Annotated in this window: 51 protein-coding genes and 1 tRNA gene (2 of these 52 running past the window's edge); 18 read left to right on the forward strand and 34 right to left on the reverse strand. The window is 71.2% G+C overall.

What is annotated here, in order from left to right:
• The 9 genes from ACZ6C6_RS21775 to ACZ6C6_RS21815 form a co-directional block, all read right to left on the reverse strand.
• Positions 1-145: the 5' portion of a hypothetical protein gene (locus ACZ6C6_RS21775; protein WP_469204919.1), read on the reverse strand. The gene continues 41 nt to the left of window position 1, outside the view; 145 of the gene's 186 nt are visible here — the first part of the coding sequence; the start codon lies at positions 143-145; the stop codon falls past the left edge of the window.
• A 93-nt stretch (positions 146-238) separates the two neighbouring features.
• Positions 239-799, reverse strand: coding sequence for a GGDEF domain-containing protein (locus ACZ6C6_RS21780; RefSeq protein WP_469204920.1), 561 nt, complete (start codon positions 797-799; stop codon positions 239-241).
• Between the two features lie 5 nt (positions 800-804).
• Positions 805-1131 (reverse strand): SpdD protein, encoded by a 327-nt coding sequence (locus ACZ6C6_RS21785; protein ID WP_469204921.1) that lies wholly within the window; start codon positions 1129-1131, stop codon positions 805-807.
• Positions 1132-1142: 11 nt separating this feature from the next.
• Positions 1143-1331 carry a mobile element transfer protein gene (locus tag ACZ6C6_RS21790; protein ID WP_136205901.1) on the reverse strand — a complete coding sequence of 63 codons (189 nt, stop codon included), beginning with the start codon at positions 1329-1331 and terminating at the stop codon, positions 1143-1145.
• A gap of 2 nt (positions 1332-1333) precedes the next feature.
• A complete protein-coding gene (locus tag ACZ6C6_RS21795; RefSeq protein WP_469204922.1) occupies positions 1334-1519 on the reverse strand; it encodes a hypothetical protein in 186 nt (61 codons plus the stop codon).
• A gap of 19 nt (positions 1520-1538) precedes the next feature.
• Positions 1539-2240: a DUF2637 domain-containing protein gene (locus ACZ6C6_RS21800; protein WP_469204923.1), complete on the reverse strand. Its 702-nt coding sequence runs from the start codon at positions 2238-2240 to the stop codon at positions 1539-1541.
• A gap of 81 nt (positions 2241-2321) precedes the next feature.
• Positions 2322-2504, reverse strand: coding sequence for a hypothetical protein (locus ACZ6C6_RS21805; protein ID WP_469204924.1), 183 nt, complete (start codon positions 2502-2504; stop codon positions 2322-2324).
• An 83-nt stretch (positions 2505-2587) separates the two neighbouring features.
• A complete protein-coding gene (locus tag ACZ6C6_RS21810) occupies positions 2588-3937 on the reverse strand; it encodes an FtsK/SpoIIIE domain-containing protein (RefSeq protein WP_469204925.1) in 1350 nt (449 codons plus the stop codon).
• Between the two features lie 2 nt (positions 3938-3939).
• Positions 3940-4269 carry an SCO3933 family regulatory protein gene (locus tag ACZ6C6_RS21815; RefSeq protein ID WP_164630206.1) on the reverse strand — a complete coding sequence of 110 codons (330 nt, stop codon included), beginning with the start codon at positions 4267-4269 and terminating at the stop codon, positions 3940-3942.
• Positions 4270-4495: 226 nt separating this feature from the next.
• Here ACZ6C6_RS21815 and ACZ6C6_RS21820 point away from each other — a divergent pair, with 226 nt between their 5' ends.
• On the forward strand, positions 4496-5254 hold the full coding sequence (locus ACZ6C6_RS21820; protein ID WP_469204926.1) for a GntR family transcriptional regulator: 759 nt from the start codon (positions 4496-4498) through the stop codon (positions 5252-5254).
• Between the two features lie 7 nt (positions 5255-5261).
• Here the strand turns inward: ACZ6C6_RS21820 and ACZ6C6_RS21825 are convergent, their stop codons facing one another.
• Positions 5262-5876 (reverse strand): nuclease-related domain-containing protein, encoded by a 615-nt coding sequence (locus ACZ6C6_RS21825; protein ID WP_469204927.1) that lies wholly within the window; start codon positions 5874-5876, stop codon positions 5262-5264.
• Positions 5877-6515: 639 nt separating this feature from the next.
• Between ACZ6C6_RS21825 and ACZ6C6_RS21830 the strand changes: the two genes are divergently transcribed.
• Both ACZ6C6_RS21830 and ACZ6C6_RS21835 read left to right on the forward strand, forming a co-directional pair.
• Positions 6516-6866, forward strand: a complete 351-nt coding sequence (locus ACZ6C6_RS21830) for a hypothetical protein (protein WP_469204928.1) — start codon at positions 6516-6518, stop codon at positions 6864-6866.
• A gap of 41 nt (positions 6867-6907) precedes the next feature.
• Complete coding sequence (locus tag ACZ6C6_RS21835) at positions 6908-7714, forward strand: DUF6602 domain-containing protein (RefSeq protein ID WP_469204929.1); 807 nt, start codon at positions 6908-6910, stop codon at positions 7712-7714.
• On the opposite strand, the gene ACZ6C6_RS21840 is transcribed toward ACZ6C6_RS21835, so the two are convergent.
• On the reverse strand, positions 7700-8824 hold the full coding sequence (locus tag ACZ6C6_RS21840) for an SRA domain-containing endonuclease (protein ID WP_469204930.1): 1125 nt from the start codon (positions 8822-8824) through the stop codon (positions 7700-7702). The two genes, ACZ6C6_RS21835 and ACZ6C6_RS21840, sit on opposite strands and share 15 nt — an antisense overlap.
• 182 nt (positions 8825-9006) lie before the next feature.
• Between ACZ6C6_RS21840 and ACZ6C6_RS21845 the strand changes: the two genes are divergently transcribed.
• Both ACZ6C6_RS21845 and ACZ6C6_RS21850 read left to right on the forward strand, forming a co-directional pair.
• A complete protein-coding gene (locus ACZ6C6_RS21845) occupies positions 9007-9552 on the forward strand; it encodes a GIY-YIG nuclease family protein (protein ID WP_469204931.1) in 546 nt (181 codons plus the stop codon).
• A 76-nt stretch (positions 9553-9628) separates the two neighbouring features.
• Positions 9629-9717 (forward strand) — tRNA-OTHER (locus ACZ6C6_RS21850).
• A gap of 440 nt (positions 9718-10157) precedes the next feature.
• Here the strand turns inward: ACZ6C6_RS21850 and ACZ6C6_RS21855 are convergent.
• The gene (locus ACZ6C6_RS21855; protein WP_469204932.1) at positions 10158-11894 is read right to left on the reverse strand and encodes a hypothetical protein; all 1737 of its coding nucleotides are present in this window, start codon (positions 11892-11894) and stop codon (positions 10158-10160) included.
• A 307-nt stretch (positions 11895-12201) separates the two neighbouring features.
• On the opposite strand from ACZ6C6_RS21855, the gene ACZ6C6_RS21860 reads away from it, so the two are divergent.
• Both ACZ6C6_RS21860 and ACZ6C6_RS21865 read left to right on the forward strand, forming a co-directional pair.
• Complete coding sequence (locus tag ACZ6C6_RS21860; protein ID WP_469204933.1) at positions 12202-14301, forward strand: restriction endonuclease; 2100 nt, start codon at positions 12202-12204, stop codon at positions 14299-14301.
• Between the two features lie 50 nt (positions 14302-14351).
• Positions 14352-15224, forward strand: a complete 873-nt coding sequence (locus ACZ6C6_RS21865) for a GNAT family N-acetyltransferase (protein WP_469204934.1) — start codon at positions 14352-14354, stop codon at positions 15222-15224.
• Between the two features lie 46 nt (positions 15225-15270).
• Here the strand turns inward: ACZ6C6_RS21865 and ACZ6C6_RS21870 are convergent, their stop codons facing one another.
• Both ACZ6C6_RS21870 and ACZ6C6_RS21875 read right to left on the reverse strand, forming a co-directional pair.
• On the reverse strand, positions 15271-17088 hold the full coding sequence (locus tag ACZ6C6_RS21870) for an MFS transporter (protein ID WP_469204935.1): 1818 nt from the start codon (positions 17086-17088) through the stop codon (positions 15271-15273).
• Positions 17089-17276: 188 nt separating this feature from the next.
• Positions 17277-19727, reverse strand: coding sequence for a serine hydrolase (locus ACZ6C6_RS21875; RefSeq protein WP_469204936.1), 2451 nt, complete (start codon positions 19725-19727; stop codon positions 17277-17279).
• Between the two features lie 179 nt (positions 19728-19906).
• Here ACZ6C6_RS21875 and ACZ6C6_RS21880 point away from each other — a divergent pair, with 179 nt between their 5' ends.
• The 4 genes from ACZ6C6_RS21880 (at position 19907) to ACZ6C6_RS21895 (ending at position 24138) form a co-directional block, all read left to right on the forward strand.
• Entirely contained in the window at positions 19907-20629 is a 723-nt protein-coding gene (locus tag ACZ6C6_RS21880; protein ID WP_469204937.1) for a GOLPH3/VPS74 family protein, read from the forward strand.
• Positions 20630-20843: 214 nt separating this feature from the next.
• Entirely contained in the window at positions 20844-21701 is an 858-nt protein-coding gene (locus tag ACZ6C6_RS21885; protein WP_469204938.1) for a helix-turn-helix domain-containing protein, read from the forward strand.
• A 209-nt stretch (positions 21702-21910) separates the two neighbouring features.
• Positions 21911-22111 (forward strand): DUF397 domain-containing protein, encoded by a 201-nt coding sequence (locus tag ACZ6C6_RS21890; RefSeq protein ID WP_469204939.1) that lies wholly within the window; start codon positions 21911-21913, stop codon positions 22109-22111.
• Between the two features lie 431 nt (positions 22112-22542).
• On the forward strand, positions 22543-24138 hold the full coding sequence (locus ACZ6C6_RS21895) for a sodium:solute symporter family protein (protein WP_469204940.1): 1596 nt from the start codon (positions 22543-22545) through the stop codon (positions 24136-24138).
• On the opposite strand, the gene ACZ6C6_RS21900 is transcribed toward ACZ6C6_RS21895, so the two are convergent.
• Together ACZ6C6_RS21900 and eccD are read right to left on the reverse strand one after the other, a co-directional pair.
• Positions 24126-25238 (reverse strand): ADP-ribosylglycohydrolase family protein, encoded by a 1113-nt coding sequence (locus ACZ6C6_RS21900; RefSeq protein ID WP_469204941.1) that lies wholly within the window; start codon positions 25236-25238, stop codon positions 24126-24128. The genes ACZ6C6_RS21895 and ACZ6C6_RS21900 overlap by 13 nt on opposite strands.
• Before the next feature lie 144 nt (positions 25239-25382).
• Positions 25383-26852 (reverse strand): type VII secretion integral membrane protein EccD, encoded by a 1470-nt coding sequence (gene eccD / locus ACZ6C6_RS21905; protein ID WP_469204942.1) that lies wholly within the window; start codon positions 26850-26852, stop codon positions 25383-25385.
• 193 nt (positions 26853-27045) lie between these two features.
• Here eccD and eccCa point away from each other — a divergent pair, with 193 nt between their 5' ends.
• On the forward strand, positions 27046-31011 hold the full coding sequence (eccCa, locus tag ACZ6C6_RS21910; protein ID WP_469204943.1) for a type VII secretion protein EccCa: 3966 nt from the start codon (positions 27046-27048) through the stop codon (positions 31009-31011).
• Here the strand turns inward: eccCa and ACZ6C6_RS21915 are convergent.
• From ACZ6C6_RS21915 to eccB, 7 genes are all read right to left on the reverse strand, one after another.
• Positions 31008-32249 carry a S8 family serine peptidase gene (locus tag ACZ6C6_RS21915; RefSeq protein WP_469204944.1) on the reverse strand — a complete coding sequence of 414 codons (1242 nt, stop codon included), beginning with the start codon at positions 32247-32249 and terminating at the stop codon, positions 31008-31010. The two genes, eccCa and ACZ6C6_RS21915, sit on opposite strands and share 4 nt — an antisense overlap.
• Positions 32250-32307: 58 nt before the next feature.
• Entirely contained in the window at positions 32308-33747 is a 1440-nt protein-coding gene (locus tag ACZ6C6_RS21920) for a WXG100 family type VII secretion target (RefSeq protein ID WP_469204945.1), read from the reverse strand.
• A gap of 30 nt (positions 33748-33777) precedes the next feature.
• Complete coding sequence (locus ACZ6C6_RS21925) at positions 33778-34242, reverse strand: hypothetical protein (RefSeq protein ID WP_469204946.1); 465 nt, start codon at positions 34240-34242, stop codon at positions 33778-33780.
• Between the two features lie 86 nt (positions 34243-34328).
• A complete protein-coding gene (locus ACZ6C6_RS21930) occupies positions 34329-34610 on the reverse strand; it encodes a WXG100 family type VII secretion target (RefSeq protein ID WP_469204947.1) in 282 nt (93 codons plus the stop codon).
• Between the two features lie 51 nt (positions 34611-34661).
• Positions 34662-35018, reverse strand: coding sequence for a WXG100 family type VII secretion target (locus ACZ6C6_RS21935; RefSeq protein WP_469204948.1), 357 nt, complete (start codon positions 35016-35018; stop codon positions 34662-34664).
• Between the two features lie 156 nt (positions 35019-35174).
• Complete coding sequence (gene mycP / locus ACZ6C6_RS21940) at positions 35175-36302, reverse strand: type VII secretion-associated serine protease mycosin (RefSeq protein ID WP_469204949.1); 1128 nt, start codon at positions 36300-36302, stop codon at positions 35175-35177.
• 178 nt (positions 36303-36480) lie between these two features.
• Entirely contained in the window at positions 36481-38031 is a 1551-nt protein-coding gene (gene eccB / locus ACZ6C6_RS21945) for a type VII secretion protein EccB (RefSeq protein ID WP_469204950.1), read from the reverse strand.
• A gap of 203 nt (positions 38032-38234) precedes the next feature.
• Here eccB and eccE point away from each other — a divergent pair, with 203 nt between their 5' ends.
• Positions 38235-39413, forward strand: a complete 1179-nt coding sequence (gene eccE, locus ACZ6C6_RS21950) for a type VII secretion protein EccE (protein ID WP_469204951.1) — start codon at positions 38235-38237, stop codon at positions 39411-39413.
• The gene (locus ACZ6C6_RS21955) at positions 39410-40174 is read left to right on the forward strand and encodes a hypothetical protein (RefSeq protein WP_469204952.1); all 765 of its coding nucleotides are present in this window, start codon (positions 39410-39412) and stop codon (positions 40172-40174) included. The genes eccE and ACZ6C6_RS21955 overlap by 4 nt, the downstream gene beginning before the upstream one ends.
• A 14-nt stretch (positions 40175-40188) precedes the next feature.
• Here the strand turns inward: ACZ6C6_RS21955 and ACZ6C6_RS21960 are convergent, their stop codons facing one another.
• Both ACZ6C6_RS21960 and ACZ6C6_RS21965 read right to left on the reverse strand, forming a co-directional pair.
• The gene (locus tag ACZ6C6_RS21960; RefSeq protein WP_469204953.1) at positions 40189-42771 is read right to left on the reverse strand and encodes a bifunctional FO biosynthesis protein CofGH; all 2583 of its coding nucleotides are present in this window, start codon (positions 42769-42771) and stop codon (positions 40189-40191) included.
• 36 nt (positions 42772-42807) lie between these two features.
• The gene (locus ACZ6C6_RS21965; protein WP_469204954.1) at positions 42808-44124 is read right to left on the reverse strand and encodes a serine/threonine-protein kinase; all 1317 of its coding nucleotides are present in this window, start codon (positions 44122-44124) and stop codon (positions 42808-42810) included.
• A gap of 259 nt (positions 44125-44383) precedes the next feature.
• On the opposite strand from ACZ6C6_RS21965, the gene helR reads away from it, so the two are divergent.
• The 3 genes from helR (at position 44384) to ACZ6C6_RS21980 (ending at position 47716) form a co-directional block, all read left to right on the forward strand.
• Positions 44384-46558, forward strand: coding sequence for an RNA polymerase recycling motor ATPase HelR (gene helR, locus ACZ6C6_RS21970; RefSeq protein WP_469205031.1), 2175 nt, complete (start codon positions 44384-44386; stop codon positions 46556-46558).
• Positions 46559-46658: 100 nt separating this feature from the next.
• Positions 46659-46793: a DUF397 domain-containing protein gene (locus ACZ6C6_RS21975; RefSeq protein ID WP_469204955.1), complete on the forward strand. Its 135-nt coding sequence runs from the start codon at positions 46659-46661 to the stop codon at positions 46791-46793.
• Between the two features lie 239 nt (positions 46794-47032).
• Entirely contained in the window at positions 47033-47716 is a 684-nt protein-coding gene (locus ACZ6C6_RS21980; RefSeq protein WP_469204956.1) for a DUF4232 domain-containing protein, read from the forward strand.
• Between the two features lie 59 nt (positions 47717-47775).
• Here the strand turns inward: ACZ6C6_RS21980 and ACZ6C6_RS21985 are convergent, their stop codons facing one another.
• From ACZ6C6_RS21985 to ACZ6C6_RS22020, 8 genes are all read right to left on the reverse strand, one after another.
• Positions 47776-48426 carry a DUF4333 domain-containing protein gene (locus ACZ6C6_RS21985; protein ID WP_469204957.1) on the reverse strand — a complete coding sequence of 217 codons (651 nt, stop codon included), beginning with the start codon at positions 48424-48426 and terminating at the stop codon, positions 47776-47778.
• Between the two features lie 378 nt (positions 48427-48804).
• The gene (locus tag ACZ6C6_RS21990; protein ID WP_469204958.1) at positions 48805-49401 is read right to left on the reverse strand and encodes a hypothetical protein; all 597 of its coding nucleotides are present in this window, start codon (positions 49399-49401) and stop codon (positions 48805-48807) included.
• A gap of 37 nt (positions 49402-49438) precedes the next feature.
• Positions 49439-50269: an LLM class F420-dependent oxidoreductase gene (locus tag ACZ6C6_RS21995; protein ID WP_469204959.1), complete on the reverse strand. Its 831-nt coding sequence runs from the start codon at positions 50267-50269 to the stop codon at positions 49439-49441.
• 119 nt (positions 50270-50388) lie between these two features.
• Positions 50389-51219, reverse strand: coding sequence for a hypothetical protein (locus tag ACZ6C6_RS22000; RefSeq protein WP_469204960.1), 831 nt, complete (start codon positions 51217-51219; stop codon positions 50389-50391).
• Between the two features lie 114 nt (positions 51220-51333).
• Positions 51334-52614, reverse strand: a complete 1281-nt coding sequence (locus ACZ6C6_RS22005) for an MFS transporter (protein WP_469204961.1) — start codon at positions 52612-52614, stop codon at positions 51334-51336.
• 191 nt (positions 52615-52805) lie between these two features.
• Positions 52806-53582 (reverse strand): ABC transporter permease, encoded by a 777-nt coding sequence (locus tag ACZ6C6_RS22010; protein WP_469204962.1) that lies wholly within the window; start codon positions 53580-53582, stop codon positions 52806-52808.
• Positions 53579-54553 carry an ATP-binding cassette domain-containing protein gene (locus tag ACZ6C6_RS22015; RefSeq protein ID WP_469204963.1) on the reverse strand — a complete coding sequence of 325 codons (975 nt, stop codon included), beginning with the start codon at positions 54551-54553 and terminating at the stop codon, positions 53579-53581. Before ACZ6C6_RS22015 ends, ACZ6C6_RS22010 begins: the two co-directional genes overlap by 4 nt.
• A gap of 56 nt (positions 54554-54609) precedes the next feature.
• Positions 54610-55278, reverse strand: a complete 669-nt coding sequence (locus ACZ6C6_RS22020; RefSeq protein WP_469204964.1) for a DUF4097 family beta strand repeat-containing protein — start codon at positions 55276-55278, stop codon at positions 54610-54612.
• A gap of 262 nt (positions 55279-55540) precedes the next feature.
• Between ACZ6C6_RS22020 and ACZ6C6_RS22025 the strand changes: the two genes are divergently transcribed.
• On the forward strand, positions 55541-56263 hold the full coding sequence (locus ACZ6C6_RS22025; RefSeq protein WP_469204965.1) for a helix-turn-helix domain-containing protein: 723 nt from the start codon (positions 55541-55543) through the stop codon (positions 56261-56263).
• 47 nt (positions 56264-56310) lie between these two features.
• Here the strand turns inward: ACZ6C6_RS22025 and ACZ6C6_RS22030 are convergent, their stop codons facing one another.
• On the reverse strand, positions 56311-57142 hold the end of the coding sequence (locus ACZ6C6_RS22030; protein WP_469204966.1) for an AMP-dependent synthetase/ligase. Its footprint extends 1076 nt past the window's final position; the window shows 832 of its 1908 coding nt (coding positions 1077-1908); the start codon falls outside the window, past its right edge; its stop codon occupies positions 56311-56313.

Genomic DNA, 57142 nt, shown 5'->3' on the forward strand with positions numbered 1-57142 from the left:
TGTGGCCGGTGCCGTGGCAGGCGGGGCAGTCGGCGGTGATCGTGCGGCGCTCGCCGGCCGGGGTGCGGGTGCCGGTGGTGATGGCGACGGTGGGGAAGCCGTCGCAGTGGCCGCAGATCGGCCGGGGCGTCGTGCGCTGGGGCATGATGGTGTCTCCCTTTCGGGTCAGCTAGATCTGGAAGGTGTTGAGGCGCCCGGGGCGGCGGAAACTTGGCGGTTGAGGCCGCCCCGGGGGCCGTTAAGAGCGAGCGCGCAGGGTGTTGTTGCGTCGGCCGTGTCCCTTGACCGCGTACATGGCCGAGTCCGCAGCGGACAGAGCGTCGGTGAGGGTGCGTGCGGGAAGGTCGGCGAGGTAGCAGACACCGACCGAGGCGCCGACCGGGACCGTCTGCCCGCCATAGGCGACGGGGCGGTGCAGCGCTTCGCGAAGCGCGGCCAAGCCGGGAGTGCGGGCGGGGTCGGTGATGATGGCGGCGAATTCGTCGCCCCCGAGACGGGCCGCGATCCCATGGCCCGAGACCCAGCCAGTCAGCCGTGCGGCGGTCGCCGCAATGACGGCGTCGCCGGCCGAGTGGCCGTAGGTGTCGTTGATGGCCTTGAAGTCGTCCAGGTCCACGAGCAGGGCGGCGGCGTCGGGTGAGCGGGTGGCGATACGTTCGGCGCGGGCCGTCCAGCCGGTTCGGGTGTGCAGGCTGGTGAGCGGGTCGCGTCGAGCGGTGGACAGGCGGTGGGTGAGCAGGCTGCCGTGCAGGGCCCACCCGAGGGCGGGTAAGGCTGTGGCGACGATGGACAGGTCCATGCCGATCACTGGGCCTTGTTGTTGAGGAGCGAGCGCAGGACCAGGGCGCAGATCGCGACCGAAGCGGCGGTGATCGCGGTGGCCAGGAGCATGGAGACCAGGACCGTGCCGATGATCAGGACCATCGCGGTCCCGCCGGCGGCGGCGAGGATCAGGGAGCCCGGGGTCAGCCGGACGGTCGGCCGGGTGGGCGGAGCCACCGGGGCCGGGGCCGCGGGGGTGTGGTGGCAGGTGCAGGCGGGGGTGTGGGTGATGCCGGTGAGCGGGCGGGCGAGGGGCGTCGAGGGGGTGGTGGGCGCGGTGTCCGGGGGCGGGATCTTGGGGGTGAACACGGTTCCTCCTGTCAGGGGTTGCAGCGGTGGGTGCGGGCGGCGAGTTCGGCGGCGGAGCGGTTGTGGTAGTTGGCGGAGAAGTTGCAGCCGGGGGCGGTGCAGGCGGCGGTGTGCTTGGTGCGGCCCCGGCCGTCGTGGTGGGTGCCGACCTGGACGGGGCCGATACGGATCACGTCGGTGAAGCGGTTGGGACGCGGCATGGTCAGTCCTCCTGACGGAGGGTGTTGCCGGGGAACTCGGCGCGGATACGGTCGGCCTCTGCCGGGTCCGTCGTGCGGTCGGCCGCTTCCTCGGCGAGAAGCCGGGCGAGAGCGGGGCGGCCGGTGGCGGCCATCTCCCGGGCGGCGTCGACGTAGTCGGCGGGGCGATTGAAGTTGAACAGGGCCATGAGTCGAGATCCCTTCTGATCAGGCGAGTTGGGCGGTGATGGCGTCGGCGAGCGGTGCGGGGACGCCGAGGCGTGCGCGCAGGGTCGCGGTGTCGATCCGGTTGCCGGTGGTGGCGTGGTGGGTGTCAGCGACCTTCCGCGCGTGGTCCAGCAACGCCGGCGGAACAGTCACCGGGACAGGCGCCGGTGCCACAACGGGTTCCGGGGCGGGTACAGGTTCGGGGGCCGTCGGAGCCGTGACAGGCGGGAGTTCGGGCGCAGAGGCCGAGGCCGGGTCGGGCTCGCGCTCGACCGTGACGGGATCGGGTGCCGAGGCCGTCAACGGCGCTTCTGTCGACGCCGGTTGGGCGGTGGGGGTGGCGGTGTTCGAGTGAGCGAGGAGCGTGCCGCCGAGGAAGGCGAGGGCCGGCCAGCCGGCGACGAGGATGCGGAGCCAGGGCGGGACGTTGTCCAGGTCGAGCATTCCGGCGGTCGCGATGTTCGCGCCGAGGGATGCGGCCAGGGCGATGACGAACCAGATCCAGGCCGGTCCGTTGTCCGCGGCCGTGCGCATCCGGCGCCAGGCGGCGACAAGGAGCAGGTCCACGCTGATCGGGTAGGCCCAGGCTTTCCAGCCGTCCTGTCCGGCAGCGTCGGCCAGGTCGTGCAGGTGCGAGAAGGACAGGGCGCCGGCGATCACGGCCTGAACCAGGACGGCATCGGGGCGGATGGTGCGGGGCATGGTGGTCACCTCCAATCTGTGGTGGTGCCGGGGCCGGGCGGGATGCGCGTGGTCACCGCCCGGCACCCGGAGCAGCGGGGGTCAGGCGTCGGGGTCGGTTCCGGTGCCGAAGCAGTTCAGGCACAGGCCGTCCTGCTGTCCGACCGGGCGGCGCTTGCGGCCGACGCGAACCGTGGTGGGGACGTTGCCGGTCCCGCCGCACGGCTTGCAATCACCGTTCGCGACCACGGGCGAGGGCTTGAGGGTGGTCCGTCGAGGTGCCATGGCGGGGGTTCCTTCCGGTTCCGGGCATGGACGGGGTAGGGACCTGGCGCGAGACAGTCACGCCGACCGGGAAGAGCGGGGTGCTACTCGGTGACCGGAACCGGCTTCAGCAGCGGCGCGGCCGGCGCCGGGGCGGTGTGAACGGCCGGCCGGAAGGGTGCCAGAGCGGCGAGGTGCGGGGTGAGGTGCGCGTACTCCTGGCAGACCGCGACCGCGTCGGCCGGGGTCATGGCGGGGGTTCGGATGCGGGACCAGCCGCCGGAGGCATCCCCGGCCACAGCGACACCGGGGCGGTCGGGGGCAATGGTCGTCGCGGCGAAGACCGCTTCCGGGGCGATGTCGCCCAGGGCCATTTCGGCGGTCTGCTTGTCGTTGACCCGGTGCACCACACGCCCGGTGAGCTGGGCACGCAGCGCGGTGGCGCCCTTGCCGAGGTCGGAGCCGAAACGCTGGCCGCAGACCTCCAGGAAGATCCCGACCGCCCGGGCCATCTGCGCGAGCCGGATCATGCGCATCACCATCCGGTCCCGGCGTTCCTCGTCCTTCTTCTCGGCGACGAGGAAGAGTTCCGCCACCTCATCGACCAGGACGACGAGCGGCACCGGCCGCACCTTCGCCGGCAGGCCCCACATGTCCGGAACACCGTGAGAGCTGAGAAGGTCGAAGCGCTCTTCCATCTCGCCCACGAGAGCTTCCAGCAGCCCGTCCGCCTCGTCCGGGGTCACCGCCAGGGCGGAGAGCCGAGGCGCGTAACCGCCCTGCTCCACACCCCTCTTGCAGTCGATCCCGATCAGACCGACCGGCCGCTTGGCCAGCTCGGAGATGAGGTTGCGCTGATACATCGACTTGCCCGACTGGTTCGCCCCGACCGTCAGGGCGTGCGGAATCTTCTGGTAGTCGCGGACGAACGCTGTGCCGTCTTCCCGGAGCGCGACGGGGACCACCAGCGGGCCTGCGGTGGCGGTACGGGGCAGGCGGCGCGGCATCTTCACCCGGCGCAAGACGTCGTAGCCGGTCATGCGCAGTTCCACGAACCCGGGCTTCACCTCCACGACGTGCACGGAGTGGACGCCCCAGGCGTGCCGCAACCGTTCGGAGGCGGCGGACACGTCGGCGGGTTCCAGACCGGCGGGGAGACGTAGCGTCGCCCGCATCCCGGTCGAGGAGTAGCGGACCCGGCGGACCCTCGGCGGCACCGGCTGGACTTCCTGACGGGCCACGTTGCGGACCATGAACGCCCGCAGGCGGGACGGCTGGACCGTCAGCCCGCACACGTCCATTGTCGCCCGGTACGTCACCGAGAAGCGGACCCGGGCAACCGGGGCGCCGACCAGCGACCAGAACACCCGAGGAGACCGAACCTTCGCGTAGCCGAGGCCGCCGGCGGCCGATAAGGCCCCCGCTACCTCGATCGCCGTGGACAGGTCCGCCATGGTCAGGCACCCGCCGTGATGGCCACCGCGCGGAAGCTGATCCCGTGCCGGGTCTGGCCGTTGAACGTGTTCTCCCAGTCGCGGGCCTTGAGGCCGATCACCGTGACCGGGGTGCCGGGGACCAGGTTCTCCGGGACACCCGTGCTCGGAACCGTCACCTGGTAGAGGTTGCCCTCCCCCTCGTCCGAGATCAGCAGGCCCACCGTCGCGAGCTGGGCCCCGGTCTCCCGGTCCACCGCGATCTCGCCGGTCTGCTTGCTCACGAGCTTCGGCGTCGGAGGCGTCGCCACGAACACGACAGCGGTCGAAACGTCGATCTTGAAAGACGGCATGAGCGCATCCCTTGTTCAGGAGGTCACCGCCAACCGGCGACCTCTCTAGACATCTACAGTGAAGCAGCCCATCTCTAGAGACGTCAACACCTGTCTAGAGATGTGTTGTTGTGGCACCTCAGGGCATGCGATCGGTTCGTAACGAGCACGTTCCGCTCGTGGGACGTACGTTTCTTTCGTGAAAGAAAGCTCTAGGCTGTCTAGAGAGGAGAGGAAGAGATCACTCATGTCCACCGAGGGCGCCAAGCGGCAGCCGAAGTACCAACGGATCGCCGATGAGCTGCGAGACGCCATCCAGTCCGGGCAGTACCAGCCGGGAGACCGGCTGCCAGGTGAGAACGACCTCATGGCCAGCCACGGCGTGGCCCGGATGACCGCGCGCCAGGCCCTCGGCCTTCTGCAAAGCGAGGGCATCGCCGAGTCGCGCAAGGGCGCCGGCGTCTTCGTGCGATCGTTCCGCCCGCTGCGTCGCCAGGGCATCAAGCGCTTGGCTCAGTCACAGTGGGGCGAGGGCCGGTCCATCTGGGCCGTCGACACGGAAGATCGGACTCTGGTCGTTGACCAGGTAAGCGTCACCGAACAGGGCGCCCCGGAGCGTGTCGCGCACGTGCTGGGAGTGGAGCAGGGCGATCCCGTGTGCGTACGCAGCCGACGGTTCGTGCTGGACGACAAGCCAGTGCTCATCGCCACGTCGTACCTGCCAGCAAGCCTGGTAGCCGGGTCTGCAATCACTCAAGAGGACACGGGGCCTGGCGGCATCTACGCCCGGCTCGCTGAACTCGGCTCCAAGCCGGTCCACTTCCGCGAGGAGATTCGTTCTCGCATGCCGTCGACGGACGAGGCGGAACAACTGAAGCTCTCCACCGGGACGCCCGTCATGCTGATCTGCCGGACGGCGTTTGCGGACGAGGGGCGTGCCGTCGAGGTCAACGAGATGACCCTTGACTCCGCTTCGTACATCCTCGAATACGCCTTTGACGCGTAGGGGCTCCTCAGCGCCCAGCCCAGGTTTCGCCTCGGCGGGCAACGCTGAATATCTGCTCAACCCGCTCGAGCGGAAGCACAGGTGCGAGTCCGGAGAGGACTGCGTGCACCCTGGCGCCATCGATGACGAGAACCGGAGGCGCCGCGTTCTTCACGGAAAGTCTGGCCGCGCCCACGATCGCGATGACCGGGCGGACGGGCACAAGGAACCCGCAGTGGTCTGACAGAGCACGCGAGGTGCGGCGAGCCTCGTGCTCGCTGACCACGATGTACTTGGTGGGGGCGCGATTGACCGTAATGGCGTGATCGCCGTACCAGACGGTCTTGCCCCGGCGGCACTTCGAGTTGATGGTGAAGACGCCCGAGGGGCCTATGACCAGGTGATCGATGTCCGACCCGCTGGGCCATTGGACAGAGTGAAGAACCCGCCAACCATGTCGTCTGAGAGTGTTCAGGCGCCGGCCAGTCGTACGCTCACCGACCAGCCCTAACGCCCAGTTGCGTATCTCCCGATCTGGCGACCAGCGGGCGAACGGCCTCTTCATTCGGTTGGGCTCCAGTTCTGCGAGCTTCCTCCGGATCGCATCTCCCGGCCGATTGCCCACCAAGTCCTGTTGCAGCACGGCTATCTACCCCCTCGGTTCGGGAGTCCACCGCACCATGCCCCAGTAGAGGTGCCAAGACGCCGATTCCGGCCACCGAGAGCTGTTACAGGTTTCTCTACCTCATCAAGGCACCCGGCTGCGCTCCGCTCCGCCGGGCGCGCTTCCCGGCTCTGGCTGCGCCCGCGCTCCTGCCTTCGGCCCGCTCGGCGCTGCCGCCGCCGACGCGCGCCCGCTGGATAGGCCCGAGGGCATGAGGCGAGAACCAAGCCCGCGGCTTCAAGACGATGCCTCCGGCGGGGGCGCTCAGACTCCGGGATGGCAGGGGCGCCGTTCGCGAGTGCCGGCCGGAGCGGGGCGAGCGTCGTGGGGCTCCCATCCCGACCACCTTCGACCCAGGCAGAGCCGAGCAGTCGCGGCCCAGGGCGTCAAGGTCGTTCGTACAGTAGCGCGCTCCACCTTGACGCCCTGAACCACGCCCGCTCCACGACGTGTGGGTCGAAGGCGGACGGGATGGGAGCTGGGGTGAGTGGTGGGCGGCGTTGCCAGGACAGCTCGTTACCCGACCGCCCGGAGCACACGAAGCGTTCAATCCGAACTAGACAGTCCTTCTGGTTGGTTAGCCCTTCCCAGACCACAACGCCGTCATAAAATGCGTGAATGACGATTCCTCGCGAGCCCAACGGGCGCCCACTCACCCTGTACACGATGGACTTGAACGCCGCACTTGCCTACGCCCAGGAGGCCTTGGCAGAGGGGCTGAACGTTGCGATTAAGGACTGCGACCTTCGGGACACGAAGAGGTACCAAAGCTTCCAGGAGTCACCCATCTTCGCGAAGTACTGGCAGGTGCAGGTGACAACAGACGACAGCGCCCGCGGCTACCGGTCGGCGTCGGCCCATCAGATCCTGGAAGCAGTGGAGGTGTGCACACCTGAGCAATACGGAGCGATCCACGCTGAAGATCTAGTGGCTGAGTGCCAGCGCGTATACGACAGACCTGCCAAGTGAACTGTTGCCGAAGCACTGCGCAATACGTTAGGACTACCTAGATGACCACCGACAAGCTTGGAAATATCCTTCGCTCCGTAGCGAAGAGAATGCACGCGGACTTCGAGCAATCACAAGCCTTTAACCACAACGGTGAGTCCGGAACCTCACGAGAGGTTCTCATTCAACAATTCCTCTGCGACTATCTCCCATCCCACGTCGAAGCGCTACATAACGCTGAAGTGATCGCTACAAATGGGGACACTTCACCACAGGCCGACATTGTCATTATCGACCGCGGAGCACCACCATTCACCAGCCTAAAAGGCTATCGCATCGTCCCCAACGAATGCGTTTACGGGATGATCGAAGTCAAAACGAAACTCGACAAGAAGCAGCTAATCGACTCTTGCAATAAAATCAGCAAACTTCGACGAATGCCCAAGACTGCCTATAGGCCGATTTCGGGGGTGATTACACGCACAGCAACGGCGTACGGGGAGGAAAATAACTATTATCCAACATCAGGAATGGTCATTGCATTCAATAGCCTAGATCTTGAGACGCTCGGAAACCACCTAATGGATTGGTGCAAAACTCGCAACCCCAACGAATGGCCCGACAGCGTGTGGGTTATCGGAAAAGGGTTCCTGCAATGGGGGGACCCGCAAACAGGCATCCTATATCGATCGCCATCCGCCGGGGCGGCACTTTTTCAAATTAACGCCGACCCTGACGAGGATATCCTACTGCCGCTCGCAATTCACCTGAATATTCACTTTTCGGAAGCGTGGATGAATCCGCTTAATTTGGCGTCGTACGCGGGAACCAGGCCTTTGGGTAACTACGCCAAGTCATGGAGCATCTGACGCGGGAACGGCTCCCCCAACGAAACTACCATCATCGGATCGATACACGACGTGGACGTCATATCGCTCTAGCAGAGAATGCATGTCAGGGGTAGGCGCGGCCGGCAAGAGGATGACTCGGCGGGGCTCACCCTCATGCTCTTCCATCGTCACGTAACGGCCATAGTCCAAAACCTGACCGAGCGCCATTCGCACGTCCTCGCGCGAGTTAGACCCTTTCGCCTCATACAGCACGTGGGCCGTGGCGTCATAGAGATCGACCCGAAGAGTCGAAGTGAGCCCCTTCACTTTGATCTGGTATGACCCAGTACGATGCCCGACGCTTTCAAGGAAGTCTTTATAGGCTTGAGTGAGTTCGGCCTCGCGTCGGATAGCCACCGTGGCGGCAGCTGCGGCTCGAACGCTGAGTCGATTCCCGAAGGCTTCGGGAACCACGAAAATCCCACTCGTTTCGGCGTTCGGCGCGGGCTTTCTTCTCCTTCTACCCGTATGAACCCGTTGGCTGGGCAACGGCAAATCTCCGCTTGTGACGGGACCTGTCTGTATCAACGCCGCGGTGACTGGCCTGAAGAGTACAAACTCTCCATCGGTCTCCTCGGCGGGCGGGATCACGTCCGTCTCATCGCGTCGTACTTCGCCGTCAGCGCGAAGCCTGAAAACAACGACGTTGCGGTCTACGCCGTCTTCGCCGTGAACCTTGCGCCAAACATAAGGCTCCAGGCTATCCAGTGTGAATGACCCCAAGTAGCGGTGCGTCTTCGTATCGCTACCGGGTACCTTGCCTACTCGTGTGAAGACTCGGAGCGTACGCCCTTGTTCGGCGTGACGCAGAATCGCCCGGTTCCCCGTACCAGCAATGCCTTCAAATGTCTGGTTGCCAGACTTGCCGGCACCTGTGTATTCGAAGACAGCCCCCAGCTCGTCTTCCTCAGCCAACCATCCGTCGTAATAGCCGAGTTGTTCGCCGACGTCGGGATCTGAGTAGAGGTTGACGCTGGCTTTGTCCCCGGATGGACAAATCCCGCCTTGCGGACTTCCGCCGAAGGCTCTGCGAATCTGCGCCCGAGTTCGGACATCGCCGGGACTGATCACTTCAACACTAGTGGTCATGAGCTGACCCTAGATCACGGGACTGACAGCCACGGCCCGGGCTCCATCGCCGGGTCAGCCCAGACGGCACGAAGCCGGCTGCCACGTACGCACTTGCGGCCCGCGGCTGGCACCCAACTTCGACCGTCATGTGCCAGTAGTCTGCGGCCAACAGTCCTTGCTCCGAACTTGGAAGAGGCGCCGTGGAACATGCTGCTCTCACCAAACCCGATCGGCTGTGGTCGGCGCGCGAGGTCCTCGTGCCTCCAAGCCCGGTGCCGGCAGCAGCCGGGGTCTACGGGTGGTACTTCGAGAAGGCTCCCTACGCAGAGCTCGCTGCCGGGCGTTTGCTCTATGTCGGCATAGCCCCGCGGCACATGGCGAACCGGGTCAGCACGCAGAACCTGCGCAGGCGTGTGCGGTACCACTACCGGGGCAATGCGGCCGGATCGACGCTCCGCCTAACCCTCGGTTGCCTTCTCGGGATTGAGCTGCGCCGCGTAGGCAGCGGGAAGCGCTTGACCTTTGGCAAGGCTGGTGAAGCCGCCCTCACTGAGTGGATGGCAGAGAACGCCCGAGTGTGCTGGATCGAGCATGCCGAACCGTGGACCATGGAGGCGGAGCTCATCTCTATACTCGACCTCCCTCTGAACCTCGACCAGAACCGCCACAATCCCTTCTACGGCCGCCTCAAGGAACTGAGAGCCCAGGCCCGCCAGCGAGCACGCGAGTCGGCCGTAAGCGCATAGCCCCTCGGCTGACATCACCAGCTGACATCAACGACAGCGAACGATGGTGCACCGAGGTAGCCGCAGCCGGATCGACGGGCGAGCGGTGAACCCCGTTCTGGCACGCCCTACCGTGCTGCGGTCGAACTCCTAAAGCGGGTGTCGCAGGTTCGAATCCTGCCGGGGGCACAACGCCAAAGGCCACCCAGGAACGTTCCTGGGTGGCCTTTGGCATCTGCTGCCGGCCTCAACGGCGGCCGGGAGGGCCCAGGGCCTTTGGGCGGCACCGATCCACCGCCGGCAAGCGGGCTACCGCTATGCGATACGGGGTGACCGACACCCGCATCCCTCGGCACCACAACACGCTTCGGCCCACGGACTACGGCCGCGGCGGCCTTGACGCGTTCAGGCTCGGTAAGCCCTCCCGGAGCCGATCGCACATGGTCGGCGCCGCCCCCGGGGCAGGCTCAGAACGCGGAAGTGCCGGGGGGCTACGGCTGCCCGGGGGCCCCTCGCGGGGTAGCGCGGGCCCCCGGGCTCAGCCAGGGCCGTATCCGCACGTGTGTGTGCGGGAGGCCCGGTCGGCCGCGGCGCCGGTCACGGCGCTGGGGCCCGCCGGGATGCTGTCACCCGCGTCGCGTCGGGGCCGCGTGGCTTTTCTGCCCTGCTGCGGCCCCGCCCGCCGGCCGCCCGAAAGAGCCCTGGAACGGGAACTGGACGTCCACGGAGTCCAGGCGGCTGTCGCTGGCGAACTGACTCCAGTCGTCGCCGTCGTACTTGGCCTGCCAGTCGCCGTCCTGGGCCGCCTTGAAGGTCTTCGTGAACCTGCCGTCATCACCCGCCACGGCGATGCCGGCCCTGCGCCAGGTGGTCGTGCCCTTCGCGCGGAAGTAGATGCCGATCCGCGCGCCGGCGAGCGCGGACCACTGCCCGTTGTCCTCGTTCCTCGTGTCGAGCTTGCCGGTGACCGTGAGGGGGGCGCCCGCCTTGACCGGCTCGGGGTGCGCGTTGAACTCCGCGAAGGCCGTCATGCTGCGGGACACGATGTACGACTCAGGGGCGGCGCCGGCCGGGATCTTGTCGGTGCCGGGAAACTGGAACCGCCAGACGCCCATGCCCTGGTAGGGCAGATCCGCGGCCGAGACCGTGCGGGAGCTGTCGCCCACGACGGCGGGGCTGTCGATGGTCTTCTTGGTGACCCAGGTCGTGGTGCCCTTCGCCTTGAACTGGAGGTTCACCTTCAGCGTCGTCGCGGCCGGGATCTCGTAGCGGTCGAAGACGCTCGACACCGTGACCTTCTTGTACCGGCTGACGGTGACCGTGGGGAGCCTGTGGAAGCCCGCGCTCGTCGTCGGGTCGGGGGTCACGTACGCGTACGTGGTGGACAGCCACGGCGTGCCGTGGAGGGCGATGGTCTGCCGTCGCGTGCCGTAGACAGGGACTTGGGTGGTGAAGCGGCCGTCCTCCCCGGTCCTGAACTTCCGTACGTTGTACACCGACATCAGTGTGTCGACGGGGACCGGCTTGGAGACGCCGTCGTTGTCTTTGTAGGTGGCCCGGCCGCTCAACGGGACGTCTGTCCCGTCCGCACCCCGCACCGTGAGCGAGTCCAGCGTGATGTCGGTCAGGGTGAAACCGACCTCGACCTGGCGGGTCAGACCGTGCGCGGCGTCCTCGCCGGCCGGCCGGAGAACCGCCTTGAGGTCGTTCTCCGGCGTATCCAGGTCGTGCTTCTCCGTGCCCGTGAAGGTGAAGGAACTCTCGACATGACCCGCGGCATCGGTGGTCAGTCCCGTCTTCGCCGCGCTCGTCTCCAGCACCAGCCGGCCGTTCGCCATCGGCGTCTCGGCGCCGTCGCGCGGGTCGCGCAGCGTCGCGTCCGCCTTGATGGTCACCGTCCTGTGCTCCAGGTCCGGTCTCCCGCTCACCTCGAACGTCTTGACCTGCGGGATCAGGTGGTAGTCGAAGACCGCCTCGTCCTTGTGGAGGATCGTTTCACCCTCGGTGCCGTCGTACTCGACGTCCACCGCGTACCGGCCCAGGTCCGCCAGGCGCAGCGGGGTGGTCCCGACGGCGGTCTCACCGGTGTCGTCCTGGCAGGACGGCATGCAGGGGTCCGGGTCCTCCAGGTACTCGAACTCATCGATGGTCGCCACCGGGGTGTCGGTGCCCGACTTGCGCAGGAGCACCTTCAGGTTCTTCGGCAGCGTGCGCGTACCGAAGTCCATGTAGATCCGGGTCTCGTCGGTCCGGACCAAGGGGCTCGACGGGTGCGGGTCGGCCGCCTGTGCCGCCGTCGGAGTCGCCAGCGCGCCACCGAGTGCGCCAAGTGCGCACAGCACCGAGAGGGTGCGTCTTCTCATGTGTTCCCCCCAGGAATCAAGATCCAATCAGCCCTTCCAGACCTCTGGAAGGGCTGAAAGGTTGTAGGGACAACCAATAAGCAACCAATAGGCAACCAATAAGCGACCAAAGTGATGAGCGAGCCGTGGCAATCGGACTCGACGTTGCCCGGGACGGCTTCGGCGACTGGTTCGGCCGAGTCGGCGTTCCCCGGCTTCCCCCAACCCTGCCAAGTCCATGAGCCCCCGGACCGTTGCGCATTAAAGTTGCGCCATCACTGCTGGTTGAGGGGGCCGGGCGCGTCCCGGTGGGGAGGGCCTGGGCGGGATGAGTCGTCGCTCCAATGGGTTGGTCGCCGTGTGGGCCGAGGCACAACGGCAGCAGCAGCGGCAGCAGGAGGCGCAAGCCCGGTATCAGCGGGATCAGGAACGGGCGCAGCGGGCGTATCAGCGCGAGGTCGCCCGGAGCCAGCGGGAGCAGAAGGCCGCCTACCGGGAGCAGCGTGAGGCCGAGGCGCGGCGGCGTACGCGGGAACTGGACGCCCGGGTCGAGGCGTTGCAGGGGCTGCTGGCGGCCGGGTGCCGGGCGCCGGCGTTCCGGGCCTCGGCGCTGACCCGGCCGGAGCGGGTCGAGCCGTTCGCGCCGGGGCCGCTGGCGCACCCCGTACCCATTCCCGACCCCGCGCGGTACGAGGCACAGGGCGGCGGGTGGACCGCCGGGCGGCGGGCCCAGGCACAGGCCGAGGCGCGGGCCCGGTTCGAGCGGGACCGGCAGGCGGCGCAGGCGGCCGAGGCGCAACGGCAGGCGCAGTTCGCCACGTACCAGCGGCAGTACCAGCAGTGGGCGGACGCGCAGCTCGGGGAGATCCGGCGGCACAACGCCGGGATCGCGGAGATGACCGCCGGACTGCGCGCCGGGGACGCCGAGGCGGCCGTGGAGTACTTCTCCGCCGCGCTCTACGCCTCCACCGGCTGGCCCGAGGAACTGCCCCGGCAGGTGGCGGCGGCGTACGACTCGGGCGCGCGGCAGCTGGTGCTGAACTGGGAGCTGCCCCGGTACGACGTCGTCCCCGAGGCGAAGTCCGTGCGGTACATGGTCAACGCGGACCAGGAGAAGGAGTCGCCCCGGCCGGTCACGCAGCGCCGGGCCCTGTACCGGGACGTGCTCGCCCAGTGCCTGCTGCTCGTCCTGCGCGACCTCTTCGCCGCCGACGAGTTCGGCGCGCTGGAATCGGTCGCGCTGAACGGCTTCGTGGACGACCACGACCCGGCGACCGGGCGGCGCATGCCCATGTTCCTCGGCACCGTCATGGCGACCCGGGCGGACTTCGACGGGCTGCACCTTGAGCAGGTGAACGCGGTGAACTGCCTGGTGGACGGGTTGCGCGGGCAGTTGTCCACGCGCCCCGACCAGTACGCCGCGGTGCGGCCCGGCCGGGTCCCCGAGGACGTCGGCAACGGGGTCGTGACGCACGGCGGCGACGAGGAGCCCGACCTGTACGAGATGGACCCGCTCGCCTTCGAGGCGCTGGTCGCCGAGCTCTTCCGGGCCATGGGCATGCAGGCCGTCACCACGCAGCGGTCCAACGACGGCGGCGTGGACGTCGACGCGCTGGACCCGGCCCCGATACGCGGCGGCAAGATCGTCGTCCAGGTGAAGCGCTACCGGAACACCGTGCCGCCGACGGCGGTCCGCGATCTGTACGGGACGGTCCAGGACACGGGCGCCAACAAGGGCGTGCTGGTCACCACTTCCAAGTTCGGTCCCGGTTCGCACACCTTCGCCAACGGCAAGCCGCTGGAGCTGGTCCCGGGCTCCGAGCTGGTCGACCTGCTGCACCGGCACGGGCTGCGCGGGCGCCTCGGCGGCGGCGGGGAGCGGCCGGTCCCGGCCCAGCGGACCGGCCCGGACGACGAAGGCCTCAACGACGAAAGCCGCGACGGCGACCACAACGTGCTCGGCATGTACTGGTCCGGCTCCGTCGCCCTGGACGTCTGCGCGCTCGTCTGCCAGGGCGGCCGCGTGCTGGACGACGACCACTTCGTGTTCTTCAACAACCCTCGTACGCCCGACGGTTCGGTCCGCGCGCTGATCCCCGTGGCGCCCGACAAGGCCGCGATCCAGGTCGGCTTCGACGCGCTCCCGGCGCGTGCGGACCGGCTGGTGATCATCGCCGCGGTCGACCCCGTCGCCAACCCCGGCGCCGACCTGTCCGGCTTCACCGACGCCGGAATCCGGCTGCTCGACGCCGAGCGCACCCCGCTCGACCGGCTGGACGTCTCGGACGGCCGGCCGGGCGAGACCGCGCTCGTCCTGGGCTCGTTCCGCCGACGGGCCAACGGGGACTGGGAGTTCGTCACCGGCGGCAAGGGCTACCGGGGCGGGCTTGAGGAGTTGGTCACGGAGTACGGGATCGTCGTCGAGTAGGCAGCCGAAATTCGCGGGCGCCCCCCTCCCCTTCCACGGGAGGATGCGTCATGGATTCCTCAACGTGGCTTCGCGTACCCGACGTTCATTCCCTCCTCGCCCGCGCCGGGGACTTCCTGCGGTCGCGGCCCGCTCTGCACACCGTCACCCTGACCGTGTGCGAAGGGCTGCGCTCGCGGGGACCGCTGGTGTACGGGGACGAGGCACCCGTCTTCGGGGTGCTGGAACAGGACGGCGAGGTGCGCGCCGCCTACTTCCGGACGCCGCCCTACCGCCTGATCGTCACGCCCCTCACGCCCGAGGAGGCCGGTTCGCTGGCCGCCCATCTGCATGCCGTGGGCGACCCCGTCCCCGGGGTCAACGCGGACGAGGCGACCGCCGCCGCGTTCGCCGAGGCGTGGCGGGCGCGTACGGGGGTGGCGCCGCGGCTCCACGAGCGGCAGCGGCTCTACCGGCTCGGGGAGCTGCGGCGGCCCGAGCCGGTGCCGGAGGGGCGGAGCAGGATCGCGGACGAACGGGACCGGGAACTCCTGGCGCGGTGGTACGCGGAGTTCGTGCGGGACATCGGCGGGAGCGGCGCCCAGGACCCCGGTATCTGGGCCGACCAGCACATAGCGGACCGTCGGATCACCTTCTGGGAGACCCCCGGCGGGGTGCCCGTCTCCATGGCGGGGCTCACGGCCCTGGTCGCCGGGCAGATCCGGGTCGCCCCCGTCTACACCCCGGCCGGGCTGCGCGGCCGCGGTTACGCGGGCGCGGCGACCGTCGAGGCCAGCCGGGCCGCGCTCGCCGAGGGCGAGGCGGAGGTGCTGCTCTTCACGGACCTCGCCAATCCCACCAGCAACAGCCTCTACCAGAGGATCGGCTACCGGCCCGTGACGGACTTCGCGGTGTACGACCTGGCGGGGGCGGTGGCAGGCTGACCGGAGCCGGACGGACTGGATTGCTCGTGCGGCACCGGTCCCGTCCTCACCGCAGCTCGTCCGGGCACGGCGTCCCCGGCGGGAGCTGGTACGGGGCGCCCAGGCGGTAGGTGCCGGGGCGCGGGGCCAGGAGTTCCGTCCACTCGTCGCCCTCCTCGTCCTCGTCCACCTTGAGCAGGCAGCCGTGCTCGTTGACGAAGGTCCGCGGGGTGCTCTCGTCCGCCCGCTGCTTGGACGCCTCGGTCTCCTGGGGGCGTTCCACGCCGTTGCCGTCCTCGTCCACGACGGCCAGCCAGCGCGAGTAGGGGACGCGGATCAGGACCCGGCCCGCCTTCTTGACGTGGATCGTCAGCTCGCCCTCACCCGCGCGCTCCACCGTGGCGGGCGGGTCGGCCAGCGGGACGGGGCTGTCCACCTCGAAGAGCCGCCAGTCCTTGTTGGACCAGATCAGCTTCAGGTAGGAGAGGCCCTTGCCGACCAGCTCGGCTTCCTTGCGGGCACCGCTGTAGTCGGGGTCGCCCTGCGGCAGCACCACGTAGTGCACCGCCCAGCGGTCGAGCCACTGGCGGTAGTTGATGGGGTCCAGGGTGTCGTCGTAGAAGAGCGGGTTCCGCTTCATGTCGGCCTGGCGGTTCCAGCCCCGGGCCAGGTTGACGGAGCGCGGCAGCGCCGACGCCTCGCGGTGGCTGCTCGGCGGGACGACCTCGACCCGGCCGCGTTCCGCGCCGACCTTCTGGAGCTGGTTGACCAGGGGGGCGAGCGAGCGGGTCCAGGAGGCGGTGGGGGCGGTCCGGACGATGTCGTCCACGCCCTTGAAGCCGATCCAGACGTTCAGCGAGACGAACGCGATGACGACCGCGTACCACCGCCGCGAGCGGGGCGCGGTGTACGGCAGCGCGGCCAGCAGGACGACGCCCGCGAACAGCATCGCCATCCGCGAGACGTTGGAGCCGATCTGCGAGTCGACCACGTACGTCGCGAGCGTCCCGATCCCGTACACGGCCGAGGCGGTGCGTACGGTCTTCCAGTCGGACGGTACGAGGAAGAAGACGAGCCACGCGAAGATGAACGGCCCGGACAGGGTCGCGACCGACATCGGCTGGGTGCCGGAGAACGGGAACAGCCAGGCGGAGAGCGCGACCACCGCGACGGGCGCGAGGCCGAGCGCGTACGCGCCGGGGCGCCGCTTGTTCAGGAACAGCGCGGCCGCGACGACGCCGAGGAAGAGGCCCGCGACCGGGCTGCCGGCCGTCGCGAGCCCGGCGAGCGGCGCGGCCACGGCCGCCTTCGCCCACCGCTTGTAGCGCCACCGGTGGGGCCAGCAGAAGACGGCGGCCGCCGCGCCGACCGCGAACATCATGCCGAGCCCGAAGGTCACCCGGCCCGACAGTGCGTTGCACAGGTACGCGAAGACGCCCGCCATCGAGCAGGCCAGCGGATTGCGGACCGCCTTGACGCGGTACAGGATCAGCGAGGTGAGCCCGGCCGAGACGGTGCCGGCGATCATCATCGTCGTACGCACGCCGAGCAGGGACATCAGATACGGCGAGACGACGCTGTACGAGACGGGGTGCATGCCCCCGTACCAGGCGAGGTTGTACGCCGTGCCGGGGTGCCGGCCGACGAACTCGGCCCAGGCGTCCTGGGCCGCGATGTCGCCGCCGCTGTTGGCGAAGAAGAGGAACCACAGGATGTGGGCGACCGCGGCGACCGCGGTCGTCAGCAGGACCGGGTGGCGCAGGCAGCGCTGCTTCAGGCCGTCGAACCCCGTGGCGGGGCCGGACCGGCCCTGGTCGCCCGCGGGCTCCGTGGTGCCGCCGGAAGCGGTGCCGTCCTTCGCCCGTGTCGGCTCGGCGGTGGTCACTGCTCTCTCCCCGTCCCTTCCCGGACGCGTGGTTTCGGCCGGCTCTCCTGCTCGGGTCTCATGGGCCGAAAGACGCGCTCCGGGGTCCGCGCGTTGCCCCCGGGACGCTAACACGCGGGGCTCTTCCGGCGTGCGGGAAGGCCGTGGGGGGTGGAGGGGGCGCGGTGCGGGCGCCCCCTCCGGGTGTCTCAGCCGATGCGGGTCAGCTTGTCGCCGAACGACGGCTTCGCGAGGTCGCTCTGCAGCGCGACGGCGACCTTCACCTGGCTGCGGCCCTCACCCACGGTGAGCGTGCCGACGTGCGTACCGGCGACCGCCTCGTGCGGGATCGTCCTGCCGTCGTCGGTCAGTTCCAGCTTGACCGTGAGGCCGGACCAGCCGACCGCCTTGACGTCCTTCGTCGCGACGACGGGGGTGGTGTGGCCCATGCCGTCGTCCACCTCGCCGACGACGTCGCCCTTCTTGACGATCTTGGCGCCCTCCAGCAGGTCCAGCGTGGAGACCATCACCTTCTTGCTGACCCGGTTCACCTCGTCGATGATCGAGACGTCGTCGTACTGCCCCAGGATCGCGCCGACGATCAGCTGGTCGGTGCCGTCGATCATCTTGTGCGCCGCGAAGAGCAGGTTGCCGCCGGCCTTGGAGGTGGAGCCGGTCTTGATGCCCAGGGCGCCGTCGAACGGCACGAGGGTGTTGTAGTTGCGCCACTTGTGACCCGAGGGGTCCTTCCACTCCGGCAGCTTGGTGATGTCCATCAGCGCCGGGAACTCGACCAGCTTCTCGCCGAGCTTCACCAGGTCCTCGGCGGTGGAGACCGTGGAGGCGGTCAGCCCGGAGGGGTCGGTGTACGTGGTGTTCTTCATGCCCAGCTCGTCGGCGGTGGCGTTCATCTTGGCGACGAACGCCTTCTCCGAGCCCGCCTCCCAGCGGGCCAGCAGCCGGGCGATGTTGTTGGCCGAGGGGATCATGATCGCGGCGAGCGCGTCGCGCTCGGTGAGCACGTCGCCCTTCTTCACCGTGCTCAGCGTGGACTCGCCCTCGGTGTAGAGCTTGCCGTCCGCCTCCGCCTTGGCGTCGATCTCGATGTCCGGGCCGTTCTCGCCGCGCTTGAGCGGGTGGCTCTTGAGGACGAGGTACGCGGTCATGGCCTTGGCGACGCTCGCGATCGGCACGGGCTTCTGCTCGCCGAACGAGTCGACCTTGCCGAGGCCGGTGGCCGCCATGTAGCCCTGGCCCTGGTCGGGCCACGGCAGCTTCGGGGCGCCTCCGTCGAAGCCGTACGTCTCCTTCGCCGTCATCGACAGCGAGGGTTCCGGCAGCGGGCGCACCATCTGCACGATCGCAAACACGATGAGCAGCAGGATCACCAGCGGTGTCCAGATCTTGACCCTGCGCACCGCGGTGCGGACCGGGGTCTCCGGCGGCGGCGGGGTGTTCGTCAGCTCGGCGAGCAGGTCGAGCGGGGGCTTCGGCGGCATCGGCTGCTGCCGGGTCCGCTCGGCCCCGCTGAGGGCCGCGGGCGCCCCGGCGACGGGGCTCTCGGGCTTGCGCGGCGCGGGCGCCTGGCGCACGTCGTCGGAGCGCAGCGGTACGAACTGGCTGGTGCGCTCGGCGAGCGACTCCGCCTCGGCGGTGAGCGGCTGCCCCGACGGCGACCTGGTGATCTTCAGCGCGGTGGTCGGCTGGTCGACCTTGGGCAGGCGGGGGGCCTTGAAGACGGCGGTGGGCTGATCCACGGGCACGTCCGCGTCGGCGGCGGGGGCCTTCGCCTCGGCGGCGGGCGCCTTCGGGTCCGGGGCGTCGTCGGCGGCGGACGTCTTCTCGTCCGGAGCGTCGTCGTCGGTGGGCGCCTCCGCCTCGGCGGCGGGGGCCTTCGGGTCCGGAGCGTCGTCGGCAGCAGGCGCCTGCTCGTCCGGAGCGTCCGCGTCGGCAGGCGCCTTCGCCTCGGCCGCAGGCGCTGCCGCCTCGGCGGGCTCGGCGGGCTCGGCGGTGGCCGGTTCGTCACCGGCCGGTCGCTTCGCCTCGGCGGACTCGGCCTCCGGCTCCGGCTCCGGCTCCGGCTCGGGCTCGGCCGCCGGCTCCTCGGCCGTGTCCGGCTTCTCGTCCGGGACCTCGTCGGCGGAGCCGACCGGGGCCTCGTCGGCCGTCGACACCCAGGCGGCCACGGCAGCCCGGAGGCGCGCGTCGCCCTCACCCGGCTCGGCGGCGGCCTCCGCCTCACCGGCCTCCGCATCCTCGGCGGTCCGCGCGGTCGCGGGAGCCGCCGCTTCCGGCTCACCGTCCTCCGAGGCGTCCGGCGCCGCGTCCGGCTCCTCAGCGGCCCTCAGAGCGCTCTCAGCGCCCTCGGAGGACGCATCCACGTCCTCGTCCGGCGCGCCCGCGGTGCCCGCCGCGGCCTGAGCGCCGTCGGCGGCCTCCGGGGCCGCCCCCGCGTCCTCGTCCGGGCCGTCCCCGGGCTCCCGGGCGGCACCGGCGGACGCCGAACCAGTGGAGCCGGAATCCGTACCGGCCGAACCGGACCCGGGTTCGGGCTCACGGAAGACGCCGAGCCGCGGATCGCGCTCGTTGCGAGTCGTTCCCGACGACTGCTGCTGCTCCGACTTGTCGGGGGACTCGCCCGCCACCGATGCCTCCTCCATGCGGCGCGGGGAACCACCCGCGCTGTCCGAACCATCTACCAGTGTCCCGTGTGAACCCTTGGCCGGGCTGCTAGACGAGAACGACATACCTACTGGTTCCCGTACAAAGCCACCAGGCACCCTCGACAGGAAGATGTGAGAGGGGTCACCCTGTCATTCATCCACGCGGGGAGGCATGGATGGGCAGGAGCCGCAGAACAATTCCGGAGGAGCTTCTGCTGCTCGCTCTGGACCCGACCACGGGTACCACAGCGCAGCCGCAGTCGCTCGACCTCGGCCTCGCCGGAGCCCAGCTAGTGGAGCTGGCCCTGGCAGGACGGATAGCCCCAGACGGGGATCGTATCGCCGTGGTGATGCCACGGCCGACAGGAGATCCGACCTTGGACTCCGCACTGGAACTGCTGCGCAGGCGCGGCAGTCCGGTCCGGGCGGTCCATTGGATCGGCGGACCCCGGCTGGGGCTCCGTCAGATTTACCTCGCTCATCTGGAGCGGTGCGGCATGGTGCATGCCGTCGAGGGCCAGATGTGCGGAGTGCTGCCGACGACTCGCTACCAGGCGACGGACACGGCGATCAGCCGGGACATCAGGGCCAGGCTGGACAGTGCGATCCGCACCGGCGTACCGCCGGACCCGCGGACCGCGGCGCTCGCCGCACTGGCCCACGCGGTCGGACTCGGCAAGCACCTGTACCCCGGGAACGAGGGGCGTTCATCGCGCTCCCGGCTCCGGGATCTGATCAGGCACGACCCGATGGGCGGCCTCGTGGCGCACGCCGTGATGGACGTGCAGAACGGCGCGGTCGCACAGCCGCGCCGCGCTCCGGCGGCCGGCGTCCCGTTGCAACCGCAAGTGCCGTCGCCGTCACGGCGCGGCAGCATGGCGCACCCCGTGGCCCACTAGGGCCGCGACCGCACCAGGCACGTCAACAACCGAACACCGCCGAACCGTTGTCATCCAGACCCGGTCCGGGAGCCGCACCAAGGCGCGGGGCAGTCGGTACCACCGGCTGCCCCGCGCCGCTGTGTGTGTCCGTTTCCCAGCGCGGCCGGGGCCGTGGGTGGCAATCTGCTCAGCAGTAGATACGCACAGCTACATAGCCGGAGGTGCCGTTTCCGTGCCGTCCAACGTCAATCCCACCGTCAGGCGACGCCGGTTGGGTCAGGAGTTGCGCCGACTGCGCGAGGTCAAGGGAATGACCGCCGAGGAGGTGGCGGACCGGCTGCTCGTGTCGCAGTCCAAGATCAGCCGCCTGGAGAACGGCCGCCGCTCCATCAGCCAGCGCGACGTCCGCGATCTCTGCGGGGTGTACGAGGTCGAGGACCGCCGCGTGGTCGACTCGCTGATGCAGATGGCCAAGGACTCGCGCCAGCAGGGCTGGTGGCACGCGTTCGGGGACATCCCGTACAGCGTGTACATCGGTCTGGAGACCGACGCGGCGTCCCTGCGGGTGTACGAGTCGCTGATCGTCCCCGGCCTGTTGCAGACGCGGGAGTACGCGCAGGCGGCGATCGAGGGGATGTGGCCGGAGGCCACGCCCACCGAGATCGACAAGCGCATCCAGATCCGCATCAAGCGCCAGGACCGGCTGACCGATCCGGTCGAACCGCTGCGGTTCTGGGCCGTGATCGACGAGGCCGTGCTGCGTCGTGTCGTGGGCAACCCGCAGATCATGGCGGACCAGTTGAGGCACCTGGCGGAGCTGAGCCAGCTGCCCCACGTGACGCTCCAGGTCCTGCCGTACACCGTCGGCGCGCACCCGGGGATGTACGGGAGCTACACGATCCTCGAATTCCAGGAGGACATGGACGCGAGCGTCGTCTACCTCGAAGGCATCACCAGCGACCTGTATCTGGAAAAGGCGCCCGACGTCCAGAGCTATGCCGTGATGTACGAGCACCTGCGCGCGAAGGCGCTCAGCGCGGAGCAGTCCCGCGCGTACATCCTCCAGGCCGCGGAGAACTGCGGAGGGTGACGATTTCCGCGTCCGCCACGGGGGTTCCCGGGGCGGCGCGGAAGGTACACCTCCGCCAGGTTGTGCCGGAAGACAGCCAAGACATAAGTCATCCGAACGAGTGAACGCCACTCACGGCCGATGATGTTGCGGCGTAGCGTCCCTCACAAGTCGCTGGGCGCAGCGGCTGGGCGCACCGCCCAACGACCGGCACAACCATCGGAGTCATTATGGCGATTCGGCAGAACGCACTGACGGAGTGGACGAAGTCCTCCTATTCCGCGAATGGGAACTGCGTGGAGGTCAAGGCGGCGGAGGGTCACGCGCTGCTGGTCCGCGACTCGAAGAGCGTGAGCAGCGGAGTCCTCGACTTCTCCGCGAAGACCTGGTCGGCGTTCGTCCTGGACGTCTCGCGCGCCGCCAAGTTCTGAGACCGCGCGACCCGGCCGCACGCTCGCGCCGCGGCCCGCACCAAGCCCTCTCGACCGGCCCGCCGTCCTGGCCGAGAGGGCTTTCGCCTTTTCCGGGCCGGATTCTCTGGCAGTTCCCCTCCTTCTCGACCGCACGGGACCCGCATCCCGTGCGGTCTTCTGCGTGCTTCCCTGCGCTCACGACCTGGCGAAGCGCCCGCTCATCGTGTGGCCGCCGTCACGTTCACTACAACGCTTCCGTGAGTCAAGAACAAGTAAAATCGTTCCTCTTGCTGATCTGTGTTCACATCTATGACCGAAAGGGTCCTTGACCGGGGTACCGCGCAGACGGTTCAATCCCCGAAGTCCCCGCTCCCGCACGGGGCACCGCTGAGCGGCCGTACTGGCGAAGTGCGCACCCTGTTCACAAGGCGGACCCCGGGAGGGGACATATGAACAGTCTCGACTGGGTCGTGCTCATCGGCTACTTCGGCGTGATGATCGCGATCGGGCTCTGGTCCCACAAGCGTGTCGACAACGTCAGCGACTTCTTCACGGCGGGCGGCCGGATGCCCTGGTGGCTCTCCGGCATCTCGCACCACATGTCCGGGTACAGCGCCGTGATGTTCACGGGCTACGCCGGCATCGCGTACCAGTACGGCGTCACGTCCTTCGTGACCTGGTCGCTGCCGATCGCCATCGGCGTCGGCATCGGCGCCAAGATGTTCGCGCCCCGGCTCAACCGGATGCGCTCGCGGCTGCACGTGGCCTCGCCGCTCGAATACCTGAAGAACCGCTACAACGTGCCGACGCAGCAGGCGCTCGCCTGGTCCGGGCTGCTGCTGAAGATCGTGGACGTCGGCGCCAAGTGGGCCGCCATCGCCACGCTGCTGTCCGTCTTCACCGGGATCACCCTCACCCAGGGGATCTTCATCACCGGCATCATCACGGCCGTCTACTGCACGGTCGGCGGACTGTGGGCCGACGCGCTCACCGAACTGGGGCAGTTCGTCATCCAGTTGCTCGCGGGCCTCGCGATGCTCATCACCGTCATGCGCGAACTGGACGGCTTCAGCACCCTGTGGACGGTCTGGGACAAGCTGCCCGAGGGCCACGCGGATCCGACGGCCGGCCCGTACACCGTCACGTTCCTGCTGGCGTTCCTCTTCATCAAGACCTTCGAGTACAACGGCGGCATGTGGAACCAGGCCCAGCGCTACATGGCCACGGACTCCGCCGCCTCCGCGACCCGTTCGGCGCGGCTCTCCGCCATCCTGTGGCTGGTCTGGCCGACCGTCCTCTTCTTCCCGATGTGGTGCGCCCCGCTGCTCGTCGACGCGCAGAAGCCGGACGCCTCCGACAGCTACGCGCTGATGACCGAGCAGCTGCTCCCGCACGGACTGCTGGGCCTGGTGATCGTCGGGTTCTTCTCGCACACGATGGCCATGTGCTCCTCCGACGCCAACGCGATCGCGGCCGTCTTCACCCGGGACATCGCCCCGGTCTTCTCCAAGGCCGCCCGCAACTGGAACGCCCGGGCCGGGCTCCTGGCCGCGCGCCTGTCCACGCTGGGCTTCCTCGGTCTGTCCATGGCGTTGGCCACGCAGATCAACTCGCCTACGTTCAAGGACATCATCTCGGTCGTCATCAAGTGGGTCGCCGGTCTGATGGGCCCGATCGCCATCCCGTTCATGCTGGGGCTGCTGCGCCGCTTCCGTAAGTCGGGGCCGACGGCGGCGCTCACCAGCTGGGCGGCGGGGCTGCTGGCGTTCTACTTCACCAACTACGACCTGGACGGCTCGGTGAAGGAAGGGGTGGCGCTCCAGTACCAGGTGGCGCTGCCGCTGGCGATCTCGCTGGTGCTGTACGTGGTGATCGGCTTCGTACGCCCGGAGGACACCCCGGAACGCGACGCGCTGATCGAGCGGATCAACGCGGACGGCGACGGGCCCGGGGCGTCCGGCGCGGCCGCCGTCCCGGCGCAGGGCGGCCCGCAGGACATCGGGGCCGCCACCGAGGGCACGGCGGGGGAGGCTCAGCGCGGGTAGCGGGCCAGCCAGCCCGGGGCGGCGGTGGCCGGGCTGTGCAGGGCGGGCCCCTGGGTCATCTCCATGGCGAAGTCGTCGGCGAGTTCGAGGAGGGTGGCCCGCCCCTCCAGCTCGGCGAGCCAGGCCGGGGGCAGCGCGGTCTCCCCGTGCATGGCGCCCAGCATCGCCCCGCACAGCGCCCCCGTCGCGGCGGACGGGCCCCCGTGGTTCACCGCGAGGCGCAGCCCGTGCCGCACGTCCTCCGCGACGAGCGCGCAGTACACCGCGACCGCCAGCACCTCCTCGGCGGAGTCCGTGACGCCCAGGGACTCGATGAGCGCGGGCCCCGGGATGCCCTGGCGCACGGCGCCGAGGGCCCGCCCCAGTGCCTCGGTCACGGGTTCGTGGCCGGGGCGGTCCGCGAGCAGCCCCAGCGCGTGCTGCACGGAGCCGTCCAGGGTCTCGCCACGCGCGAGCCCGTGCACGACGGCCGCGAAGGCACCGGCGGAGAGCAGGGCGGTGGGGTGCCCGTGGGTGTGCGCGGCGCACTCGACGGCGAGCTGGAACACCAGCCGCTGCTCCCAGCCGACGAGCAGCCCGAACGGCGCGGACCGGGTGAGCGCGGCGGCGTCGTGCGCGGCCGGGTACTTGGGCCGGTCCAGGGTGCCCATGATGTCGTCGCCGAAGCCCCCCAGGCACTCCCGGGTGGGGTCGCGGCGGGCGTAGAGCCATTCCTGCCCGGCGAGCCAGCCGTTGTCCTCGCGGCGCTCGTCGGGCCCCCAGTCGTACTGCGTGGCGGCCCAGCGCAGATGGGCGCGGTGCACATCGGTGGGCGGGTGCCAGGCACCGGTGTCCCGGCGGACCTGGGCGCGGATCAGCCCGTCGACGGTGAACAGGGTGAGCTGCGTGGCGGCGGTGACCGTGCCGCGCGCCCCGTGGGCGGGCACGAAGCCGGTGACGGCGTCGGGCCCGTGGGCGGCGCGGATCTCCTCCAGGGTGAGCCCGCCGACGCCCGCGCCGAGCGCGTCCCCGATGGCGCCGCCGAGGAGGGTGCCGCGTACCCGGCTGCGGAAGTCCTGCTGCTCGGCCCGCCCCCAGACGGCCGCCATCCCTGTGCTCACCGCGCCACTCCCGTATGCCGTGGTTTCGTTCCCCTGTGCGACTGTGCGGCAACTGCGCAGCACTGTAATCGAACGGGTGCGGGGGCCGGGGGGCCGGAACGATTTGTACGGCACCGAGGCGCACGGGATACGTCGCGGCGGGCGTCAGCCGGTCATGGAGCGGGCCGCTGAGTACATGTCGAGGACGGCCAGGCAGAGCGGGACCAGGGTCAGGAGCAGCAGGGTCTCCGACAGGTCGGAGAGGCGGCCCCAGAACGGGGAGAGGCCCTTGCGGGGGACGATCAGCGCGATCCCGGTCAGCAGGGCGGCGCCGCCCGCGACGGCTGCGGCGAGCCACAGCGTACGGAGGTCGAGCGGGCCGTGGTCGTTCTCGGTCAGGAGCGCGGTGAGCGCGTCGGCCGGGGGGTTGAGGGCCAGGCCGAGCACCAGCAGGCCGAGCGCGGCGATGCCCGCGCCGAGCACGGCGGCCACCTGGGCGGTGTAACGGAAGAGCCGGGCGCGCAGCAGCATCGCGAGTCCGGCGGTCAGGGCGAGGGACCGGCCCCAGGCGTCGGAGGAGAAGCCGAGCACGGCGGCCGATGCGACCACCACGACGCTGCACCCGCCGACGAGGCCGAGGAGCAGTTCGTGGCCGCGCCGGGCCTGGGCGGCGATGCGTTCGGTGTCGACGGGGTCGGCGTCGCCGAGCCCGGGGTCACGGTCGAGGTCGGCGTCCGTCGTGGGGTGCGGGGCCGCGTAGCCGATGGGCAGCCGGGCGACACGGGCGGAGATGCCGGGCAGGAAGGCGAGGCCACCGATCGCGACGACGGCGCAGACGGCGGCCGTGTCGCGGGGGCGGGCCTCCGTGACGATGGACAGGTACGTGGCGAGCGTCCCGACGCCCGAGGCGAGGACGAACGCCACGAACGGGGCGTCCCCCGCGGGCATCGCGACGACGAGCCCGGCGGAGACGACGAGCACCGCGGCGCAGCCCAGCATGAACTGGAGGCGCCCGGCCCCGGTGCCCGGATCGAGGGCGAGGAGCCCGGATCCGGCGATCATGACGTGCGGCAGGGCCGCGAGGCCGAGAGCGACGGCGGAACCCCGGTCGGCGTAGCGCCGGGCACGGACCCCGGCGAGCGCGGCGAGCAGCAGGCCGACGGCGGCGGCGACGACGCCCGGGAGCCCGTGCATGTCGTGCCGCACCGGGTCGGCGAACCAGACCAGGAAGCCCATCAGGACGAGCAGCAGCGCACCGCCGAAGAGCCCGGCGGCACGGAGGAGTTGGTCGTCCCAGAGGGAGCGGTCCTTGCGGACGGCCGAGGCGACCGCGTCGGCGACGTCGTCGAAGACGGCGGGCGGGAGCGATTCGGTGAAGGGCCTCAGCCGCAGCACGTCCCCGTCCAGCACGCGCTGGACACTCAGTGTGCGCGACGCGTCGAGCACGGTGTTGTCACGGCGGGTCAGGTGGTAGCCGGGCGGTGCGCCCGGGGGCGTCTCCTGGCCGGTCAGCCGCAGGATCTCCGGCAGGAGGTCGGCGACCGTGACGTCGTCCGGCAGCGCAACGTCGATACGACTGTCCGGCGCCACGACCGTGATGCGACAGAAGCCGGTGCTTGTCAGGGTCGAACTCACCCGCGTGGTCCCCTCGTTCGCTTATCCGCGCTCCCGGACCGAGCCCGTGGAGCACTGTCGTACGCCCACTGGACTTCACCCTATCGAGGACCCTCCATGCCTACATTAGGATGATCGGCGCGCGGAGGTAGGTCGCTGCCACGGGGGTGCCGGCCCACAGGGCTCCGGGCCGCACTGAGGGGCTGATTCGCCGGTGTCCCAGATCGTCGTCAAACGCCCGCCCCGCGCGTTGCCACCCTCAACTCCCGCTGAGGAGCTGCGGGTCGAGCCGCCTCCGGAGCTGCCGCGCGGGCAGCAGGAGGGCGTGGCGATGCAGCTCCTGCCGATGCTCGGCATGGGCTCGTCGGTGGTGTTCTTCTTCATGCCGGGCTCGCACCCGTTCATGAAGATCATGGGCGTCATGATGCTGCTGTCCACCGTGGCCATGGCCATCGCCCAGGTGGTGCGGCACCGCAAGGGCACCCAGGGCCAGTCCGCCGAGGGGCGCCGCGACTATCTGAAGTACCTCGCGCAGACCCGGCGCAAGGTGCGCCGCACCGCGCGCGCCCAGCGCGAGGCGCAGTTCTATCTGCACCCGGACCCGGACCAGTTGTGGTCACTGGTGGACGGGGAACAGCTCTGGGAGCGCCGCATCGGCGACGACGACTTCGGGCAGGTCCGCGTCGGACTGGGCCCGCAGCAGCTGTGGACCCCGCTCGTCGCGCCCACCACGGCACCGGTGGAGGAGCTGGAACCGCTGTCGGCCGGTGCCATGCACCGGTTCCTGGCCACGCACGGTTCGCTGGAACGCCTGCCCATGGCGGTGTCCCTGCGCGCCTTCTATCACGTCGTGGTCTCCGGCGACCCGGAGTCGGTACGCAGCTCCGCCCGTGCGATGGTCGCCGGACTGGCCGCGCTGCACTCCCCGGACGACCTCGTGGTCGCGGTCGTCGCCGCCCCGGGCGTCACGGACCAGTGGGACTGGACGAAGTGGCTGCCGCACACCCAGGTCCCGGGCGCCTACGACGGGGCAGGCACCAAGCGGATGTTCAGCGACGACCTGGCCGAGGTCGAAGAGCTGCTCCGCCCCGCCCTGGACGGCCGTTCACGCTTCAACCGCGAGGCCACACCGCTCCTGGACCAACCCCATGTCGTCCTCGTCCTGGACGGCGGCGTCGTCCCGCAGAACTCGCTGTTCGCCTCGGCGGAGGGGCTTCAGGGGGTGACCGTCGTGGAGATCGCCCCGGAGGAGCTGGAGGAGCCGCGCGGCGGGCTGCACATCGCGGTACGGCCGGGCCGGCTGCGGCTGGAATCGGCCGGCGCCACCTACCACGGCACGCCCGACCGGCTGCCGGTCGAGGTCGCCGAGGCGCTGGGCCGCCGACTGGCCCCGTTCCGGATGGGCAGCGGGTCCGAAGACGACGAACCACTCCTCGCCAACCTGGACTTCACGGACCTGCTGAACATCGGCGACCCCGCCGCCGTCGACACCGAGACGGTGTGGCGGCCGCGTTCGGCGGCCGACCGGCTGCGGGTCCCGATCGGTGTCGGCGAGGACGGCTCCCCGGTCATGCTGGACCTCAAGGAGGCCGCGCAGGAGGGCATGGGGCCGCACGGGCTGTGCGTGGGCGCGACCGGTTCCGGCAAGTCCGAACTGCTGCGCACCCTGGTGCTGGGCCTGGCGGTCACCCACTCGTCGGAGACGCTGAACTTCGTCCTGGCGGACTTCAAGGGCGGTGCCACCTTCTCCGGGATGGCGGACCTCCCGCACGTCGCCGCGGTCATCACGAACCTGGCGGACGACCTGACCCTGGTCGACCGCATGCGGGATTCCATCACGGGTGAACTCCAGCGCCGCCAGGAACTGTTGCGCGCTGCGGGCAACTACGCGAACCTCACCGACTACGAGAAGGCGCGCGCCGCGGGGGCCGCGCTGGAGCCGCTGGCCTCACTGGTCCTGGTGATCGACGAGTTCAGCGAACTCCTCAGCGCCAAGCCGGACTTCATCGACATGTTCATCCAGATCGGCCGCATCGGCCGTTCGCTGGGCGTGCATCTGCTGCTGGCGTCGCAGCGCCTGGAGGAGGGGCGGCTGCGCGGACTGGACACCTACCTCTCGTACCGGATCGGTCTGCGGACGTTCTCCGCCGCCGAGTCCCGCACCGCCCTGGGGGTGCCCGACGCCTACCACCTGCCGTCGGTGCCCGGTTCCGGGTTCCTGAAGTTCGGCACGGAGGGGATGACCCGCTTCAAGGCGGCATACGTGTCGGGGGCCTACCGGCCCGGGTCCGCGCCCGTCACCGGTGACGGTCCTGCCATCGACCGCCGCCCCGTCCTGTTCACCGCCACCCCGGTCGAGGTGCACTACCCGGAGCCCGATCCGGACCTCTCTCCCGCGCCCGGCCGGACCACGCCCGACGCATTGGCGGACACGGTCCTCGACGTCATCGCCCGACGCCTGGAAGGGCAGGGGCCCCAGGCCCATCAGGTGTGGCTGCCGCCACTCACCGAGGCACCCTCGCTCGACCGGATGCTGCCCCCGCGCACGGTCACGCCCGAACGCGGTCTCCACTCCCCCGAGTACGCGCGGAACGGCGCCCTCGTCGTCCCGTTCGGCCTGGTGGACAAGCCGTTCGAGCAGCGCCGCGACACCCTGGTCCGTGACTTCTCCGGCGCCGCCGGCCACATGCTGGTCGTGGGCGGGCCACGCTCCGGGAAGTCGACCCTCCTGCGGTCCCTCATCGGCTCCTTCGCCCTCACCCACACCCCGCACGAAGTGCAGTTCTACGGGCTGGACTTCGGCGGCGGAGGCATGTCCGCCGTCGCCGGCCTGCCGCACGTCGGCGGGGTCGCCTCCCGGCTCGACCCGGAGAAGGTCCGCCGTACGGTCGCCGAGATCGCCGGCATCCTCGGCCGGCGCGAGGCGTTCTTCCGGGACAACAACATCGACTCGATCGCCACCTACCGGAGGCTGCGCGCCGCCGGACGGCTGCCGGACGAGGCGTGGGGCGACGTCTTCCTGGTCATCGACGGCTGGCAGTCCTTCAAGACGGACTACGAGTTCCTGGAGCCCGTCGTCGCCGACATCGCCGCCCGGGGCCTCGGCCTCGGCATCCACCTGGTCGCCACGGTCTCCCGGTACATGGAAATGCGCGCCGCGCTCAGGGACCAGCTGCTCAACCGCCTGGAGCTGCGCCTCGGCGACCCGACCGACTCCGAGCTGGACCGCAAGGTCGCCAAGAATGTGCCCGTCGGCACCCCGGGCCGCGGCATCACGGCGGAGAAGCTGCACTTCATGGGCGCCCTGCCGCGCACCGACGACTCGGCGGGCGGGGGCGGCGACGACCTGTCCGACGCGACCGCCGCGTTCGTCCGCGAGGTGTCCGACAGCTGGCCCGGTCCGCACGCCCCGGCGGTCCGGATGCTCCCCCGGATGCTGGCCGCCCGGGACCTGCCGACCGGGCCCGCCGGCACCGCGCGGCGCGGGGTCGCGATCGGCATGGACGAGATGAACCTCGCCCCGGTGTACGTCGACTTCGACACCGACCCGCTGTTCGCGGTGTTCGGCGAGTCGGAATCCGGCAAGACGGCCCTGCTGCGGCTCCTCATCAGGCAGATCACCGCCCGCTACACCCCGCAGGAGGCGCTGATCTGCGTCGGGGACTACCGGCGCGGCCTGCTGGAATGCGTGCCGGAGCCGTACCTGGTCGGCTACGCGACGGCACAGAGCACGTTCGCGTCGTACCTGGGCGACATGAACACACTCATCACCAGCCGTATCCCCGGGCCGGACGTGACCCCGCAGCAGCTGCGCACCCGCAGCTGGTGGCGCGGGCCCCGGGCGTTCATCATCGTGGACGACTACGACCTGGTGGCCACGTCCTCCGGCAACCCGCTGGCCCAGCTGGTGGACAACCTGCCATTCGCCCGGGACACCGGCGTGAACTTCATCATCGCGCGCAGCAGCGCGGGCGCCGGACGTACCTCGTACGAACCCTTCATCCAGCGCTTCAAGGAGCTGGGGGCCCAAGGCGTCGTCCTGTCCGGCCACCCCGGCGAGGGCGAACTCCTCGGGAACGTGAAGGCCCGCCCGCTGCCGCCCGGACGCGGTCTGTTCGTCACCCGCCGGGGCGCGTCGGCACTGATCCAGACGGGGTGGCTGGCGCCGGACGCGGACTAGCGCCCGTTCGGGTAGTAGACGCTGTACGCGGTGGCCCGGTCCGCCTGCCCGGCCCTGCGGCGGCGCACCAGCAGGACCGCGCCGGCGGCCACCACCGCGGCCGCGACCGCTCCGGTGACGATCCAGACGGCGGTGCTCCCACCGCCCCGGCCGGTGTCGCCCGTCGCCACCGGGGTGGCGTCCGGTAGCGGCTGCCTCGGCGCGCTCCCGGAAGGGGACGGGGAAGGCGACGGTGCGGCGGCCTCGCGGGCCTCGACCAGAGGGTTCACATCGGCGGGGCCCGGGTCTCCCGGGCCTTCGAGGACCGCGACGCGTGGGCGGATGGTGCCGTACCCGAGGTAGCGGCTCGGGACGGTACCCGTGGTGGGCTTGCCCGCGGTGTTCATGAGGACGCGAAGGACCTGGTTGCCGGTCCAGTCCGGGTGCAGGGACCAGATGAGCGCGGCGGACGCGGAGGTGAGGGCGGTGGCCTGGCTGGTGCCGCCGCTGTCGCAGTACCCGGGCTCCCCGCCGCCGCAGAGGATCGGGATGTTCTCACCTGGCGCGGCGAGCGCCACCTGAGGGCCGGAAACCGAGTACTTGGTGACCGTGGCCGTCTTGTCAACGGCCCCGATACCCGCGACACCGCGACTGGCCGCGGGGTACGCGAGGTCGTTTCCCTCCTCGCCGGTGTTGCCGGTGCCGGCCAGGAGCAGCTTCCCGCGCCCGATGGCGTAGTCCACGGCCTGCTGGATGTCTTGCCGCGCCTGCTCATCGACCAAGTAGGCGGCGAAGGCCAAGGACATGCTGATGATCTGCGCTTCGCTGTCGGCGGCATACCGGATGGCTTCGACCAGCGCCGGGATGCTTTTGATGCCGGAGTCCCGGTACGAACCGATGACCGTCAGAGGGAGGATGCGCGCGTCGGGCGCGAGGCCTTTCACTCCTTGGCCGTTCACCCCATTGCCCGCGATCAGCATCGCCATCGCGGTTCCGTGCCCGTCCTCGTCCTTGTGGGCGCCGCGCTCGGGCTCTATGAAGTTCCTGCCCTTGAGTACCTTCCCCGTCAGTTCGGGGACGGTGGGGATCACCCCGGTGTCGACCAGGGCGACGGTGATCCCCTTGCCAGTGGTGGCCTTCCACATCGCCGGTGCCTGCATCCGGTCCAGGTACCACTCGCGGTCACGCATGGTGTCCGCCGCCGCGGCCGGGGCGACGACACCGCCGAGGAGAAGCAGGGTCCCGAGCGCAGAGAGCACCGCCGACGTCCGCCCACGCCGTCGCCAGACCGTTGACCTCATGCCACCCACTCGTGTCCTAGTCGATTACGGGCGGGACCACACCGTCCCCCGTGTCCCAGGTCTCCTCGTCCTCGGTGAGGTAGTCCGGGGATTCGCCGCCGTCCCGTCGCCCGGGCCGCCGACGCGCGTTCGGCGCACCGCCCATCGAGCCCATCGCACCCATGCCCGCCCCTCGCACCAGTCCGCTGCCGCCGGGCGTGAACTCTCGTGCCGTTCCCGTGCCGCGAGGCGTCCCCACCGTACCGCCGGGCTCGGTGACCAGGCGGCGCGAGGCACCGGCGCCGACGCCGCGCCCCACGGGGGAGCCGACCGGCCCGGCACCATGACCGCCCATCATGCCGCGGCCGGTGACCGGCCCTTCACCGCCGATGACGGTGCCTCGCGGGCCGCCCGAGACCGGGCCGGTCACAGGCCGGGCGGGCATCCCGCCGTGAATGGCCGGGTCGGCCCGGGGGCCCGCCGGAGGCCGGATGCTCTCGACGCCGCCTCTGCCCACGGGCGCGACGGGGGTCACGCGCGGGCCCCCCGGAGCGAAGGGGCCCGTCCGCGAGGGCAGCGCCACGGGCGGAATGGGGGTCGGGCCCCCACCGCTCACCGGAAGCTGCGGCGGGGGCCCACCGGGCGGTTGCGGAGTCGTGGTCGGCGGGACCTGCGGCATCGTCACCGTGTCGATGCTTGTGCGCGTAGTGTCCGGCGCCCCGGGCGTCGCGCTGACCGCTTGTGAAGGGGACACGGCGCTCGGAACGTGCGCGGACACGCCGGCAACGGGCGACGTGCCACCGTCGACGGGCTGTGCGGTGACCGACTGGTGACCGGCCCCCGGGCCACTGGTGCTCTGCCCACCGGAGACCGGGGGCACATCCGAACCCCCCTCGGAGCCGTATCGCTTCTTCCATGAGTCGACCGGTACCGGCAGCGCGGAATCCGGCAGCGGCTTGAAGCGCGGCTCCTCCTGCGCGGCGATCATCTGCTGCGCCGTCATGTAGTACGAGGCGAGTTTGTTCATCTGCGGGATCGCCTCGTTCCGCGCCTCCTCCACGGCCTCCAGCCGGACCTTCTCCGCCGCCACGCTCGCCGTGGGCTTCATCGTGGCCAGGGGGTGGCTGTTCAACACCGTGCTGACCTCGATCAACGCCTGACCGGCCGTCTGCAGCGAGGCGCCCGCGGCACCGGCGTAGTCGGCCAGCTTGAGCGTCTCCTTGGCGAAGTCGTGGCCCCACTCGCGGAAGGCGTCGCCGCCCTTGCCCTTCCACGTCGTGCGGCTCACGTGCTCCTTGAGCTCCGTGCCGATCTTCTCGATCTCGGTCTGCGCGTCGACCAGCGCCCGGCCGCGCCCCATGATCGACATGGGGTCCACCCCGCGAATCATGTTGAGCATGTCCTCGAACGACATGTTCTCGAAGTCCGTGATGCGCGCGGTGGTGTTGAGCGGCGGCAGCTTGCCGTGACCCTCCATGGTCGTCCCCTCCCCGTTCCGTTCACGTGGCTAGTAGCCGGCCTGCCCGCCGGACGTGCTCCGGGCGCCTGCCGGCCCGTCCGTGTCCGCATCGGCGTCCGGCGGCCGGTAGACGGCCTCGACACGCTTCCGGATGGTGTTCAGACGCGCGGCGTACTCGTGATCGACGTGCTCGTAGCCCCGGTCCGCGAGGTCGACGGTGATGCCCATCGCCTCCAGCTGCTCGCCGAGCATCATGGAGAGCTGCGTCAGCCGCGAGTGCACCACCGTGTAGGTGGCGTGCAGGAGGACGGCCTCCGTGAATCCGGCGGAGCCGTACGCGTCGACCGTCACCGTCTGCTCCGTGATGCGGCCGTGCGCGGCCGGTGACCTGTCGAGCGTCATGAGCAGCCGGTCCACACGGGACTTGAAGCTCTTCAGCGACTCGCCCGGCGCGTCCAGGTCGGGCCCGCCCGGTTCGTACAGCGGTGGATCGTCCGGAAGACGGGATCCCATGCCAGCACCCCCCTAAAAGTGCCGTGCTGCCGCGGCCCGCGAGTGCGGGAGGCGGACCCCCCCGCCCCGCACCGGCGGGCCGACGGTCAGCCGTGGAAGCGCCGGGACTGGGCGAGGTCGTTCGCGTGGTAGCCCTCGGTCGCTTCCAGAAGCTTGTTCGCGATCGTCACCAGCGTCTCGTGCATGTGGTTGACCTTGAGGTCCCAGCCGCTGTGGCGGTCGTAGAAGGCCCGCTGGGTCTCACCGTCCCAGGTCGCGACGACGGCCTTGACCTTGCCGTCCAGCGTTTCGAGCTGGGTCTTGATGCTGTCGGCGGCGGACCTGACCTGATTGGACGCCTCGACGACGCCTGAGTACGTGATCTCCATGAGCGGTCTCCTGAACGGGATGCGGAAGGCGAACGGGATACGCGGGCGGGGCTACGAGACCTGGAACCGGTCCAGGATGCCGTTGCTGCCCAGGTGGTCGACGCCACCGATGCCCTTGAAGCTGTTGAGCCGCTCGATCTCCTCGGCGTCGAAGCCGTCGCGGCTCATCCGGACCGCCTCCCGCGTGAAGTCCAGAAGTTCCTTCAGCGCGCGCACATCCAGGTTGACCTGCGTCTGAAGACCGTTGTACGCGTTGGCGGCGACGCCCTTCCAGTGGCCCTCGACCGCGTCGATGACCCCGTTGAGAGCGGTGATCCGGCCTTGGAGCGTGTCGTGCATGTGGTCGAGTTCGAGGACGAGCCGGTCGATCTCTTCGGCTGAGATCTTGAACTTGTCTTTGTCTCCCATTACGCGTCTTCCCCCCTGCAAGGAATGGTGCGGGCTTCCGGACCGCCGGCAACCGCGTCCGGGTCAGACCGCAATTTTGCGTTTGCCACCTTAGCTGCAAAGGCAAACGGTGCCAACACGCTTTAAGACAAACCGAGTTGTCGAATATTCACCTGTTCACCGGCGAGCCGGCATCCGACGGTCCCGGTCCCGCACCAGGACCGCGACGCCCGCGATCACCGCCGCCAGGAGTCCGGTCGCGGCCAGGGCGTACGTGGAGATCCGGGTCATCCGCTCCTGCCTGGTCTCCCCCAGCTGGAGCGCCACCGGCTCCGGCCCCACCGGCCCGTCCGCGACCGCGCGGTCCGGGGTGGGCGCGTCGACCGGGTGCTCGTCGTCGTTGAGGGCGCGCACCGGATCCACCACCCCCCACCCGACGAAGTCGTCCCGCCCGTTCACCGCGCGCACCGCGGTCTGCTCGATCTGGGCGACCACCTGGGCCTGCTTCCAGTCCGGGTGCTTGGCCCTGATCAGCGCGGCCACCCCGGCCACGTACGGCGCGGAGAAGCTGGTGCCGTTGTCCACGCACTGGCCGCCCCTGGGGACGGTGGACACCATGTCGACGCCCGGTGCCGCGACGCCGATGAAGTCACCGGTCTGCGAGAACGGCGCCCGCTCGTCGTTGCGGTCGGACGCGGCCACCGCCAGGACCCCTGGGTACGCCGCCGGGTAGGTGGCCTTGACCTGCGCGGCGAGTCCGTCGTTGCCCGCCGAGGCCACCACGACGATGTCGTTCTCCACCGCCTCGCGCACCGCCCGGGCCAGCTCCGAGTCGGCGAGCAGGGGCCGCACGGTGTCCTGGGAGATGTTGATGACCCCGGCGTGCTCCTTGATGGCGTGCCGGATGGCGGCGGCCATCGTCGCGGCGGTGCCGGTGCCCTGGTCGTCGTTCTGCCGGATGGGAATGATCGTCGCCTCCGGGGCCAGGCCGACGAACCCGGTTCCCGCGCGCGGCCTGGCGGCGATGATGCCCGCGACCTTGGTGCCGTGGCCGACCTGATCCGTCGTGCCGTCCCCGCCGCCCGGCTTGCCCTTGCCCTTGGCCGCGGAGCCGTCCGGATTCCGCGCCGGAAGCAGGTCGGCACCGGCGCCGCGGTCGACGGCGGTCCTCAGCTGCGGGTTGGTGTCGTCCACCCCGGTGTCGATCACCGCGACCCGGACGCCCTTGCCCTTGGTGTCCTGCCAGAGCTGGTCGAAAACGAGCCGCTGAAGTGACCAGGGGCGGCCCTGGATCTGCCGCGGCATCGGAAAAGTGCACTCGCCGCTCCCCTCCGCGCCCGTTTGCGGAACGGAATCCGCCGCTTCCGCGGGCATCGCCGGAAGGACCGGAAAGCCGATGCCCGCCGCACAGGTCAGAAGCAGGAGGACGGCCGTGGAACGGAATGCGTTACGGGTGATCATTTCGCGCCCCTCTCCTTCCGGCTCAGGAACTCTGCGGCTGTTTGGCGCTGTTCGTGTCGAGGCGCGGCCCCTTGGGTAGCAGGTTCGACCAGTTCTCCGGCACCGGAAGCGGCTTCACGTTCTGATAACCGAGCCTGATCTGCGCCTGGTTGACCTCGGCGGCCTGGTCCTGGGGCGTCCCGGGGCTCGCGGTCGCGCCGATCTCCGTGGAGCCGGCGCTGCTGTCGTTGTTGCTCTGCACGGCGTACCGCAGACCCGTGTCCGTCACCAGGAAGACCGACCCGGTCCCGGGCGAGGCCCCGCTGAACTGCCGGTACAGCATGCCGCTGCCCGGGGTGACGTACGCGCTGGTCGCGCCGTCCATGAAGCTCACCGGATATCCGGGACCTGCCCAGGTGGAGAGTGCGGGCACGCCCTTGGCGTCGACGCCGTGCAGCACGCTGCAGACGGTCCCCTTGCGGGCGTCGGTGTCGTTGGCCTGGGCGGGGACGCTGTCGGGCCAGCCCTGCTCCGCGTAGAACTCGTCGGGCGACGAGGTGAAGGACTGCGGAGCGACCTCGGCGGGCCGTGCCTTCTGACCCAGCACCTCCGCCTCCGGGCTCGTCAGGAGCAGCCGGGCCACCAGGCCGGAGACCGGTGACACCGCGCCCGGCAGGACGACGTAGTGCTGCATCCCGGTACCGGCGACGGCCTTGAGGACGGTGCCCACCCGGTTGAGTCGGGGGTCCAGGCCGTCGATGCCGGCCGGGTCCCCGACCTTGCCGGGGAGCTTCGGGAAGACGACGGCCGAACCGGCGTGCAGGGTGCCGAGCCAGTCCTTCGTGACCTTCTGGGGCCGGGCGCCCTCGCTGAACAGCGCGCGCCGCAGCACCTCGTCGCGGGCCGAGGGCTTGCCGCCCCCGGTGGTGCCGATCGCGTGCCGGGTGCCGTCCGCGTCCACCAGATAGCGGGTGCCGTCGCCCCCGGCCGCCTGGACGTAGAGGGCCTGCCCGTCGTGCAGGCGCCGCTTGCCGCCGACCTTGCCGGCCTCCCGGTCGGCGAGCAGGAACACCGCCTTCTGCACGGTGTCCCCCGAGCCGGCGCCCGGCTGCTCGCAGACCGCCCACAGCTTGCTGCGGCCCGCCTCCGCCGCGCCGGGCAGCCGGTCGGGTGCGTACGGTATGCCGAGCATCGGGCCCCGTTGCAGCTTGCCGCTGTCCAGCTCGGACTCCGGGACCTGCATCACGGAGGACTTGTCGGGGTCCAGGAGCAGCTTCGCCGAGGCGAAGTTCAGCACCGGGTGCAGGCGCTTGACGCCCTTGGTCTCCAACACCACGTAGCGGGTGGTCGAATCACCGCCGACGATGACGTGGGCGCCCGGCTCGGTCCAGCCGCCGGGGACCTTGGGTTTGAATATGCCCCAGGCGCCGAAACCGGCGAGCAGCAGGGCACCGATCACCACACCCGGAACCACGGCCCGCAGCGGACGCGGCGCGGACTCGTCGGTTCCGGCCGCCGAGGGTTGCAGAAAGGCGGCGACCAGTCTCTTCTTCGCGAAGGTATAGGCGTTGAGTTCGTCCCGCCGTGATGCCATCTGCCCTGCTTCTCCCCGTGGTCGGACGCTCCGCGAACCGCCCCCACTATGCCCGCCGCCGCCCTGCCGCGGGGCCCGGGGGCGATAGCGTTGGCCAGGGTTCCGCACACCAAGTGCCTTGAAACGAGGGGACTTACCGGGGGATGAGCAGCACGACGACCGGAGTGGCGAGGTTGCGGCCACGTCCCGGAAGGATCGGCGGGGTGCGGCTGCACCAGCTGGTGCTGGTGGAGATCGCAGGCGCGCTGTTGCTGGCCGCATGGGTGACGGACCGGGTCCTGCCGGCGTCCGCGGGCCTGGTCGCGGCGGTGCTGGTGCTGACGGCGGCCCTGCGGTGGCGTGGGCGTCCGGTGCTAGACCGGATCAGGGCGTCGCTGGCGCTGCGGGCCCGGCTGCGGGCGGCACGGCAGCCCCTGCCGGGCGAGGGGGCGGATCCCGTGCTGGCCCCGGTCCTTGAGTGCGAGGCCGCGCTGCGCACGTACACCTACACCGACCGGCAGCGCGGGCGCGGGGTCGGCATGGTGGGCGACGGCACGTTCCTGACGGCGGTGCTCCTGGTGCAACCGCGCGACACCCCGCTGCGGGCGGGCCGGGACACGCGTCCACTGAACCTGGGCGTGCTGCGCGAGGCGCTGGACGCGGACGGCATCCGGCTGGAGTCCGTACAGGTCGTGCAGCACACCCAGCCCGCCCCCGGCCCGCCCCTGCCGGAGCACGCCGTCGCCGCACGCTCGTACGGGCCGCTCCAGGCGCAGACCGGCACCCCGGCGGTCAGGCTGACGTGGATCGCCCTGAAGCTGGACCCGAAGCTGTGCCCGGAGGCCGTGCAGGCGCGTGGCGGCGGGCTGGGCGGGGCGCAGCGCTCGCTGCTGAGGGCCGCGGACCACCTGGCGAGCCGGCTGACGGCGGACGGCCTCGGCGCCCGCATCCTGACCGAGGCCGAGGTGACGTCCGCCCTCGCGACGTCCGCCGGGGTGACTGCCCAGGCCGCTGCGCCCGCGGTCCGGCCGGACGCGTCCGCGCGGCGGACCGAGGAGACCGGCCGGGCCTGGCGCTGCGACGACCGGTGGCACACCACGTACTGGGTGGGCCGCTGGCCGCACCTGGGCGCGGGGGCGGCGGCGTCGGCGCGGGTGGTGGCGGCCCTGACGTCGACGCGTGCCCCGGTCAGCACGTTCAGCCTGACGGTGTCGCGCGGTGGGGGCGGCACGTCCGCCGTCACCGGCCATGTCCGGCTCACCGCCCGCGGACATGACGAACTCATGGCGTTGCGGCGCCAGTTGGAGCGCTCAGCTCGTGCGGTGCGGGTCGGCCTGGTGCGGCTGGACCGCGAGCAGCTGCCCGGTGTGCTGGCCACCCTGCCCCTCGGAGGCACCCGTTGAACACGCCCGGCACGAGTCCCGCGGCCCCGGCACCCGCCCCGCCCCCCGCCGACCGGCCCCGCGCCCGCGCCGGGCGTGGCCTGCTCGGACCGCGCCGGGACCGGCACGCTCTGCCCGCCGAGCAGCTCGCCGCCCTGGAGCTGCCGCTCGGGGACGACGGGGTCGTCGCGGGCAGCGACGCGCAGGGGCGGCCCGCGGTGCTCGGCCTCTTCCGCCCCGCCCAGCTGGACGTCGTGCTCATCGGCGGACTCTGGACCGCCCAGGTCCTGGCGCTGCGCACGGCCGGGACCGGGGCACGCGTCGCCGTCGAGTCGGGCCGGCCGCAGGTGTGGGCGGGGCTCGCGCGGGACGCGGGCGGCGGACAGCAGTGCATGACGGTGCACGACGTGCGGCAGGTGGGTCCGCAGGGCGCGTCGGTCGCGGGCCCGGTTCTGGTGGTCCGGGACTGCGGGGTGCGGCCCCCGCGCAGCAGACTGGCGCCGGGCCCCTGGCAGTCCGTGCTGACGCTGCTGCCGTTCCTGGGCCCGGCGGCGCCGACGCTGGTGCGGGACGCGGGGCTCGTCGGCATCCAGCGGGTCTCCCCGGAGGAGGCGGCGGTCCTGGGCCGCCTCATGCGCCTGCCCCGGCAGAACGCGGAGGCGCTGTCCCAGCTCGGCGACGACATGGTCCTGTGGTGCACCCAGGAGCACCACAAGCTGGTCAAGATGGTCCCGACCGAGGTCGAGGCGGCCCTCCTGGGCGGCCCCCGCCGCCTGGACTGACCGCGCCCGCCCCCTCAGTCCCCCAGCACCGGCAACAGCTCCGGCAGATGGCCGTCCGAGGCTCCGGCCGCCGCCACCCGCTCCGCCGGGACCTCTCCGTACAGCGTCGTACGCGGCTTCGCCGGGCGGCCCGCGAGTTCCGCGATGGCCTCCAGGTCGCGGACCGAGCGGTAGGAGCCGTAACTCGACCCGGCCATGCGGGAGATGGTCTCCTCCATGAGCGTGCCGCCCAGGTCGTTCGCGCCGGAGCGGAGCATCTCGGCGGCGCCCTCCGTGCCGAGCTTGACCCAGCTGGTCTGGATGTTGGTGATGTGCGGGTGCAGGAGGAGGCGGGCCATCGCGGTGACGGCCCTGTTGTCGCGGTCGGTCGGGCCGGGGCGGGCGATCCCCGCGAGGTAGACCGGTGCGTTGGTGTGGATGAAGGGGAGCGTCACGAACTCCGTGAAGCCGCCGGTCTCCTGCTGGAGCGCGGCCAGGGTGCGCAGGTGGCCGAGCCAGTGGCGGGGCTGGTCGACGTGGCCGTACATCATGGTGGAGGAGGACCGCAGGCCCACCTCGTGGGCGGTCCTGATGACCTCCAGCCAGGTCGCGGTGGGCAGCTTGCCCTTGGTGAGGACCCAGCGGACCTCGTCGTCCAGGATCTCGGCCGCCGTGCCCGGGATCGAGCCGAGCCCGGCCTCCTTCGCGGCGGTCAGCCAGTCCCGGATCGACATGCCGGTGCGGGTGGCCCCGTTGACGACCTCCATCGGCGAGAACGCGTGGACGTGGATGCCGGGCACCCGCTCCTTCACCGCCCGCGCGATGTCGAAGTACGCCGTGCCGGGCAGGTCCGGGTGGATGCCGCCCTGCATGCACACCTCGACCGCGCCCACGTCCCACGCCTGGGCGGCCCGGTCCGCGACCTGGTCGAGCGAGAGGGTGTACGCGTCGGCGTCGGTGCGGCGCTGGGCGAAGGCGCAGAAGCGGCAGCCGGTGTAGCAGACGTTGGTGAAGTTGATGTTCCGCGTGACGATGTACGTGACGTCGTCGCCGACCACGTCCCGCCGCAGCGCGTCCGCGATCCGGCACAGCTCGTCCAGGGCCGGTCCTTCCGCGTGCAGCAGCGTGAGCGCCTGGTCGTCGGTGAGCTTCGTCGGGTCGTCCGCCGCCTGGCTCAGCGCCGCGCGCACGTCCCCGTCGATCCGGGACGGCACCATGCCGGGGGCCGCCGCCTCGCGCAGCGCCTCCCAGTCCCCGTAGACGACGTCGAAGTCGTCGCGGCGGTCGCCGGTGCGGCCCTCCGTGTCGATGGTGCGGTGCAGGTCGGTGCGGCCGGAGGCGTTGAACCCCTCGTCCGGCTCCTGCCAGGGCAGCCCCGCCGGAATGGCGCCCTCGCGGGCGAGCCCGGTCTCCGGGTCGGCGAGCGCGCGGACGTGCGGGAGCAGGCGCGGGTCCAGCCAGGGTTCGCCGCGCTGGATGAACTCCGGGTAGATGGTGAGGCGTTCACGCAGCTCGAAGCCCGCATCGGCGGTGCGGGCGGCGAGCTCGTCGATGTGCGGCCAGGGGCGCTCGGGGTTGACGTGGTCGGGGGTGAGCGGTGACACGCCGCCCCAGTCGTCGATGCCCGCGCCGATGAGCAGCGCGTACTCCGCGTCGACCAGGTTCGGCGGGGCCTGGATGCGGGCGGACGGGCCGAGGATGTGCCGGGCGACGGCGATCGCGGCGGCCAGCTCCTCCAGCTCCGCGTCCGGCATGCCGCGCATCGCGGTGTCCGGCTTGGCCCGGAAGTTCTGGACGATGACCTCCTGGATGCCGTGGTAGGCCCGGGCGGTCCGGCGCAGCTCGAAGAGGGAGTCCGCGCGCTCCTCATACGACTCGCCGATGCCGATCAGGATGCCCGTGGTGAACGGCACGTTGGACCGGCCCGCGTCCTCAAGCACCCGCAGCCGTACGGCCGGTTCCTTGTCCGGGGAGCCGTGGTGCGGGCCGCCGGGCTCGGACCACAGGCGGGTCGCGGTCGTCTCCAGCATCATGCCCATGGACGGCGCGACCGGCTTCAGCCGCTGGAGGTCCGTCCAGCTCATCACCCCGGGGTTGAGGTGTGGCAGCAGCCCCGTCTCCTCCAGGACCCGGATCGCCATGGCGCGCACGTACGCGAGGGTGTCGTCGTACCCTTCGGCCTCCAGCCACTCGCGGGCCTCGGGCCAGCGGTCCTCCGGCCGGTCCCCGAGCGTGAAAAGGGCCTCCTTGCAGCCCATCGCGGCGCCCTCGCGGGCGATGGCCAGCACCTCGTCGGGCGACAGGAACATGCCGTGCCCGGCCCGGCGGAGCTTGCCCGGCACGGTGACGAAGGTGCAGTAGTGGCACTTGTCGCGGCAGAGCCGGGTCAGCGGGATGAAGACCTTGCGGGAGTACGTGATGACCCCCGGCCGCCCCGCCGCCGCCAGGCCCGCGTCCCGCACCCGGGCGGCGGAGGCCGCGAGATCCGTCAGGTCGTCGCCGCGCGCCTGGAGCAGCACGGCGGCCTCCGCCCGGTCGAGTGCGACTCCGTCACGCGCACGCTTGAGCGCGCGCCGCATCGAGTTGGTGGTGGGGGGTCCGCTCTGAGGATCGGTCATGCCACCGAGCATACGAGCGGGTGGCCGGAGCCCGGATTACGCGTAGTACTCCAGGATCAGCGGCAGGTCCTGGGTCCATTCCCGCAAGCGGGAGCGGTTGCGGGCGGTCAGCGTCCAGGTGTGGACGGCGCCCGCGCGCAGACGGACGGTGACCACGAGGAGCTTGGGCCCTCGCACCGCGTAGTCGATCCGGCCGATCTCCTCCCAGGAGAACTGCAGTTCATGGCCGTTCTTCGCCTGGAACTCGACGCCCAGCGCGTCGATCACCAGCGACGCGTCCGTGCCCACGCCGACGAACCCGATGTCGGTGACGGGACCGGCGGGCGCCGCCTGCTGCCAGGGTCCGGCGGCGGGCCCCTGGGCGTACGGATTGTGGGCCGCGACGGCGGGCGGATAGGGCGAGGGGGTGTACGGGGACGGACCGTAGGGGGACGGCATCACCGGCGGGTACGGGGGCGGGGTCCCGGTGCCCGGCGGATAGGCGGGGGGCGCGGGCGCGGGTTGCCCGGGCTCCCGCGGCCGTACGGGCATGGTCGGGACGTGCACCGGGCCCCCCGGCGCGAACAGGTCCAACAGCGCCTCCGGCGCGGGCCGCTCGCCGGGCTCCTTCGCCAGGCAGGCCGCCACGACGTCCCGCACCCCTTCCGGCACCGCGTTCAGATCCGGCGCCTCGTGCACCGACCGGTACATCATCCCCATGGGCGTCCCCGCCCCGAACGCGCTGCCGCCCGCCGCCGCGACGAGCACGGCGCCCAGGGCGAACACATCCGCAGGGGGGCCGACTTGGAACCCCTGGGCCTGCTCGGGGGCGAGGAACCCCGGCGTTCCGAAGGCCATTCCGGTCGCGGTGAGCCGGGTCGATTCCAGGGCCCGGGCGATGCCGAAGTCCAGGACGCGCGGCCCGTCCGCCGCCATGATGATGTTGCCCGGCTTCAGGTCGCGGTGGACGAGCCCGCAGCGGTGGATGGCGGCCAGCGCCTCGGCGAGGGCGGCGCCCAGCTGCCGCAGCCGCGGCTCGTCCATGGGCCCCTCGGCCTCCACGAGGGCGGAGAGCGTGGGCCCGGGGATGTAGGCCGTGGCCAGCCAGGGCGCGGCCGCGTCGGGGTCCGCGTCGACCACGGGTGCCGTGTGGAATCCGCCGACGCTCCGGGCCGCCTCGACCTCCGCCCGGAACCGCTCGCGGAAGTGCGCGTCGGTGGCGAGCTCGGACCGCGCCACCTTCACGGCGACGGCACGCCCGCCCCGGGACCGCGCCAGATAGACGACGCCCATGCCTCCGGCGCCGAGTTCCCGCTCCACGGCGTATCCGCCGACCCTCTCGGGCAGCTCCGCCCCGTCCGATCCGTACGCCATGCGCTCGGCGCTCCCCCCGTGTTCCGGCGGCCAAGTATGCCGTGTGCCTGCCAATCACGCGGCAGGGCGGGCGGGGCGGGAGCGGTGGTGCGGGGTGCCGGGGGTGTTCACCGGCGGGCGGGAGGGGACAGTCACCTCCGGCCACTCTCAACGTATAGCGCAAGGGGGGCCTTGCCGCAAGGCCCCCCTTGTCCCGCACAATCGCTGATCCGAGCCAGTCACCTGCCGTATTTGGGAGTTTCGCGTAGTGCCCGAACCGATGCACACCACCGCCACCACGAGCGCCTTCGCACTGACCGGCGACCGGGCCGCGGCCAAGGCGGACCCGGCCCTGACCGCAGGGGACGAGCTCCACTTCGCGGCGATCGCGCGCTGCCTGGAGGAGACCGTCGCCGAACTGACCGCCGCCCTCGACACCGCCCGTCGCGCCCCCGGCGGGCTGGGGCGGCAGGGGATGGACCGGGACGCGGAGATCCACCGGCTGACCGCCCGGCTGCGCACCCTGCGCCGCTTCGGCCTGGACCTGTGCCTCGGCCACATGGCCGGGGCGGACGGCTCCGAGCCGGTGTACGTGGGACGGCTCGGCCTCACGGACAGCGAGGGCCGCCGTCTGCTGACGGACTGGCGCTCTCCGGCCGCCGAGCCGTTCTTCGGGGCGACGCACGGCAACCCGATGGGCCTGGCGAGCCGCCGCCGCTACCGGTGGACCGGCGGCCGGGTCAGCGACTACTGGGACGAGGTGTTCACCCCGGACGCCTTCGCCGGGCACGCCGCGCTGGACGACCAGTCGGCGTTCATCGCGAGCCTGGGCACCAACCGGTCGGCCCGGATGCGGGACGTGCTGGGCACGATCCAGGCGGACCAGGACGCGATCATCCGGGCCGGTTCGCGCGGCGCGCTTGTCGTGGACGGCGGCCCGGGCACCGGCAAGACGGTCGTCGCCCTGCACCGTGCCGCGTACCTCCTGCACGCGGACCCGCGCCTCGGGCACCGGCGCGGCGGCGTCCTCTTCGTCGGCCCGCACCAGCCGTATCTGGGGTACGTCGCCGATGTGCTGCCGAGCCTCGGTGAGGACGGGGTGCGTACGTGCACCCTGCGCGACCTCGTCCCGGAGGGCGCGGCGGCCGTGCCCGAGGCCGATCCGGAGGCGGCCCGGCTGAAGGCGTCGGCGGAGCTGGTGCGGGCGGTCGAGGCGGCCGTCGCGTTCTACGAGGAGCCGCCGTCCGACGGCCTGACCGTGACGACGCCCTGGGCGGACGTCCGGCTGACCGCCGCCGAGTGGGCCGTGGCCTTCGAGTCGGCGCCGGGTGTCCCGCACAACGAGGCGCGCGACGCGGTCCTGGAGGAGATCCTGACGATCCTGGCCGAGAAGCACGCGGACCGGCAGGACGAGGAGGTCCCGGACCACCTGGTCCGGCAGGCGCTGCTGCGCGACCGCGAGCTGATGGCGGCCTTCGACCGGGCCTGGCCCCTGCTGGACGCGGCGGACCTGGTCGGCGACCTCTGGTCCGTCCCGGCCTATCTGCGAACGTGCGCGCCCTGGCTCACCCGCGAGGAGGTGGCCCTGCTCCAGCGGTCCGAGCCCCAGGCGTGGACGGTCGCCGACCTGCCGGTCCTGGACGCGGCCCGGCAGCGGCTCGGGGACCCGGACGCGGCCCGCCGCAGGCGCCGCAACGAGGCGACGGCCGCCGCCGAGCGGGCACGCCGGGCGGAGGCGATCGACAGCCTCCTGGAGAACGCGGAGATCGACGAGAGCCAGGGTGCGGTGGGGATGCTGCGCGGCCGGGACCTCCAGGACACGCTGCTCGACCCGGACGCGCTGTCCAACGCCGAACGAGACGCGCTGGCGGGCCCGTTCGCCCATGTGGTGGTGGACGAGGCGCAGGAACTGACCGACGCGGAATGGCAGATGCTGCTCCAGCGGTGCCCCTCGCGCAGCTTCACGATCGTCGGTGACCGCGCGCAGGCCCGGCGCGGCTTCACGGAGTCGTGGCGGGAGCGGCTGGAGCGGGTCGGCCTGGACCGGATCACGCTCTCCGCGCTGACGGTCAACTACCGCACGCCGGAGGAGATCATGACGGCCGCGGAGCCGGTCATCCGGGCCGCCCTGCCGAACGCCAACGTCCCGGTGTCCATCCGCAGCAGCGGCATCCCCGTCGCCCGCGGGCCGGTCACGGATCTGCCCGCCGTCCTCGACGCCTGGCTGACGACCCACCCCGAGGGCACCGCCTGCGTCATCGGCGCCCCGGCGGACTTCCGCCCGCCGTCGCCGCGCGTCCGCGCACTGACCCCGACGCTGTCGAAGGGCCTGGAGTTCGACCTCGTGATCCTGGTCGAACCGGAGCGCTTCGGGGAGGGGGTCGGCGGGGCGGTGGACCGGTACGTGGCGATGACGCGGGCGACGCGGGAGCTGGTGGTGCTGTCGGGGGCGTAGGGCCTCACCGCCCCGGGGCCACCCGCGCCCATACGGTCTTGCCGACGACCCGCTCGGCGACGCCCCACTCCGCCGCCGGCGCCGCGACCAGGCGCAGCCCGTGCCCGCCCTCATCGAGGTCGCGTCCTGCGCGACCGCCGTCCACGTCCGTGACTCGAAGAACGTCCCCGGCCCCCACTTCGACGTGGCGCCCACGGCCTGGTCCGCGTTCGTCACGTACGCGCGCCAGGGCTGAAAGTCCGGACGGCGAGCCCTGCCCCGGCGCTCGCCGTCCGCCCGGCCCCACCCAGTCGTTACGGGGCGGGTGGTGCCGTGCCGAGGACGACCGCAGGACGTATGCGAGGCGTTAGCCAAATATCAGCGGTGGGCGGGATGGTTCACGTGTCCGCAGGTCAAGGGGGGTGGCGACTCGCCCCGTGTTCCGGGCCGCGACCGCATCTCTGTCATCGACCGCCACACACACGGGGATTCCACATGCGCACGACGTTCCGCTCCCGCAAGCGCACCGCCACCGTCGGCGCGGCGCTCACCGCCGCCCTCACCCTCGCCCTCACCGCCTGCAACGGCGACGACCTCGCGTCGGGCAGTACGCAGACCGGCCCCACCGCGTCGACGGGCGGGAGCGGCCAAGGAGGCAGCACCGGCGGGAGCGGCCAAGCGGGCGGCACCGGCGGGGCGGACCAGGGCGGCAGCACCGGCGGAGGCGACCAGGGCGGCAGCACCGCCACCGGCGGGAGCAGCGGCACGGTCGACATCTGCCGCACCGGCAAACTGCAGGCGTCCGCCGCCGACAACACCACGGACAAGACGGTCGGCCTCGTCACCGTCACCTTCAAGAACACCGGCGGCGACTGCCGCATCAGTGGCTTCCCGGGGGTCGATCTGAGCACGTCCCTGGGCGACACCTTCTCCGTGGACCGCAACGCCGATCAGGTCGTGCCGCAGATCCTCAAGCAGGGCGAGGCCGCCGCCTTCACCATCACGTACCCGGTCAACAACACCGGCGGCACCGGCGTGAAGCTGACGGACATGGCGGTGACGCCTCCGAACGAGACCGAGCACGTCACCCTGAGGTGGCCGGGAGGCACGCTCCCCGTCACCGACGGCGGCGAGGACGCCGGGACGATCGAGGTCAGCCCGGTGGGCAAGGTGAGCTGACCGGCCGGCGACGAGGGACGCGCCCGGAGCGGCGCCGACGCCCGGGTGGGCCGGACGCCTCAGCCGCCCGGAGTCTCGTCCGCCTTGAAGTCCATGTTGACCTTGCCGCCGACCACCGACTTCGCGGTGACCGTCACTCCGTACTGCTTGCCGCTGTCGGCCATCTGGCAGCGGATCGTGGCGCCGGCCTTGGCGGGCAGGTCCGCCGGGCAGGAGAAGGCGTCGGGCTGCTTGCCCAGCTGGGCGGCGAGAGCGGCCTTGCCCTGGCGGGCGACCTCGGCCCTGGGGACGGAACCGGACGCGCCGGTGTCGGTGCCCGCGGAGTCGGACGGCTGGGCCGAATCGCTGGGCTGGGGGTCGGCGGAGGCGCCGGAGCCGGCGCCCGCGCTGTCGTCCAGCTTGTAGTCCATGTTCACCTTGTCACCGTCGACGGACTTCACGGTGACGGTCATGCCGAGCTTCTTGCCGCTGTCCGTGAGCGTGCAGTGCACGGACTCGCCGACCTTCGCCTTGAGGTCGTGCTCGCAGGTCACGTCCTCGGGGGCGCGGCCGGCCTCCTTCTTGAGACCGGCGGACGCCTGCTTGGCGACCTCGTCCTTCTTGACGACCTTGTCGCCGCCGAAGCTGAACGAACAGCCCGAGACGAAGAACAGCGCCAGCGTCCCGGCCGCCGCGGCGGCCACCACTCGACTCCGTACGGACTGCTTCATGGGTCCCCCAAGCATCGATGTACACGCCAAGAACTGGCCTGCCAAGCTATCACCGGGGTCCGAACAGGCGACCGAAGCAGCGGGGGCGGCCCTCGGGCGCAGGTCCACCGCCAGGGGCCCGGGCCCGAAATCCGCTCGCCGCCCGGTCCGGCCTCCGCCTACGTTCGACGCCATGGCTGACGACTGCTTCGCGCACCCGCTCCTCGCCGCGCTCTACGACCCGCTCGAACCCGACCGCGGCGACCTCGCCTCCGGCAGCACGCAGACCGGCCCCACCGCGTCGACGGGCGGGATACGCCCTGGAGGACGTCCGCGAGGCGCCCGACCGCCCCGGCCTGGAGCACGTGTTCGTGGCGCGCCGGACCTGAGCCCCGCTCCTCACCCCAGCCCGCGTGCGACGCGCTCCGCCTCGATCAGGGTCTCCATCAGCTTCTCCGGGTCCACCGCGTAGTCGCTGTCGTCCAGCGCGTCGTAGTCCGTGGTGCCCAGCGGGAGCCCCAGGGCGGCGAGTCGGGCGGCCAGCTGCCCGAACGCGACGCGCTCATCCGGTTCGTCCTGAACGGCGGACTGCTCGACGGCGAGGGCCTCCGTCAGGGTGGAGCCGGTCATCTGCCAGAGCGTGAACTCCGTGTCCAGCTCGATGGGCCGCCGCACCGGCTCGTCCGGATGGACCCAGTAGCCGACCCACCCCTTGCCGCCCTTGACGACGAGCTTGACGTACTCCACCAGCCGCGCGACCCCCGCGTTGACGGCCTGCATCTCCGGGTCGGCCAGCTCCTGCTCGCTCAGGTAGCCGGTGTCCAGAAAGGGATGGAGTTCGCCCTCCTCGAAGTGTTCCAGGCCCAGCAGGTGGTCGAAGTCCGTGCGGCCCTCCCAGTGCGCGAGCAGCAGCACCCGCAGGTCGTCCGGCACGGGCAGCCCGTCCAGCCGCTCGCGGGAGAACGCGGCCAGCCGTTCGTCGCAGGTGGTGTCCACAGGGGTCCCTCTCGTGGGGCGGAGCAACAGCGGATTCCTACAGATACGCCGCGTACGCGTCCAGCGTCCGCAGCACCTCCGGTTCCGGGGCCGGGGGCAGTTGGAGGACGACCTCCTCGATGCCCAGGTCCGCGAGGCGGGACAGTTTGCCGGGGGACGGGAGGACCGCGTACGGGACGACGTGGAGGTCCTTCGGGTCGCGTCCGGCGGTTTCCCAGGCGGTACGGAGACGGGGCAGGGAGTCCGTGAGGCCCCCGCCGCCGATGGGGAGCCAGCCGTCGGCGGACTCCGCGATGCGGTCGAACAGCCGGGGGCCCGCCGCGCCGCCGATCAGGGTGCGGGGGCCCTGCGGGCGGTGCGGCTTGGGGTACGCGTGACTGGCGCGTACGGAGCCGAACTCCCCCTCGTACGCGGTGGGTTCCGCTGCCCACAGCGCCCGCATCAGCGCAAGCCGCTCACTGCCCAGGCGGCGGCGGGCCGACCACTCGACGCCGTGGTCGGCGGCCTCCTCGACGTTCCAGCCGTAGCCGATGCCCAGGGTGAAGCGGCCCTCGGAGAGGTGGTCCAGGGTCGCGATCTGCTTGGCCAGGTCGATCGGGTCGTGCTGGGCGATCAGCGTGATGCCCGTGCCCAGGGCCAGCCGCTCGGTCACCGCCGCGGCCTGGGCGAGCGCGACGAAGGGGTCGAGGGTGCGTCCGTACTCGCGGGGCAGCTCGCCACCCGCCGGGTAGGGGGTGTCCCTGCTCACCGGGATGTGGGTGTGCTCGGGCAGATACAGCCCGGCGAACCCGCGCTGTTCGAGCTGGTGCGCCAGCCGCACCGGGGTGATCGTCTCGTCGGTGAGGAAGATCGTGGTGGCGATCCGCATACGAAGGCACCTCCGTCGTTGTCCCGTGACGCTCCAACGTATGCGGTCAGGGGCGTGAAACCGAGACCGTACAGGCGGGCGGCCGGGTACGTGGTCACCCGGCCGCCCCCGGAGCCGCGTCAGCCCCGAGTCGCCGCGTGCATGACGTACGGAGCGCGCATCGTCGCCGGCCCCAGCGTCACCGTGTCACCCGCCGAGGCGATCTGCGCAGTGGTGGACGTGCCGGGGTAGAACCAGCGCCAGCTGCCCGAACCGCTCGCGGTCACGGTCGTGGAGAGACGCCCCGAGCTGTTCGTCTTGACCGTCTTCACGGTCTGGTACGCGCTCGCGCCCGCCTTCCGGAACTGGAGCTGAACGCTCTGACCGGCGTATCCCCGGTACTTCAGCGCCTCCCAGTCCGCCCGGCTCAGCGTGCCGGTGACCTTGACCTGCTTGCCACCGGAGAGCGGGCTCGGGCCGGTCGCGGCGGTGGTCAGGGTCGCGGCGCGCTTGAGGTTGAACGGGGCGAGGCAGTCGAAGATCCAGTAGTCGCCGTCGTTTGCCTTCACGTTGCCGTACGCGCACCAACGGCCGGTCGCGTCGTTGGCGTTGTCCTCGCTGTAGCCGGGCAGGTACGCCGGTACGAAACGCATCGTCGCCGTGCATTCCGACGTGGTGGCACTCAGCTTCTTGCAGGTGGCACCGTCCCACTCGGGCGGGGCGCCCCAGTGCGTCGTGGAGCTGTTCGCCCAGATGTCGCGCAGGCTCTTCACACCGGAGTCGTCCTTGATCGTCAGCTTGACCGGGAAGGTCACATGCCTGCTGACGCCCACGACTACGCTCTTGCCGTTGTTCGACACCCCCTTCGTGATCCGGATGTCGCCCCGCCCCTCGGCGTGGGCCGCCGTCGTGCCGAGCACGGTCATGGCCGCCACGGCGGCCACCGTGCTCCACAGCACGTGTCTTCGCATGTCCCCTCCTCGTCGCGGCCCGCCCCGGCTCCCGGGGCTGCCGCGTCGGCACAGCGTAGAACCGGGGCACGGGCCGTCCGCCGGAGGGGCCCGCGACGGGGCGACCGCCCGCGCTCAGGCCGCCCCGGCCACCGGCTCGGGCGCCTCCGCCGCACCCAACCGCCGCTCGCAGCAGCGCCTTTGCCACACAGCCAGCCCCGCCACGGCGACGCCGAGCGCCAGCCATCCCCCCGGCCCCGCGGCCATCACCACGCCCGTGAGCAGCGGCGGGCCCGCCGACTTCTGGATGGACTGGGACATGCCCGCCACGCCGAGGTAGGCGGCCCGTGCGTCCGGCGGGGCGAGCAGGACGGCCAGTTCCCAGGAGCTGACCGAGCGCATCAGCTCCGCCATCGTGACCAGGACCGCCGCCGCGAGCAGGACCCCGGCCGCCGTCCAGGTGCCGCAACCGGTGGACGTGGCCAGCAGGGCGCAGGTGACGAAGAGCAGCACGCCGTACAGCAGCACCGCCCGCGTCGCTCCGCGCGGGCCCTCCGCCCGGCGGGAGAAGGCGAGTTGGAGCAGGACGACCAGCACGGTGTTGATGACCAGGAAGGCCGGGACGAGGGCGTGCGGGGCGGAGGTGCGGCTGACGAGCCAGAGCGGGAGGCCGACGCCGAGGACCGAGTCGTCCAGGTTCATCGGGATGTCGAGGAGCACGAAGCGGAGGTAGCCCCGGTCCCGCCAGGGGCTCGTGGCGCCCGAGCGGCGCGCCTGGGGCGTCGCCGCCTTCACCGCCCCGCCCGGCTCCCCCGTACGCCACACCAGCGCGGCGGCGACGAGGAAGGAGAGCGCGTTGCCGAGGATCAGCGCGCGGTACGCGTCCGCCGTTCCGGCCGCCAGGCCGATCGCGGCGAGCCCGGCGCCCAGCCCGTAGCCCGCGTTGGCGGCGCTGCGGGACAACGCCTGGTAGGCGGCGCGCCGTTCGCCCGCCGCGCGGGTGGCGAACAGCATCTCCAGGGTCTTGGCAGCCCTGTCCCCCAGATAGGTCACGGCGACCACGACGAGCAGCGCCTCGAACCGCGTACAGAGCAGCACCAGCGCGAGCGTCACCAGGCGCAGCAGGTGGCAGCCGATCAGCAGCGGGCGCACCGGGAAGCGGCTCGCGAGGCGCCCGGCGAGCGGGGAGCCCGCGATGCCCGCCACGCCCGCGGTGCCGAGCAGGACGCCGATCTGCTGGGCGCTGAGGTGGGTGACGAAGGTCAGGTAGAGCACCGAGGAGGCCGCCCACAGGCCGGTGCCGGTGCGGTCGACGGCCAGGGCGCGCAGCATGATCCGGGCGTCCCTGCCGCCCGGCGGGTTCCGCAACTGGGCCAGCAGACCCGCCTGTTGGCTCCCGCCCCGGACGCGCTCCACCTCGTACCCCCAAGTATCTCGACATCAAGAGATCCATCGACCCGCGGAAGCCTGCCGGGATATTCTCTTGATGTCAAGATGCTTGATATCGACAAACATGCCGCCCGGACACGCAGAAGGCGGCGCACAGCCGACGTCCCGTCGGTGTGCGCCGCCCTGAGACGCTGCCGGCGGTGTCCGCCGGCCACGCCCTACTTCGGTTCGCGGTCGAACTGCGCCCGGGACCAGTAGTAGCCGAGGACCGCGAGGCCCACGCACCAGCCGAGCGCGATCCAGCCGCTGTTGCCGATCTCCGTACCGAGCAGCAGCCCGCGCAGGGTCTCGATCGCCGGGGTGAAGGGCTGGTACTCGGCGATCGGCTGGAACCAGCCGGGCATCGAGTCCAGCGGGACGAACGCGCTGGAGATCAGGGGCAGCAGGATCAGCGGCGTCGCGTTGTTGCTCGCGGCCTCCGCGTTGGGGCTGCCCAGGCCCATGCCCACGGCGATCCAGGTGAAGGCCAGGGCGAACAGGGCGAGCAGGCCGAGGGCGCCGAGCCATTCCAGGACGGTGGCGTCGGTGGAGCGGAAGCCCATGGCCACCCCGACCGCCCCGACGAAGACGACGCTCATCAGCGTCCGCAGGACACTGCCCACCACATGGCCGAAGAGGATCGAGCCCCGGTGGATGGCCATGGTGCGGAAGCGGGCGATGATCCCCTCGCTCATGTCCATGGAGACCGAGACGGCGGTGCCGACGGTGGTCGAGCCGATCGTCATGAGCAGGATGCCGGGCACGATGTACGCGATGTACGCGTCGCGGCCCGCGCCGCCGCTCATGGTGTCGCCGAAGATGTAGACGAACAGCAGGAGCAGCATCACCGGGGTGAGCAGCAGGTTGAGGGTGAGCGAGGGGTAGCGCCTGGCGTGCAGGAGGTTGCGGCGCAGCATCGTGGCCGAGTCGCGCACGGCGAGGGAGAGAGTACTCATCGGACGGACTCCTTGGTCGGGGCGGGGATGGTCGCGGTGGCGTCGGCCTCGGTCAGGGCGAAGAAGACGTCGTCCAGGTCGGGGGTGTGCACGGTGAGCTCGTCCGCCTCGATCCCGGCGGCGTCCAGCCGGTCGAGGATGGAGCGCAGGATGCTCTGCGTACCGTCGCTGGGGAGTTGCAGGGCCAGCGCGGCGTCGTCGCGGACGGCGTCGCCGCCGAGGTGGTCCGCCGCGGCCCGGTAGGCGGCGGGGTCGCTGAACCGCAGCCGGACATGCCCGCCGGGCACGATCCGCTTCAGCTCCTCCGCGCTGCCCTCGGCCACCAGCTTCCCGTTGTGCAGGACGGCGATGCGGTCGGCGAGTTCGTCGGCCTCTTCGAGGTACTGGGTGGTGAGGAAGACGGTCACCCCGTCGCCGACCAGGCCGCGGATCATCTGCCACATGCCGTGCCGGCTGCGCGGGTCGAGCCCGGTGGTCGGCTCGTCCAGGAAGATGACGCGCGGGTTCCCGACGAGGGTCATCGCGATGTCGAGGCGGCGCTTCATGCCGCCGGAGTAGGTGGACGCGGGCTTCTTCGCCGCGTCCGTGAGGTCGAACCGCTCCAGGAGCTCCGCGGTGACGCGCCGCCCCTCGGCCTTCGGCAGGTGGTGCAGGTCCGCCATCAGGAGCAGGTTCTCCTCGCCGGTGATCAGCCCGTCGACGGCGGAGAACTGTCCCGTGACACCGATGGCGGCGCGCACCGCCTGCGCGTCGGTGGCCAGATCGTGGCCCCCGACGCTGATCGCGCCGGACCCTTGGCCGGGTGGGATGAGTGTGGAGAGGATCTTGACGGCGGTCGTCTTGCCCGCGCCGTTCGGACCGAGCAGCGCGAACACCGTCCCGGCCGGGATGCTGAGGTCGATCCCGTCGAGCACGGTCTTCTCGCCGTACGCCTTGCGCAGTCCGGTCGCCGTGATGGCCGGGTTCGTCATGGGGATGGCTCCTTCTGCTTCTGCGAGGTGGGGAGTTCTACGAGGCGGGGGGCTGGTCAGAGGCTGCGGGCGGTGATGTCGCCCTTGGTGGTGGTCGCCCGGATGGTCAGGCCGGGCGCGCCGTCGTTCCTCAGGGCGTTGTGGATGCGGCCGACGACGGTGCCCGCGTCGAGCACGGCCGGGACCCCGTGCGCCGCGCCGACCGTGATGTCGCCGACCTGGGTGCTGAGGTTCAGCTCGCCGCGGGTGGCCTCCTCGACGGTCACGTCGCCGCGCTGGGTGCTGAGCTCGCCGGGCCCGGTGAGGCGGCGGACGATGACGGCACCGTCGTGCGCCGAGATCCGGGCGCTCGCGGCCTCGTCCACCTTCACGGAGCGGTAGCCGCCCTCGAAGACGATGTCCCCGAGGCGCCCGACGCCCCGGAACTCGGCGGCCCCGGCCTTCGCCTCGACGTGCGACCCGGCGGGCAGCTGGACGGTGATCTCGACGGAGCCGGTCTCGCCGAGGAGCCGGTTGCGCCCCTCCGTGGCGGTCCGGATGTCCAGGACGCCGTCGGCGTACGCGACCTCGACGCGGCCGGCGGCCTTCGCGTCGCGGCTCTTGGAGGCGTCGGCGGGCAGGACTTCGACCACGGTGTCGGTGCGGTCGGCGGCGATGAACCGGATGTGGCCGGCCGAGATGTCCACGTGGGCGGTGACGACGGCGGGGGTGTCGAACTTCGGCATGGTGCGCTCCTTCTGCGGTGCGGCGAACCCGGGCGGCTCGCGCTTTCCGATGAGAGAAACGCTACGTTGCGTTCATGAACTCGGCAACACACTTGCTGCGCATGAACCGTGTAATTGCACGTCAGAACAGAGAAGTTGGAGCAATGAGCTCAGGCATAACGCAACGATAGATCGAGGATTCGTTGCAATGAACTGCCAGCGAACGCTATAGTCGGCCCACCGGCCACCGCACGGCCGCACCCGCGCCACGAAGGAGTACGCGATGCCGGGAGGCAGGCTCACGCCGCAGGAACGCCGCCAGATCGCCCGGGGCCTGGCCGACGGACTGGCCTACGCCGAGATCGCCCGGCAACTGGACCGCCCCACCTCGACCATCACCCGCGAGGTGACGCGCAACGGCGGCCCCGCCGGCTACCGCGCCGACCTCGCCCACCGCTCCGCCGAGCAGCGCGCCCACCGGCGCCAGAAGTCCGCACCCCGCGACGCGCAGCCGGACCCGCAGCCCCACGGCCGGGACGCCCGGGCGGTGGGCGCGTACGAGGAGGTCCTCACGACCGTCCTGACGGCCTCGGGCGCACCCCAGATGATGTCGAGGGTCCTCGCGGCCCTGATCCTCAGCGACAGCGGCAGCCTCACCGCCGGGGAGCTCGCCGCCCGCCTGAAGGTCAGCCCGGCCTCCGTGTCCAAGGCGGTGGCGTTCCTGGAGACCCAGAGCATGGTCCGCCGGGAGCGCGAGGGGCGCCGCGAGCGGTACGTGGTCGACGACGACATCATGCACCAGTCGATGATGGCGAGCGCCCACTCGACCGCCCAGCTCGCCGCGACCGCCCGCGAGGGCGTCCCCGTCTTCGGCGCGGACACGGCGGCGGGCGCCCGCCTGGAGAACATGTCCCGCTACCTGGACTTCGTCTCCGAGTCGATAGCGCGCGCCGCCGAGCAGGCCCGCGCCATCCTGCACACGAAAGCGCCGGAGCCCCCGGCCTGACGGGGCATCACCCGACTTGACAGGGCATCACCGGGCCTGACGGGACATCACTTCCGGTACAACTCCTCGATCTCCGCCGCGAAGTCCCGCGCGATCGCGTCCCGCTTCAGCTTCAGCGACGGGGTGAGGTGGCCGCCCTCCTCCGTGAAGTCCACCGGCAGCACGGTGAACTTGCGGATCGATTCGGCGCGGGAGACCAGGCGGTTGGCCTCGTCCACGGCGCGCTGGAGCGTGGTGCGCAGTTCCTCGTCGTGGACGAGGTCGCGCATCGGGACACCCTGCTTCTTGCGCATCCGGCACCAGTGCGCGAGCCCGTCCGCCTCCAGCGTGATCAGGGCCGTGACGAAGGAGCGGTTGTCACCGACGACCATGCACTGGCTGACCAGCGGATGGGCGCGCAGCCAGTCCTCCAGCGGGGCCGGGGTGACGTTCTTGCCGCCCGACGTGATGATGATGTCCTTCTTGCGGCCGGTGATCGTGAGGTAGCCGTCGTCGTCGAGCGCGCCCAGGTCCCCCGTCGCGAACCAGCCGCCGTCCAGTACGGGCACGGCGGCCCCGCGCTGCGCGTCCCAGTACCCCTGGAACACCTGCCCGCCGCTGAGCAGCACCTCCCCGTCCTCGGCTATGCGTACGGCGGTGCCGGGCATCGGCCAGCCGACCGTGCCCAGGCGGGGCTTGAGCGGCGGGGTGACCGTGGCGGCGGCGGTCGTCTCGGTCAGGCCGTAGCCCTCGAAGATCTCGATGCCGGCGCCCGCGTAGAACGCCGCGAGCCGCCGCCCCAGCGGGGAGCCGCCGCAGATCGCGTACCGGACGTGCCCGCCGAGCGCCGCCCGGATGCGGCGGTAGACCAGCGGGTCGTACAGCGCCCGCGCGGCGCGC

The sequence above is a fragment of the Streptomyces sp. NPDC041814 genome (assembly GCF_055590565.1).

Bases quoted from the DNA above. Each gene is read 5' to 3' on its own strand.
- ACZ6C6_RS21780 (WP_469204920.1), bottom strand. From the start codon at position 799: ATGGACCTGTCCATCGTCGCCACAGCCTTACCCGCCCTCGGGTGGGCC.
- ACZ6C6_RS21790 (WP_136205901.1), bottom strand. From the start codon at position 1,331: ATGCCGCGTCCCAACCGCTTCACCGACGTGATCCGTATCGGCCCCGTC.
- ACZ6C6_RS21795 (WP_469204922.1), bottom strand. From the start codon at position 1,519: ATGGCCCTGTTCAACTTCAATCGCCCCGCCGACTACGTCGACGCCGCC.
- ACZ6C6_RS21800 (WP_469204923.1), bottom strand. From the start codon at position 2,240: ATGCCCCGCACCATCCGCCCCGATGCCGTCCTGGTTCAGGCCGTGATC.
- ACZ6C6_RS21805 (WP_469204924.1), bottom strand. From the start codon at position 2,504: ATGGCACCTCGACGGACCACCCTCAAGCCCTCGCCCGTGGTCGCGAAC.
- ACZ6C6_RS21810 (WP_469204925.1), bottom strand. From the start codon at position 3,937: ATGGCGGACCTGTCCACGGCGATCGAGGTAGCGGGGGCCTTATCGGCC.
- ACZ6C6_RS21815 (WP_164630206.1), bottom strand. From the start codon at position 4,269: ATGCCGTCTTTCAAGATCGACGTTTCGACCGCTGTCGTGTTCGTGGCG.
- ACZ6C6_RS21820 (WP_469204926.1), top strand. From the start codon at position 4,496: ATGTCCACCGAGGGCGCCAAGCGGCAGCCGAAGTACCAACGGATCGCC.
- ACZ6C6_RS21830 (WP_469204928.1), top strand. From the start codon at position 6,516: ATGACGATTCCTCGCGAGCCCAACGGGCGCCCACTCACCCTGTACACG.
- ACZ6C6_RS21835 (WP_469204929.1), top strand. From the start codon at position 6,908: ATGACCACCGACAAGCTTGGAAATATCCTTCGCTCCGTAGCGAAGAGA.
- ACZ6C6_RS21840 (WP_469204930.1), bottom strand. From the start codon at position 8,824: ATGACCACTAGTGTTGAAGTGATCAGTCCCGGCGATGTCCGAACTCGG.
- ACZ6C6_RS21855 (WP_469204932.1), bottom strand. From the start codon at position 11,894: ATGAGAAGACGCACCCTCTCGGTGCTGTGCGCACTTGGCGCACTCGGT.
- ACZ6C6_RS21860 (WP_469204933.1), top strand. From the start codon at position 12,202: ATGAGTCGTCGCTCCAATGGGTTGGTCGCCGTGTGGGCCGAGGCACAA.
- ACZ6C6_RS21865 (WP_469204934.1), top strand. From the start codon at position 14,352: ATGGATTCCTCAACGTGGCTTCGCGTACCCGACGTTCATTCCCTCCTC.
- ACZ6C6_RS21875 (WP_469204936.1), bottom strand. From the start codon at position 19,727: ATGGAGGAGGCATCGGTGGCGGGCGAGTCCCCCGACAAGTCGGAGCAG.
- ACZ6C6_RS21880 (WP_469204937.1), top strand. From the start codon at position 19,907: ATGGGCAGGAGCCGCAGAACAATTCCGGAGGAGCTTCTGCTGCTCGCT.
- ACZ6C6_RS21890 (WP_469204939.1), top strand. From the start codon at position 21,911: ATGGCGATTCGGCAGAACGCACTGACGGAGTGGACGAAGTCCTCCTAT.
- ACZ6C6_RS21895 (WP_469204940.1), top strand. From the start codon at position 22,543: ATGAACAGTCTCGACTGGGTCGTGCTCATCGGCTACTTCGGCGTGATG.
- ACZ6C6_RS21920 (WP_469204945.1), bottom strand. From the start codon at position 33,747: ATGGAGGGTCACGGCAAGCTGCCGCCGCTCAACACCACCGCGCGCATC.
- ACZ6C6_RS21925 (WP_469204946.1), bottom strand. From the start codon at position 34,242: ATGGGATCCCGTCTTCCGGACGATCCACCGCTGTACGAACCGGGCGGG.
- ACZ6C6_RS21930 (WP_469204947.1), bottom strand. From the start codon at position 34,610: ATGGAGATCACGTACTCAGGCGTCGTCGAGGCGTCCAATCAGGTCAGG.
- ACZ6C6_RS21935 (WP_469204948.1), bottom strand. From the start codon at position 35,018: ATGGGAGACAAAGACAAGTTCAAGATCTCAGCCGAAGAGATCGACCGG.
- mycP (WP_469204949.1), bottom strand. From the start codon at position 36,302: ATGCCGCGGCAGATCCAGGGCCGCCCCTGGTCACTTCAGCGGCTCGTT.
- eccB (WP_469204950.1), bottom strand. From the start codon at position 38,031: ATGGCATCACGGCGGGACGAACTCAACGCCTATACCTTCGCGAAGAAG.
- ACZ6C6_RS21960 (WP_469204953.1), bottom strand. From the start codon at position 42,771: ATGACCGATCCTCAGAGCGGACCCCCCACCACCAACTCGATGCGGCGC.
- ACZ6C6_RS21965 (WP_469204954.1), bottom strand. From the start codon at position 44,124: ATGGCGTACGGATCGGACGGGGCGGAGCTGCCCGAGAGGGTCGGCGGA.
- helR (WP_469205031.1), top strand. From the start codon at position 44,384: ATGCACACCACCGCCACCACGAGCGCCTTCGCACTGACCGGCGACCGG.
- ACZ6C6_RS21980 (WP_469204956.1), top strand. From the start codon at position 47,033: ATGCGCACGACGTTCCGCTCCCGCAAGCGCACCGCCACCGTCGGCGCG.
- ACZ6C6_RS21985 (WP_469204957.1), bottom strand. From the start codon at position 48,426: ATGAAGCAGTCCGTACGGAGTCGAGTGGTGGCCGCCGCGGCGGCCGGG.
- ACZ6C6_RS21995 (WP_469204959.1), bottom strand. From the start codon at position 50,269: ATGCGGATCGCCACCACGATCTTCCTCACCGACGAGACGATCACCCCG.
- ACZ6C6_RS22000 (WP_469204960.1), bottom strand. From the start codon at position 51,219: ATGCGAAGACACGTGCTGTGGAGCACGGTGGCCGCCGTGGCGGCCATG.
- ACZ6C6_RS22010 (WP_469204962.1), bottom strand. From the start codon at position 53,582: ATGAGTACTCTCTCCCTCGCCGTGCGCGACTCGGCCACGATGCTGCGC.
- ACZ6C6_RS22015 (WP_469204963.1), bottom strand. From the start codon at position 54,553: ATGACGAACCCGGCCATCACGGCGACCGGACTGCGCAAGGCGTACGGC.
- ACZ6C6_RS22020 (WP_469204964.1), bottom strand. From the start codon at position 55,278: ATGCCGAAGTTCGACACCCCCGCCGTCGTCACCGCCCACGTGGACATC.
- ACZ6C6_RS22025 (WP_469204965.1), top strand. From the start codon at position 55,541: ATGCCGGGAGGCAGGCTCACGCCGCAGGAACGCCGCCAGATCGCCCGG.